The following is a 55,573-nucleotide window of genomic DNA, read 5'->3' as shown; positions in this document are numbered from 1 at the left end:
GACCCTGGTGCTGCAACAGGTGATGGGCCTCAGCGCGCTGGCCACCGGCCTCGGCTACCTGCCGTTGTCGATCGGCATCGCGCTCGGCGGGTTCGGGGTGTCCCGGATCGTGCCGAGGATCGGGCCGCGGCCGGTGCTGATCGCCGGTCTGCTCGCGGGCACCGCCGGACTGCTGTGGGTGTCCACAGCGGACGAGAACTCGACGTTCCTCGGCACGATCCTGGTGCCGACCACGGTGCTGGGCCTCGGCATGGGCGCGGTGCTGAACGCGACGACCAACGCCGCCACCTCCGGCGTGCCGCGCGACCAGGCGGGCCTCGCGTCCGGGCTGCTCAACACGATCCGGCAGATGGGCAGCGCGATCGGCCTGGTCGTGCTCGCGACGATGTCGTCGGCGCGCGCGGACTCCCTGATCGCGCAGGGGGAACCACTGCGGCACTCGCTCGGCTCGGGCTTCGGGCTGGCGTTGTTCGGCGCGGCCGCCTTCACCTTCTGCGGCGCGATCGCGGCCCTCGCCGTTCCCCGCAAGAAGTAGGCCTCGACGCAGAACGGCCCCTCGGAACGTTCCGAGGGGCCGTTCTCGTTTCTAGAAGCCTTTGCCGTGCAGGTCGACCGGGAGGGCGACGAGCCGGTGGTTCATGTCGGCCCGCTGCCATTCGAGGTCCTCCTCGGCGACGGCGAGCCGGGCGGCCGGGAAGCGCCGGGTCAGTTCCTCGAACGCGGTGGTCAGCTCGATGCGCGCGAGCGGGGCGCCGAGGCAGCGGTGGATGCCGTACCCGAACGCCAGGTGCGCGTTGTCGGCGCGGGTGAAGTCGAGCTCGTCGGGCCTGGTGAACAACGTCTCGTCGCGGTTCGCCGAGTTCGTCGACACGAACACCGCGTCCCCCTTGGGGATCGTCACGCCGAACAACGTCACGTCCTCTGTCGCGATCCGCGGCAGGCCGGTGGTGTCGTTGGTGGACAACGTGATCCACCGCAGCAGCTCCTCGACCGCGGCCGGCACCTCCTCGGGCCGTTCGCCGAGCCGCACCCAGACGTCGCGGTGGTGCCCGAGCAACGTCAGCACCGAGCTGGCCAGGTGACACGCCGTCGAGTCGCCGCCCGCGCCGAGCAACGTGTAGCCGAGGCCGATGAGCTCGCCGACCTCCAGTTTGTCGTCGCCGATCCGCGCCTCGGTCAACGCGGACAGCACGTCGTCGCCGGGCGCGGCGGTCTTCGCGAACACCAGCCCGGCCATGAACTCGCCGAGCTGCTCCCCCGCCGCGGCCGCGAGCTCCGGCGCGTCGACGGCGGCGAACTCGCGGATCAGCCGTGCGAACGTGTCGCGCTCGCCGGCGGGCACACCCAACAGGTCGCTGATCGCGATGATCGCCAGGGGGAACGTGAACTCGCCGAGCAGGTCGACGGGTCCGTCGAGCGCCTTCTCGTCCGCCCGGTCCAGCAACTCTGTCACGAGCCGCTGGATTCTCGGTCGCATGGACTCGATGCGGTCCACCGAGAACGCCTGCGACACCAGGTCGCGCAGCCGGGTGTGGTCGGGCGGGTCGAGCGAGATGATCATGCCGGGCGGTGCCTGGAACAGACCGGGGAAGGTCGGTGCCGACGGTTCGTACGACGCCGCGCGGGAGAACCGCACGTCGTCGAGCACGACGCGGACCGAGTCCTGGGTCGTCGCGATCCAGCAGTGACCGCCGCCGTTCGCGGGCAGGCGCACCACGGGACGCGACGCGCGGAACCCGGCGAACTCCGGCGCCGGACCTCGGTAGCTGGAACCGGGAACGGGAAAGGAAACCACCGTGCGCTCCTCACGACGATTGGGATTGTTTCCGCACGTTAGGAGGGGTGGCCTGAAGCCCGATCTAGTGCCGTTCGAGTGACCGGGTGAACGCTGAGCGTGATCGGCCATCCAGGCGAAAACCCCCAATTCGGGAGATCCACATGACCATCCTCGTCACCGGGGCGCGCGGCAACGTCGGCCGTCGCGTGCTCCAGCGGCTCTACGCGGCGGGTCACAGCCTCCGCGCGTCCGGCCGAAATCCCGCGGAGCTCGACGTCCCCGAAGGCGTGGAGACCGTCGCTCTCGACCTGAACGACCCGGAGACGTTCGTCGCGGCCCTCGCCGGTGTCTCCAAGGTCCTGCTCTACGCGGAGCCGGACGGAATCGTGAAGTTCCTCGACGAGGCCGAGAAGGCGGGCGTCGAGCAGGTCGTGCTGCTGTCGTCCAACACCGTCGGCCTGCCGGGTGCGGAGGACGACCCGCTGGCGCACCACCACGTGGTCGTCGAAGAAGCCGTGATCGGGTCCGGCCTGACGTACACGATCCTGCGGCCCGGTGCTTTCATGAGCAACGCGTTCGGCTGGAGCTACTCGCTGCAGCAGGGCGACACGATCGACCAGGTCTTCCCCGAGGCCCAGGTCGCCCCCGTGCACGAGGATGACATCGCTGACGTGGCGGTCGTCGCGTTGACGGAGAAGAAGCTCCAGGACGAGATCGTCGACCTCACCGGCCCCGAGTCGCTGACGTTCCGGCGGGAGCTGGAGATCGTCGGCGAGGTGCTCGGCCGCGAGCTCGTGATCAACGGCCTGACCCGCGAGGAGGGTGAGGCGCAGATGAGCAACTTCGTGCCCCCGCCCGTGCTCACCTCGCTGCTGAACCAGTGGGAGGCCGCGGTCGGCGTCGTCGCGGACACGAGCGCCACGGCCGAGCGGATCACCGGCAAGCCGGCCCGCACGTTCCGCCAGTGGGTGGAAGAGCACGCCGTGGCCCTTGCCTGAGACCGCGCCGGAGCCGGGATGAGGGCGGCGGACCCGTCCCGGCTCCGACCCGCTCTGGCTACACCCGCGTCATCGTGAAGGTGATGTTCGAGGTGCCCAGGTTCGTGCCATCCGCGAGGAAGAACGTGGACGGGCCGGAGCTGGTGAAGTTGTTCGGTCCACTCTGGACGGCGTCCTGGTCGAAGTCGACGTAGGCGAAGTAGGCGCCGTTCTCGTCGTAGACCTTCTCCCCGCGGAACTTGTAGTGGAACTTGTTCACACCGGTGACCCACCAGGTGCCCTGCGTCGTGGTGTTCTGCTCGTTGGTGACGAACACCTTGCCGTTGGCCTTGAAGACCAGCTTCGTCGGGTGGTCGCCGTCGGTCCGGGTCACGTACCCGGTCCAGGTGCCCACCGGCGTGCAGGTCGCGTTCGCGGCGGTCGCCGTACCGGCTAAGGAAAGCAGGACGACGGCCAAGATCGCTCCTATGCGTGCGAAGGCCGAACGTTTCGGAGTGAACGTCTGCATCTGTGCGGCTCCTGATCCAGTGTGCGAGCGGCGGACGCGCGCAACCGTGGACGACGGGCCTCGACCCAAACCTCAGAACGGCTCGAACGCGCGTTTTTCCGTTGCGGCACAAGCTCACCTCAACTCGGGTATCGCAAAATTTTCGTTACTCATGAGCTGACAGGGAGGACGCCGTGGCCGAACGCGAGACAGAGCTCTGCGAGCTGTTCGGGGAGGTGCTCGGGGTGCCGGGGATCGAGCCGGACGACCACTTCTTCGATCTGGGGGGCCATTCACTGCTGGCTTCGAAGCTGGTCAAGCAGGTCCACGAGCGGTACGGCGTCCGAGTCCCGTTGCGCAGCTTCTACGAGGACCCGACGGCGCGTGCCGTCGCCAAGCACCTGGACCAGGCAGCCTAGGAGTTCGAGATGCGATGGAATGACCTGTACATCGCCGGTGTGGGCACATATCTGCCCGAGCAGGTCGAGACGGTGGACGACGCCATCGCGGCCGGCCGGTACACAGAAGAGAAGAAGGCCATGAACGGCTACCGGGAGCTGCGCGTCGCGGCACCTGGTGAGACCGGACCCGTCATGGCGGCGAAGGCCGGTGTGCAGGCCGTGGAACGGTCGGGCCTCAGCCCGCTGGACTTCGGGCTGACCGTGCACGCCTCCCTGTCGCACCAGGGACTCGACCTGTGGACGCCGGCGAGCTACGTGCAGGCCAACACGGTCGGCGGCACCGGGCCGGCGTTCGAGGTCAAGCAGGGCTGCAACGGCTTCATGGCCGCGGTGGACCTGGCCGCCTCGTACCTCTCTTCGCACCGCGACCTGCCGGCGGCGCTCGTGACCGCGGGCGACGCGTTCCACCTGCCCTACTTCGACCGGTGGGCCTCCGAGGAGCAGAACGTCAACGGCGACGGCGCGGGGGCGCTGGTGCTGTCGAACCGTTCGGGCTTCGCGAGGATCCGCTCCATCCACTCGCACGCGGACTCGACGCTCGAACAGATGTCGCGCGGCTTCCAGCCGTGGACCACCGGGCCGTACGCGGACGGCAAGACGTTGCAGCTCAACAGCGGCGTCGAGGACTTCCTGCAGAACGCGGACGTCGACCTCGACGACATGATCGCGCGCATCGGCGGCGGGGTGCGGCACTCGCTCAAGATGGCGTTGTACGAGGCGGAGATCGAGCTCTCCGACGCTCGGTTCTTCCTGCACCAGCAGCTCGCGGAAACCATCGTCACGCACGGCATTTGCGGTTTGCTGGGCGTCGACAGGTCGTCGACCACCTACGACTGGGCGAAGCAGTACAGCATGGTCGGCACCGCCGACATCGCGCTGGGACTCGACCACGTGCTGGCCGAGCGCGACCCGAAGCCCGGCGACCTGGTCGTTCTCCAGTCGTCCGGCGCGGGGTACGTGTGGACCGCGGCCGTGCTCGAGATCCTGGAAGTTCCTTCCTGGGTTTAAAGAAGACGTCAAGAAGGGCCGGGCTCTCCTGCGAGCCCGGCCCTTTCGTCGTCGGTCAGATGTAGAGGGACTTCGAGGTCCAGTCCGGTTCCGGCAGCGCCTTGCGGTCGGTCTTGCCGTTGCTCGTGATCGGCAGCTCGTCCACGACGACGAACCCGGCCGGCACCATGTGCTCGGGCATGCCGGCGCGCAGGTGCGCCTTCAACGCCCGCTTGTCCAGCTCGTCGCCGGACTTCACCACCCACGCGATCAGCCTGCGGTCCCCGCTCGGGTGCGTGCGCAGGTGGACGGCGGCCGTGCGGACCTGCGGGTGCTCGGTCAGCGCGTTCTCGACCTCGCCCGGCTCGACCCGGAACCCGCGCAGCTTGAACTGGTCGTCGATGCGGCCGAGGAACTCGACCACGCCGTCCGCGCGCTTCCGTCCCTGGTCACCGGTGCGGTAGTAGCGCTCGCCGTTCCAGCTCGCCCGGACGAACTTCTCGTCGGTGAGGTCCTGCCGCTTCCAGTACCCGCGGGCGACCTGGGCGCCGCCGATCCACAGCTCCCCCGCGACACCGGCCTCGACCGGCTTCCCGTCCTCGACGACCACGACGTCGACGTTCTGCAACGGCGTGCCGATCGGGATCGCTCCGCCCAGCTCCTCCCGCGCGCCGATGCGGTGGCAGGTGGCGAACGTCGTGGTCTCGGTCGGCCCGTAGCCGTTGACGATCTGCAGCTCCGGCACGGACTCGCGCAGCTGCCGGACGTGCGGCGCGGACACGACGTCGCCGCCGGTCAGGACGGTGTGCAGGCCCTTGAACGCGGCCACGTCCACGTCGATCTGCCGGTGGAACAACGCCGCGGTGAGCCACAGGACGCTGATCTCGTTGCGGCGCAACAGGTCGCCGAGCTCCTCGGCCTGCACGACGCCGGGCGGGGCGAGCACGACGCGGGCGCCGTTGAGCAGCGCGCCCCAGATCTCGAACGTGGCCGCGTCGAACGCGACGGGCGCGAGCTGCAGGATCCGGTCGGCGGGCGTCACCTGGACGTAGTTCGCCGACGTGACGAGGTTCGTGATGTGGCGGTGCTCGATCATCACCGACTTCGGCTTGCCGGTGGACCCCGAGGTGTACATGAGGTACGCGAGGTCGTCCGGCGCGACCGCCGGAAGCTCCACAGTGGACCGGGCACCGGCCGGCGGCACCTTGACCGTCGTGAACCCGGCGAAGAAACGGCCCACCACCAACGAGACCTCGGCGTCGGTGAGCATCATGGACACCCGCGACTCGGGGTCCTCCGGGTCGATCGGCACGTACGCGGCCCCGGCCTTGAGCACCCCCAGCAGTGCCACCACGAGCTGCGGCGACCGTTCGAGGCACACCGCCACCCGGTCGCCGACCCGCACGCCGGCCTCGACGAGCTCGCCCGCCAGCGCGTCCGACCAGCGGTCGAGCTCGGCGTAGGTCACCGCGGCGGAGTCGGCGGAAAGCGCCACGGCGTCAGGCGTTCTGGCCGCCCGGCAGCGGAACGCGTCGGTCACGGTTGTGGACATGCCCCAGCTCCTCTCACTTTCGTCCATCCTGCGCAACGCGCCTCGGGCCTGCCTCGGGTCACAACTGGCGCTACAGGAGTGTTCGACCTGCGCGAACAACACTCAGCGCGTCCGCTGCCCCACCTCACCGGAGGCGCATCCCCATGAAGTTCCGCAAGAAGGCACTCGCCGCCGTGGCCGCCTGCGTGCTGGCCACCCCCGTCGTCGCCGCCGCTGGTGCCACCGCGAAGCCCAACTACGACCAGGCACTCGTCGGCCGCTGGGACCTCACCGTGACCATCCACATCGAGGAGCCCCCGCTGCTCACACCGCTGTTCTGCGACTTCACCCCCGACTACCAGCTGCACTGCGAGACCAAGCCCGGCTACCCGGACCAGCTCGAAGGACGCGGCATCTGGACGATGGGCAAGGACGGCCAGTTCAGCTTCTGGATCACCCACCACGCCCACCGCGACGAGAACGGCAACCCGGTCGGTTCGATCAACGCGAGCCACCTGGGCAAGCTGAGCAACAACAAGAAGAAGTTCAGCACCAAGGCGCACACCTACATCAACATGAACGACGGCACCCCGTGGCAGGGCCCCGTCGACATCGAGGGCGCCGCGTTCCGCATCTGAGACAGCTCAAGGGCCCTCTTCCAGCCGGGAGAGGGCCCTTGTCGTGCGCCTGCCGGAAACGCCCTGAAACGCCGTGAGGCCCCAGGCGGATCGCCTGGGGCCTCACGTTTCCAGCTCGGTTCGAACTACGCCTTGGCGGGCTCCTCAGAGCCCTCGGCGCCCTCTTCCGCGCCGGCGCCCCACTCCTCCTGCTTCAGCCAGCGAGGCAGGAAGGAGGCGAGCAGCAACGCCAGTGCGGCGAAGCCGAAGCCGACGTACAGCGTGGTCTCGAACGCGTCCGTGAAGGACTGACCGGCCGCCTGGTGCGAGAACTTGTCCGCGACGGCCTTGGCCTGCGGGTCGGCCTGGACCGCACCACACGCCGCCGCGTCCGGCGTACCGGAGAACGTGGAGGTGGAGCAGGCCTGGAACGCCGCGGTCAGCTCGGTCGCCTTGGCGTCCGCGACACCGGCCGCCACGATCTCCTGGCGGAACTGCGGCGCCAGCGCCTCGGTGTTCGTCGCGCCGTGCGAAGCCAGCGGCGAGAAGAACGCCAGCGTCACGACCGAGATGCCGACCGCGAAGCCGAGCTGCTGCTTGGTGTTGATGAGGCCGGAGGCGGCGCCCGCGTCCTCGTGCGGCACCTCCTGCAGGGCGAACAGCGCGATCGGGGTCGCGGTCATACCGAAACCGAGACCGATGAGCAGCAGTCCGGGAACCAGGCCCCAGCTGGTGACGTCGGGGCTGACCGAGAGCAGCAGCACCGCGACACCGACGGCGATCACGACGGCACCGGCCTGCAGGACGGCGCGACCGAACTTCGGCACCAGCGCGATGACCGAGGCCGACGCGGTGATGAAGGCGCCGATGCAGAACGCCAGCAGCGTGACACCGGTGCGCAGCGGCGAGAAGCCGAGACCCTCCTGCAGGTACAGGTAGAGGGCCAGCATGAACATGCCGGTGAAGCTGAACATGCCCAGCATCAGCGCGAGGGCCGCGGAGAAGCTGCGGGACTTGAACAGGTTGAGCGGGACGAGCGGCATGCCGTCCTTGCGCTGCTTGGCCTTCTCGTAGGCGATGAAGCCGATGAAGCCCACGACGGACGCGGCCATCAGCACGAAGCCCCACGCCGGCCAGTGCAGCTCACGGCCGAAGGTCAGCGGGAACAGCAGGGCGGTGAGGCTGACCGTCGCGATGACGACACCGATGATGTCGAGGCGGATGCGGCTCGGGGCCTTGGACTCGTTGATGTACTTCCAGCCCAGGACGTAGCCGATGATGCCGATCGGCACGTTGACCAGGAAGATCGTCCGCCAGTCCCACCCGAAGACGTTCCAGGCGACCAGGAGACCACCGACGAGCGGCGCGATCGTGGCCGCGAGACCACCGATGGTGCCCTGGATGGCGAAGACCGCGCCCTTCTCCTTGTCGGGGAAGGTGACGTGGATGATCGACATGACCTGCGGGACCATCAGGCCGGCCGCGAGACCCTGGGCGAGACGGGACGCGACGAGCATCTCGGGGTTGACCGAGATGCCGCACAGGAACGACGTGACGACGAAGCCGAGCACGCCGAGCTGGAACATGCGGCGACGGCCGTAGATGTCGCCGAGACGGCCACCGGTGATCAGTGTGAGCGCGAACGCGAACACGTAGCCGGCGGTGATCCACTGCAGCTGCACGAAGCTCGCGCCCATGCCGTGCTGGATCGCGGGGAGCGCGACGTTGACGATGCTGCCGTCCAGCATGTCCATGAACGTCGCGACGGTCATGATGATGAACGCGATCCAGCGACGCGGGTCGGCCGCCGGCGCGTCAACGACCGGAGCCGCCTGCGCGCCGGCAGTCGCCGACGGCGACTCCAGGTCGTGGTTGGTGTTGGTGGAGGTCACGATTTCTCCTCAGAGGACTTGATTCGCTACGCACGACAGGCGATGGCTCTGGACTACTCGGGGCGGCTCGAGGCCTTTCGAGTGGAACGAGGACGCACCTCCTGCCTGAAGAACGACTGCCGGTCGATGACCTTCAGGGTGATCCCCTCCGCTTGAGTCCCGGTCAGGTCGCGGCGGAGCGTTTCGGGCGCATGCCGAAGGCCCTGGTGCCGGGGAGGTGGGCACCAGGGCCTGTCGTTGCCCGGGTCAGTGCAGGACCGACGCCGGATAGGTGCGCACGGACGCGGTCTCGTACCGCAGCGCCACGTGGCTGGAGCAGCTCACCACGTCACGCCAGAACCGTTGCAGCGCACCGCCTTCCGCGAGTCCGCTGGTGCCGGCGGCCCGCACCAGGCCACCCACCGCGTCGACCAGGACCTCGGCCACGTAGGCGACGTTGCGCTCGTTGCGCGCCATCGCGGCCGGGGTGAACTCGCGGTCGTCGAGCACCGCGGCGTTCTGCTCCACGAGCAGCCTCGCCGATTCCACCTGACCCGACGCGCGGACCAGGTCGACGGCGTTCATCACGGACTGCTTCTTCCCCGACAGCACCGCGATGCACGCTTCCAGTGCCCCCATCGCCGCGCCGACGGCCGGAGCGACGAACGTGAGGCCGCCGACCGCCTGGAACGGGACGTTGTGGCTCGGCACCGGCGACCAGCTGGTGCCCTTCAGCAGATCCACCCGGTCGAACGAGAGGTGGGACGGCACGAAGACGTCGTCCACGACCACCGAGTGGCTGCTGGTGGCCTTCATGCCGACGCTGTCCCACGTCTCGAGGACGGTGAAGTCCTTGCGCGGCACCGCGAAGAAGCGGCCCTCCTCGCCGACCATGCCGCACAGCAGCGCCCAGTCGGCGAAGTCCACGCCGCTGACGTAGAGCCAGCGGCCGCTCAGCCGGTGGCCGCCGTCGACCACTGTGCCCCGCCCCATGGGCGGCTGGCCGGTGACGACGAACGCGTCGGGGCCGTCGGCCCAGATCTCGTCGTGGCCCTCCTTCGGCAGCAGCCCCGCGAACCGCGAGGAGAGCGCGGAGAGCGACGCGCACCAGGACGTGGACGCGCAGCCCTGACCGACCGTGAAAACGGCCTCGGTCAGTTCCGCGAAGGTTCCGTCCGCGCCACCGCGTTCGGCTGCGACGAAGTGCCGCGCGAACCCGGCGTCGCGCAGTGCCTCCACGACCTCGGGAGCGAGCTTGCGGGTGGCGTCGGCCTGCGCCGCGTGCTCCGCGGCGATCAGCTTGACCTTCTCCGCGGCCGCTGCCAGCCCGGTGTTCTGAGCAGTCACTTCGTCACCTCCTGGTGAGAAAGCTGTTACGCGGCCTGGACGGGAAGGTCACGGTGGATCGTGCGGGACTTCGTGTAGAGCTTGCCGTCGATGCGCACGAGCACGTCCTCGATGGAGAACGTGGGCTCGAAGCTGACGACGCCCTCGGCGGTCGTGCGGGTGACGAGCGACGCGTAGCTGACGTTCAGCGTGTTCTCGTCGACCTCTTCGATCAGGTAGTGGTCGTTCCAGTGCCGCACGGCGACGCCCTTGTAACGGGGCAGCGCGGCGCTGGCGCCGGCGATCAGGGCCGCCCGGCCCTCGACCTTCTCGCTCCGGTGGGCGTGGTCGGTGACCCCGTCCTCGGTGAACGTCTGGGCGTAGCCCTCCACGTCCAACGCGTCGAGCAGCCGCATCTGCTGGGCGTAGAACGTCTGGACCTCGATGTGGACCGCAACATTGACAGGGGACACGACAACTCCTCGGTCTGCCGGTTTCGCTACCGCGAATATGGGTGCCCCCGCTGGACCTCCGGTCGAGTCGTCCTGGTTCGACCCCGGTTCTAGGTGGCGTTGAGACAAACCGGGCACGGTCTGGGAGACATCTCCCAATCTATTTCGCGAGGAGGGCCACATGGCCTCAACTCCCGATGTCGCCAAGTCGGTGACGGTCGAGGCGACGATCGAGCAGGCGTTCGCGATCTTCGCGACCAAGCCGATCGAGTGGTGGCCGGAGTCGCACGTGTTCGTGAAGGAACGCCAGGCCATCACGATCGAACCGTTCGTCGGCGGGCGCTACTTCGAGCGCGGCGCGGACGGCGAGGAGATCGCCTGGGGCACCATCACCGAGTGGGACCCGCCGAAGCGCCTCGTGATGACGTGGCGGGTCGGCCCCTACTGGCAGCCGATCTTCGACGACGAGAAGGCCTCGTTCATCAAGGTGGACTTCGAGGTCGTCGGCCCGACGACGACGAAGGTCACGCTCACGCACGCGGACCTGCACCGCCACGGCGACATCGCCGAGGGCATCCACAAGGCGCTCGACGGCCCGTCGCCGGGCGAGACGCTGGAGACGTACGCCCGCGTGATCGAGAAGCACGTCCCGAAGGCTGCCTGAGCGGCCCGGAATCCGCTCAGGTACGACGAAACGGCCGCCCCAAGCCTCCGGGGCGGCCGTTTCTTCCGTTTCTAGGCGCCGAGTTCGAGCGCTTCGTCGTGGGTGCGGTCGACGACGTTCTTGACGTCGACGATCCGGCCGAGCTGCTTGATCAGCTGGCTGACCGTGCGCCCGTCCTGGAGCTCGACCACGACGTCGAGGCGGGAGAGGTCGCCTCTCTCGGCGGGGGCGAGGCTCAGCGACTCGACGTCGACGCCCCGGCTGGAGAACAGCACCACGATCCGTGCCAGCGCTCCCGGCTCGTTGCGCAGCAACAGGGAAAGCGAATGTCTGGTCATCACTCTTCCTCGTCGAACAGGGGCCGGATGCCCCGCGCGGCCATGATCTCGTCGTTCCCGGTGCCCGCGGCGACCATCGGCCAGACCTGGGCGTCCTGTCCCACCACGAAGTCGACGACCACGGGCCGGTCGCGGACCGCCATCGCCTCCAGGATCGTGCCGTCCACTTCGGACTTCGACTCGCAGCGCAGCCCGACGCAGCCGAGCGCGTCGGCGAGCTTGACGAAGTCGGGGTGGCGGTTGTGGGTGCCGAGCCGGGTGTTGGAGTAGCGGCCCTCGTAGAACAGGGTCTGCCACTGGCGGACCATGCCGAGGTTGCCGTTGTTGATGATCGCGACCTTGATGGGGATGCCTTCGGCGGCGCAGGTCGCGAGCTCCTGGTTGGTCATCTGGAAGCAGCCGTCGCCATCGATGGCCCAGACGGTGCGTTCCGGGGCGCCGGTCTGCGCGCCCATCGCCGCCGGCACCGCGAAGCCCATCGTGCCGGCGCCGCCGGAGTTGAGGAACGAGCCGGGGCGTTCGTACTTGACGTACTGGGCGGCCCACATCTGGTGCTGGCCGACGCCCGCGACGTAGATGGCCTCAGGGCCGGTGAGCTTGCTGATGCGTTCGATCACGTACTGCGGTGCCACCATGCCGTCCGCCGGCCAGTCGTAGCCCAGCGGGTAGGTGGTGAGCAGGCCGCCGAGGTAGTTCCACCAGTCCGTGAGGTCCGGTTTCCGCGTGATGACCGCTGAGAGCGCTGCCATGACGTCCTTGCAGTCGCCGACGATGCCGACGTCCGCCTTGCGGTTCTTGGAGATCTCGGCGGGGTCGATGTCGGCGTGGATCACCGCGGCGTGCGGGGCGAAGTCGGGCAGCAGGCCCGTGACGCGGTCGTCGAACCTCGTGCCGAGGGCGATCAGCAGGTCGGCCCGTTGCAGTCCGGCGACGGCGGGCACCGTGCCGTGCATGCCCGGCATGCCGAGGTGCAGCGGGTGCGAGTCGGGGAACGCGCCGCGGGCCATGAGCGTGGTGACGACCGGGATGCCGGTCTTCTCCGCGAGCTTCAGCAGGTCCTGCGACGCGCCGCTGCGGATCACGCCGCCGCCGATGTAGAACACCGGCCGCCTGGACGATCCGATGAGCTGGGCGGCGTTGCGGATCTGCACCGGGGAGAGCACCGGCCGCGGCTGGACGGTGATCTTCGGCGGGGTGTAGGTGGTGGCGGTGGCCAGCACGTCCTTGGGCAGGTCCACCAGCACCGGTCCCGGCCGTCCGCTCGCCGCGATCCGGAACGCCTCGGCGATCACGCGGGGGATGTCGGCCGGGTCGTGCACCTGGAAGCTGTGCTTGGTGATCGGCAGCGTGATGCTGCGGATGTCCGCCTCCTGGAAGGCGTCCGTCCCGATCACCGACCTCGCCACCTGGCCGGTGATCGCCACGATCGGCACGGAGTCCATGTAGGCGTCCGCGAGGGGCGTGACCAGGTTCGTCGCCCCCGGCCCCGAGGTCGCCATGCAGACGCCCACACGTCCGGTCGCCTGCGCGTACCCCTGGGCCGCGTGCCCGGCGCCCTGTTCGTGACGCACGAGGACGTGCCGGATCTTCGAGTCGAACAGCGGGTCGTACGCGGGCAGGATGGCCCCGCCGGGCATTCCGAAGATCACCTCGCAGCCGACGTCCTCAAGCGCCTTGATCAACGCACCTGCACCGGTGGTGTCCACGGTTGCTCCCCGAACTTCGATCAGCCCGCGAGCTGGCGCTCCAGCTGGCGCGGCGACAACGGCTTGTCGAGCGACGGCTCGGAGCTCAGGATCGCCCGCTGCAACTGACGGAGCCTTTCGGACGGCTCAAGCCCGAGCTCCTCGATCAGCGTGTCGCGCAGGGACTGGTAGGCCTCCAGCGACTTCCACTGCCGGCCCGCCCGGTAGAGCGCGAGCATGTACTGCGCGCAGAGGTTCTCGTGCATGGGGTGCTGCGCGGTGAGCACCGAGAGCTCGCTCAGCAGCGACTGGTGCTTGCCCAGCTGGAGGTCGGCCTCGATGCGGGTCTCCAGCACGCCGAGACGGCTCTCCTGCAAACGGGTGACCTCCATGCCGAGCCGCACGCCGATCTGGACGTCGACGAGCACGGGCCCGCGCCACACCTCGGCGGCGCTGCGCAGCAGACGGCTCGCGGACTCCAGGTCGCCGACCTCGAACGCGCGCTGACCGGCACTCGCGAGCCGCTCGTAGCTGCGGACGTCGACGCTCTCCGGCGGCACGTCCAGCATGTAGCCGCCGTAACGGGTCACCAGAACGTTCTTCGCGACACCGGGCCCCTCCCCCGGCATGGCCGCCTCGATGCGCCGGCGCACCTGCAGCACGTACGTCTGCAGAGTCGTGAGAGCGCTGCGTGGCGGTGTCATTCCCCAAAGCTCTTCGATCAACGTCGGGACCGTGACGACGTGGCCTGCCTGAAGGCCGAGCAGCGAGAGCACCTGCCTGGGCTTCACCGCGCTCGGTGCGATCGAGACGCCGTTCTCCCGTGCCTCCAGCGGTCCCAGAACCTTGATCTCCATTGGAGCCTCCCCTGCTCAGCGGCGGTCGACTTGGTCGTGCCATCAAGTTCACCTGAGCCGGGCTATCGGACGCCACGTATGCCGCCATGACTCTCGGATGGCGAACTACTGCGCCCGGCGTGAGAAATTCATATGCTCAAACGAACCCAAACCGCCCCGTGCCGTAATCGTCCGAACACATGCTGTGACGGTTACTCGGAAATACTCGTCCATTGGCGTGACAGCTCACTGCAAGTCAATGCGAATTCGCATTCTGAACCGATACAGTTGCCGTCCCGAACTGCCCTCGCATGTCTAGTATTCGGCCTGGGCGCGCGCCGTGCGAGGTCTTTGACCGGCGTTGACGGTCAAACTTTGCTCTGGAGCAGATGCTCTTGGGGGGCACGTGAATGCTTCGCCTGCGATACCGAGATACCGCGCGATCATCGTGGCGGTCTTCGCAGCGGTGTGCCTGACCGACCTGACCCGCGCGTTACTTCTCGCCGGCGAGATCACCGAATTGGCGGTGTCGGTCATTGATTTAGCGGTACTTGTCCTGCTGCAAGTGTCGTATTTCAGGCATCTGACCGCACTCCGCCGCCACCTCGTGCTGGCAGCCCAAGCGACCCTGCTGGTCTTACCGTACGTCCTCTTCGGCCATTCCTGGGCGGGTGTCGCAGGTCTTGTAGCAGGCAACGCCCTGCTCGTCCTGCGCCCCGTTTTCGGCTGGTCCGTCTTCGTCGCGACGGTCGTCGCCACCGGCCTCGCCCAAGCCGTCCACGGCGAGGCGATGCTGGCCACCGCGGCCACCGCCCTGCTCCTGGCGGGCCTGGCCACCGGCTTCGCCACCCACCGGGACTGGCCGGCCGCCCTGGACCCCGTACCGCCCCCGGACCCGGTCGTCACCACCACGGCGGCCGTGACCGCGGAACGCGTCCGGGTGGCCCGCGACCTGCACGACCTCCTCGGCTACAGCCTGAGCGCCATCAAGCTGAAGAGCGAACTGGCCGGCCGAATCGTCGCCGACCGCCCGGACCACGGCTGGGAGTTCATGCAGGAGCACATCACCGATATATTGGATATCACCCATCACGCCCTGGCGGACGTGCGTTCCCTGGCCCGCGCCTACCGCCCGTTGTCCCTGGCGGACACCTCGGACTCGGCCAAGGCGATGCTGGCGGCCTCGAACATCGACGTCCGGGTGGAACTGGCCCACGACCCGCTCCCGGAACCGGTGGAAACCGTCCTGGCGGCCGTCCTCTGCGAAGCCGTGACCAACGTCCTGCGCCACAGCGAAGCCAGCACCTGCACCATCGGCGTCCGCCAGCGAGGCACCACGGTCCTGCTCGACGTCATCAACGACGGCGCCGCGGACCGAGCCCTCTCGATGGACTGCAACGGCGTCCGCAACCAGGCCGAACGCGTCAAGGCGGCGGGCGGCACGTTCAGCGCCCGCCACATAGGCGACGGCTCGTTCCACGTGCACGCGGCGATCCCAGCGGCCCCGGCCCCCTGACCGCTCGCGGCCGCCCGAGCCGACCCACGCTGCTCGACTCAGGCAACCAACCGGTCGGTCGGCTCAGAACCAGCCGGACTTGCGGGCGATGCGGACGGCGTCGACCCGGTTGCGGGCGTCGAGCTTGGCCGTCGCCGCCGTCAGGTAGTTGCGCACCGTCCCGACCGACAGGAACAGGGTCGTCGCGATCTCCATCGCGTCCGCCCCGTCCGACGCCAGCCGCAGCACTTCGAGCTCACGCGGAGTCAGCGGGCACTCGTCGGTGTCCCACGCGGAAAGCGCGAGCTGCGAGTCGATCACGCGCCGACCAATTGAGACGCCGCGAATGGCGTCAGCGAGTTCTCCAACCGGAGCATCCTTGAGGATGAAGCCGTTCACCCGTGCGTTCAGCGCGCGCCGCAGAGTGCCCGGACGACCGAGGCTCGTGAGAATGAGTGTGCGTGTCTCAGGCGCGGTGTCGTGGATCACGGTGGCGGCGGAAAGGCCGTCCATACCCGGCAGGTCGATGTCGAGCACCGCTACGTCCGGTTTGTTCTTCTCGACCGCGGCGATGATTTCGTCACCTGTTGCTACCGACGCGACGACCTCAATATCCGGTTCGAGATTCAACAAGGCGACCAAAGCGCCGCGGACCATTTGCACGTCCTCGGCTAGTAGCACTCTGATCATCCGACCCCCTTGCTTGCCCCCAGGTCACCATTTCGAGTCTTACACTCGGTGACCATGCAGGACAAGCATTGAGTCCGGCCGCGACGAGCGTTACTCCAGATGCGCTATGAGCAATTAATAGAGGTTATCGGCGGATGACATGGGGTCACCGCCCGCTCACAGATTGCTGACGGACCGAATCGCCGACCGGACGGCTCCAGGGTCACACGAGCACAAAACGGTACAAGCGATTCGGTCCGTGCGGCAGGGTGCGAACGACCGACAGAGCCGATCTTCGGGCACCGGCTCAGCGCGTCTCGCCCCATCGCTCCAGCAGTTCCAGACCGCCGTCGACGGTGATCACCTGACCCTGAATCCACGCCGCCTCGTCGGTGCACAGCAACGACACCGCGTTCGCGATGTCCTGCGGCAGGGTGACGCGACCGGAAGGGCTCTTGATCGCGAGCCGGTCCACGAGGTCCGGGTCGATGTTCATGGGGCCGTTGTCCACGACGGTGGTGACGACAGCGTTGACGGCGACCCGGTACCAGGCCATTTCCAGCGCGAGTGTGCGGATCACGCCGTGCACCGGTGTCACCGTGTAACCGGCGACGACGACACGTCCGCCGTCCACCAAAGCCTTCGCGAGCGGCTCCACGAGGTTCAGCAACGGTGTGAGGTCCGGCGACACCGCGTGGTGCACGAACACGTCGAGCTGGCCGCGTTCCTGCTTGACCTGGTCGAGCAGGAGCCGCACCGAGTGCTCGTCGTGGATGTTGAGCTGGGTGACGGTGACCGAGCCGGGCTTGCCGGCGAGCACGGTCTTCGCGCGCTCCAGGTCGACGTTGTCACCGTCGGAAGTCGTGAGGATGACGTGGGCGCCGTTGTCGCAGAGCTTGCTCGCGATGGCGAGACCGAGCCCGTGCGTGCCCGACGTGACCACTGCGATCTTGCCGTCGAGCCCCAGGCGCGTGTTGACAGGTTCGATCATGATGACGACCACCTCAATGTCCGCGTGGTGATCGACGTTCCGCTCGGGCACTAGGGCCGAACTCGACTACTTCTTGCGCAAACCTTCCAAAACACGCAGGATCGCGCGTTCGACCTCACGCCCGGTGCGCTTCGGATCGGACGAGCTCGCGATGGTGCTCGCGCCCGCGGAGAGTGCTCCGAACAGCAGCCGGGCCATGATCTCCACCGGCGCCTCCTCGATCTCGCCGGCGTCGACGAGCAGCTGCACGGCCGTGCGGAGCAGACCGAAGCTGAACTGCTCCTCGGCCTCGCGCCAGCGCTCCCAGCCCATCACCACCGGCGCCTCGTGGACGATGATCCGCTGGTATTCGGGTTCCAGGCACTTGCGGACGTACGCGCGCAGGCCCGCGACGGCGGTCTCCCAGGCGTCGCCGTCGGCCGTGATCAGCGCGGTCAGCGACTCGATCGACTTGGTCTCGACCTGGGCGAAGGCCGCTTCGAACAACGCCTGCTTGCCGGAGAAGTGGTGGTAGAGCGCGCCTTTCGTCACGCGGGCGCGTTTGACGACCTCGTCGAGCGAGGTGCCCGCGTAGCCGCGTTTGGTGAAGAGGTCGACGGCGCTGTCGACCAACGCCTGCCTGGTCGACTCCGAGTACTCGGCGCGTCGTGTTCGCACGACCGAAACGTATCTCACATACCGACGGTACGTACCGGTGGTATGGTCGTGTCATACCGAGGGTATGCGAGAAACCGGGGGTACGAGACATGGGCTGGGCAGACCACTACCGCCGTCGCGACGCGCTCGACGCCGTCCTGCGCGACGCCCGCCGCGACCCGTCCGCACCGCTGATCGTGGATCCGGACGTCTTCGACTCACTGCACGAACTGCTGCTGGCGCTCGACCACCGCTGGCAGAACAAGCTGACCGCACGCATGGAGAACGCGTCACTGGCGGGCCACGTCGACGAAGGCCGCGTCACCGCTGAACTCGCCGCCGAGGAGCCGGTGTTGCGAGCAGTACTCGACGCACACCTTTCGCTCGACAGTTACCGGGCGGTAGGAATGACCCCATGAGTCCTTGGACCGAAGCCGACATCCCTGACCAGACAGGCCGCACCGTCCTCGTGACGGGCGCCAACTCCGGTCTCGGCCTGCGCACCGCCCAGGTGCTCGCGGGCAGGGGCGCCCACGTGCTCATGGGGTGTCGCTCGGTCCAGCGCGGGGAGGACGCGCGCCTGTCCGTCCCTGGCTCGGCCGAGGTGCTCGAACTCGACCTCGCCGACCTCTCCTCCGTGCGCGCCGCGGCCGAGAAGGTGGAGAAGCTCGACGTCCTCGTCAACAACGCGGGCATCATGGCCGTCCCGAACGGCCGGACCGCCGACGGCTTCGAGCGCCAGTTCGGCACCAACCACCTGGGCCCCGCCGCGCTGACGTTCCTGCTGCTCCCCGTGCTGCGACGGAGCCCCGACCCGCGCGTTGTCACCGTGTCGTCGTTGATGCACCAGTACGGCCGCATGAACCTCGACGACCCGAACTGGGAGCGTCGCTCGTACAGCGCGCGGGGTGCGTACAGCCAGTCCAAGCTGGCCAACCTCTTGTTCATGCGCGAGCTGCAACGCCGTTCGCCGGACGTGGCGTCCATGGCGGCACACCCCGGCATGACGGCCACCGACCTCGCCAACAACATGGCCGACGCACACAGGTCGTCCGTGATCCGAGCGGGCGGCAAGCTGATCGGCCTGTTCTCGCAGTCCGTCGAGATGGGCGCGTTGCCGCAGCTCTACGCCGCGACGTCGCCCGACGCGCACGGCGGCGCGTACTACGGCCCCGGCGGTTTCAACGGCCTGCGCGGCTACCCGTCCACCGCGGGCATGACCGCCGCGGCTCGCGACGACCTGGCCGCGAACCGCCTCTGGGAGCTCACGACCAAGCTCACCGGAATCGCTCCAGACCTTCCGTAGGGGTGTCGGCGCCCTCACCTCGGGGGGAGTCGGGAAGGCGCCGACGGGCCCGGTCGTCACCTCCGGGCCGGGAACATCTTGTGCACACCGGTGTTGTTCATGGTCGGCGCGACCTGCGTGAACAACGGATCGTGAACAACGAGCGCTCCACCGGAAGCCTGGTTCGAGTACTTACCCTGACGTGGTAGTGCGTGACCCCGGACACTTGAGTGCGCAGCGTAGGGTGAGGATGTGACTGTGGTACCCGAGGGTCGGAAGCTTCTGCGGCTTGAGGTCCGCAACAGCCAAACGCCGATCGAGAAGAAGCCTTCCTGGATCAAGACGCGGGCCAAGATGGGCCCCGAGTACCGGGAGCTCAAAGGTCTCGTCAAACGCGAAGGCCTGCACACGGTCTGCGAAGAGGCCGGCTGTCCCAACATCTACGAGTGCTGGGAAGACCGCGAGGCGACGTTCCTGATCGGCGGCGAGCAGTGCACCCGGCGCTGCGACTTCTGCCAGATCGACACGGGCAAGCCCGCCGACCTCGACCGCGACGAACCACGCCGCGTCGCCGAGTCCGTCCAGGCGATGGGTCTGCGCTACTCCACGGTCACGGGTGTCGCCCGTGACGACCTCGCCGACGGCGGCGCGTGGCTGTACGCCGAGACGGTCCGCCAGATCCACGAGATGAACCCCGGCACGGGCGTCGAGCTGCTGATCCCGGACTTCAACGCGGTCCCGGAGCAGCTGGCCGAGGTCTTCGAGTCGCGCCCCGAGGTGCTCGCGCACAACCTGGAGACCGTCCCGCGGATCTTCAAGCGCATCCGCCCGGCGTTCCGCTACGAGCGTTCGCTCGAGGTGATCACCAAGGCCCGCGAGTTCGGCCTGGTCACCAAGTCGAACCTGATCCTCGGCATGGGCGAGACCCCCGAGGAGGTCACGGAGGCGCTCGCCGACCTCCACGACGCGGGCTGCGACATCATCACCATCACCCAGTACCTGCGGCCGTCGCCGCGGCACCACCCGGTCGAGCGCTGGGTGAAGCCCGAGGAGTTCGTGCAGCACAAGGAGACGGCCGAGGAGATCGGCTTCCTCGGCGTGATGGCGGGCCCGCTCGTCCGCTCCTCCTACCGCGCCGGCCGCCTGTACGCGCAGGCGAAGCAGAAGCGCGGCGAGGACCTGCCGGAGAACCTGCAGCACCTGCTGACGGTCTCGGCGTCCCAGGAGATCACCAGCCTGCTCGCCCCGCGCTAGCCACCGGAACCGCTCGAAAGCAGGTCGGCCTCAGGGCCGGCCTGCTTTTTTGTGCGCGACGATTCTTTCCGACATTGAATTCCCGGCGACTTCACCCCGCATGTACAGCGAAGGTGATCAGCCGGGTTGAACCACGCCATACCGTTGGGCGCCGCGCGAGAACCGGTCGGCGCAAGCCTTTCCTCGGCAAGATCGGCGAGTAAACGCCCGGCGACCGCTGCAACGGTCGTACTGCCGGGCGCTACCACTTCCGGGGTCGTATCCGCTCCACGGACACACCTTCGGCTTGAACTGCTACGCATCAAGAGTGCGGTGCACAGCGCACACGCTCAACAGCACCGGGGTGTTCAGGGATGTCCTCGAACGTCCGACGGCTCTGACCAGCAACGATGCGGTGTGTGATCCTACCTTCGGGTGCCGGGCGCCCACCGTCCGCCGACGTCCGAAGTCCGCTTTTCGCCACATTCGCGGGCGTTCGAAAACGTTCACGGCCAATACCGCTGCCCGCCTTTCAGCCCAATGCGCACATCACCTTGAACGAACGACATGAACGAGCGTGTCGCGGTTTCACATTCACGCTTCGTTTGTGCCAAAGTGCCCGACACACGTCTCGGACTTCACCGGTGTGATGCGGCTGCAACCGCTCGCTCCGGTCTCCGGGTCGTTCCGCTCCACGACACAAATGATCAAGAAATCCCTTTCGGAAGGAATCTGCTCATGTCCGAGCGCCTCAGGCGTTCACTGCGCACCCTGATCTGGCCCGCCCTGCGCCTGCTGATCTGGGGTGCCATGGCGACCGCCGTCCTCGTCGCCCTCGCGCAGGGACAGGATCCGCTGACGGTGCTGGCCCTGCTGGGGTGCACGGCGTCCGCCGCGGAGCCCATCGCGCGCTGGGTGCAGAACGCCGCGTCGGTGCGCCCGCCGACGCGGTTCGGCACGTCGCGCCCGGAGACGGCGAGCGGATGACGGTCACCGCCGATCGGAACGACCTTCCGGGGGCGGAGCAGCAACGCGAGCTGGCCGGAGTCCTGCGCGGGCTCCGGCTGGCCGCCGGAACCTCGCCCGAGGACTTCGCCGCCGCGTACGAGATCTCGCCGCTGCAGGTGAGGTTCATCGAGGACGCCGCCGCCATCCCCGCGCGCACCCACCTGTACGCGTACCTCGACCTGGCCGACGACGACGCCCGGACGAGGGCCCGCGTGCTCAAGCTGTGGTCGCTGGTGCACAAGAGCCACACCAAGCGCAGGCATGCCCGCCGCGACCACCAGGCGTCGCTGCGGCCGAACGTTCCCCGGCCGGAGTCACCTCCCGAACACGAGGAGACCCTCCTGGAGACGACGGTGACCATGAAGCCGCTGCCGCTCAGCCGTCAGGAGACCAGGTTGACGTTGTCGAAACCCGCGTGGCGACGGGCGGCCCAGGTCTCGAAGGCGGACTCCGCGCTGTGGCCCGATCCTGGCCTGCTGCAGTCGGCCGCGGCGTTCGCCCAGGCGCTGGAGAGCATCAAGAAGGGCACCGGCCTCTCCTACAAGATGCTCGCGCAGGCCACGAGCGACACGAACTACCCGCTGGCCTCCAGCACCGTGCACGGCATGTGCACGAAGCCGAAGCTGCCGGCCGGCGTCGACTCCGTCCGGTGCTTCATCGAGGTCTGCGGGGGCGACCAGCGCACGCAGCAACGCTGGGCGGCCGCGTGGCAACGCCTGCGGCAGGCCCCCGCCGACGCGACCGCGGCCTCTCCCGCACTGGCCGCGGACGCCGAGGCCGCTCGCCGGCTGCTCATCGACGCCACGACCGAGAACAAGCCCCGGACGGTGTGGACGCTGCCGGAGGAGGTGACCGCGGCCGAAGACGCCGACGAACCGGGCGAGCCGCAGGAGCCGGCGGAGGTCGTCACCCGCGAAGCCCTCCACCGGCTGCTGTTCTGGTTGCTGCCGCTGGTGTTCGTGTTCGGCGCGGTCACCGGTGCCCTGGTGCTGAGCCTGCTGACCTGACCGTCAGCGCACTCGTGCGTCGGCCTTCGTGGACGACATCCGGAACTCGACGGTGGCGTGCAGGTCCGGCGCTTCGAGGGCTTCGCGCAGGCGTGGCAGGCCCTCGTCGTCGATGCGGCGGCGGATCCCCCGCAGATCGGCGTCGCCGTGGGCGCGGACGACGAGGGCCAGGCGCGGGGCGGTGTGCGGGCCGGTCAGGGTGGCCTCGACCTTGCGCACGCCGGGGTAGGCGGTGATCTCGTCGGCGAACGGCGCGGTGGCCGTCGCGGTGGAGATGCGGGTGGCGCCCGTGTCGTCGGCCCAGCGCCAGGCCGTCACCTTGCGGCGCGGGACCTGGGCGGTGAGCCAGCGCAGGCACACCAGGGCGAGCACGACGGCGACGGCCGCGACCACCCACAGCACCCAGGCCGGCGGCAGTGCGGTGCCGGGCACGAGGGTGGCCGAGCGGTCCACCTGAGGTATCAGGTTCAGGTGGACGGCGATGGCGGCGCCGCCCGCCAGCAGCAGGACCAGGCCGAGGAGGCCGAGCAGGAAGCGGTTCACGATGTGCTCCTGAGTGCCTTGACGCGGACCACGACCTGCGGCGGCCTGGCCAGGGCGAACTCTCCGACGCGGGTTTCCACCGCGCTGCGGACGGCGTCACCTAGGCCGTCGACCACGGCACGTCTGGTGCGCACGACCGTGCGGACGCGACGGCGACGCACTTTCACCGCCGCGGATTCGACGCCGTCGACGACCGCGGCCGCGCGCAGGGCGTTGCGCAGGCCGCGCACCGACACGGCGGTGTGCTGGTCCAGTGCGGCGGTGCGCGGGCGTCCGGGCACGATCGCCGCGAGGAGCAGCAGAAGTCCGATGGCCGCGGCGACCCCGCCCGCCACGGCCACCTCCCGGGCCGACCACGGCGTGTCGTGCAGCCGGGTGACCAGGGAGTCGTAGGGCAGCCACGGCGGTTCGCCGAGGGCCAGCTGGACGGCGGTGACCGCGACCAGGACCGACGCCGCCAGCAGGACCAGCGCCGTGAGCGTGGCGGGCAGTGCCCGGCGGGAGCGGCGGGTCACTGGACCCTCCGCACCGGGGCGGTGTCCGTGCGCAGCACGACGACCGAAACGTCCACAACGGACACGCGCAGGCCGGTGAGGGCACCCACCCGTGCCACGAGGTGGGCGCGGACCCGTGCCGCGGTGGCCGCGACCGGTGCGGGGTAGCGCAGGTCGAGGCGGGCGTCGAGGGTGGCCGCTCCCCCGGTGACGCGGGCCGTGACGGCGCAGTCGAGCACGTCCGGCACCTCCAGGGCGGCACGCCCGGCGATGCGGCCCACCGCGCGGTCCGCGACGGTGGTCAGGCCCGGCTGGGCGGTCCCCGGCTGGGCCGTCTCCTGCTGAGCTGTCCCCTGCTGGGGGGCGGTGAGCGTGGTCGTCATCGTCAGTCCCTGTCCCTGCCCAGGAGTTGCGCGAGGTCGAGCTTGCCCTCGGCGACCCGGCCCGCGATGAGGCCGAGCGCGCCGAAGACGAGCACGAGCAGGAACGCGCTGAAGCCCCCGAACGCGGCGGCCAGGCCGAGCGCGAGCCCGGTCAGCAGGCCCAGTGCGGTGGTGCTCATGGCGTTTCCTCTCACTGCACGCGTGCGGGTTCGGGCTTCTCTTCGCCCTCGTTGTCGCTCGGGATGTGCACGTCGTTGACGTTGATGTTGACCTCGACGACCTCGAGGCCGGTGATCTGCTCGATCGCGGTGATCACGTTGGTGCGCACGGACTTCGCGAGGTCCGCGATCGGCACGCCGTACTCGACGACGAGCTCCAGGTCGACGGCGGCCTGCTTCTCGCCGACCTCGACCGACACGCCCTGGCCCGCGCTCGCGGTGGCGCCGGGGATGCGGTCGCGCAGCGCGCTGAGCGCTCGCGTAGCACCGCCGCCGAGCGCGTGCACGCCGCGGATCTCCCGCGCGGCGAGGCCCGCGACCTTCTGCACCACGACGTCCGCGATGGTGGTGGAACCCTTGTCGGTCACCAGCTTCCCGTTGGTGGCGTTGACCTTCTCGACAGCCTGCGTGCTCATCGCGCTTCCTTCCTTGGTGGCGTTCACATCAGTTCGACACGGGTGGTGGCGAAAACGTCACGACCCGTTCAGGTGATCAAGCGCACGTTTGTCCACATCGGTCACAACGACGCGGATGACGGCGTTCTCCCATTGCGTGCCAAGCAGAACCGACCGGAGCGCCGCACCGGCCTCGTCGATCGCCAGCGGCAGACGGGTGGCGACGACCCGGACGCACACCAGTTCGTCTTCCACGTCGACGGCCAGCGCGTCGACGTCCCAGGAGATCCACGACCGCGCGGGCTCCGGCACCGACGGCCGCAGCCCGTCGACCTTTTCCAGCGCCTTCAACAACTCCGTCACGATCACCATGCGACGTCCACCACCGTGACCACCACGGACTCCACCTCGACACCGGTCAGTTCCGGCACGAGCGCGCGCACGGACCGTTGCACCGCACGGGCGACGGCGGCGGCCTGGTCCATCCCGGAGATCACCACGTCCACCTCCAGCAGCACGGCGACACCGGACCGCCTCACCCGCACGCCTTCGATCGGCGCGGGCTGCAGTCCCTTGATCTGTTGCCGCGCCGCGCGCACCACCGAACTCACCAGGCCCGCCATCCCGGGCTGCACCCGCACGCCCGCGACTCTCTCGGCCGCGTGCACCGCGACCGCCGCCACCGCCGAAGCGGACACGACTGCTTCGATCACTCGCTCATCCTTCGAGAACGTCGGCCACGACGAGGTCCAGGCGGGCGAGCCGCACACCGATCCGGGCGGAGGCCGCGGCCAGCACCCGGCGCCGCACCTCCTCGTACGCCGCGTGCGTGACGAGGGACGCCGTGATCGCGATGCTCAGCTCCACCTCGATCACCGGGTCGAGCCCCGTCGACTCCGGCGCCTCGACGACGCGGCACCCCCGTGCCCGCACGCCGTCGACGCCGTCCGCCGCGTACCGCAGCACGGCCGCGACCGCGCGCGTGCTGATCCGGGCGAGCCCGTCTCCGGGCAACGGCACGACGTCCGACCGCCGCACGTCGGCTCGAACCGCCGACATCACCCGGCTGACCAGGTCGAACGGCGGCTCGACCTCCTCGCGCGCCATCTCGTCGGTGGCCGCGCGCAGCACCAGCAGACTTTCCCGCACGGCCGCGCAGTGCGGACACGACCGCGTGTGCTCGTCCGAGAGATCGATCGCCTCCCAGACCTCTTCGACGTCCCGCCCGCACGGCAGGACGTAGTCGGACGTCACCGCCACGGCGCCATCACCTCCGCGAGTTGTGCCCGTGCCCGCGCGAGCCTGCCGCGCACCGACTGCTGGGTCGTGCCGATCGCCTCGGCGATCTCGTCGTAGGACCGGCCGTGGACCTCTCGCAGCACCCAGCACGCCCGTTGCTCGGGGGTGAGCCCGCGCAGCGCGGCCTGCAGCGCGTCGAGTTGCGCGTTCACCTCCACCGCGCGGTCGGGCCGGGTCCGCGGCGCCGGCGACTCGTGCTCGTCGAGCTCGGTGTCGGCGTGCGGTTTGCGCTTGCGCAGCACGTTCAGGCACTGGTTGGTGGTGGTGCGGTAGAGCCAGCCGAGGAACGCCCCGTCGTCGTTGAGCTGCCCGAGCCGCCGCCACGCGGTCAGGAACACGTCCTGCACCGCGTCCTCGGCGTCCCCGCTGCTGCCCACGATGCGCAACGCCAGCCGGTACATCGGCCCTTGATAACGCCGCACGAGCTGCTCATACGCCCTCATGTCGCCGTCACGGGACCTTGCCACCAGCGTGGCATCGTCGAGTGCGGCTGCCTCGGCCACGCTCATGCGCACACCCCCACACTTTTTGCTTCGTCGCCCGATGGACACGTTCGATCGCGGAACGTCACGCGGTTTCCTGATTTCCCACCCGTGACGACCCTCACCCGGTTTTCACCCGACAGTGGCGTGACGAACCTGCGGAGCTGGGTATCGAACAGTTGTCAGACGAACACGGCTTTTCAGGAGGACGCGATGTCGCTGTCGGACAAGATCGGCAACAAGGCGGAGGACCTCGGCGGCAAGGTCAAGGAGACCGCGGGCGAGGCCACCGGCAACGAGCAGCTCGCCAACGAGGGGCGCGCCGATCAGGCGAAGGCGGCCGTGAAGGACGGCGTGGAGAAGGTGAAGGACGCCGTCGGCGGAGTCGTCGACAGCGTCGCGAAGCACCTCAAGAAGTGACTGTCGCCCTCCAGGGCAACGCAAGCGCGAGAGCCTCCACCCACCACGGGTTGGAGGCTCTCGCCGTCACAACCGCAAGACCCTCTAGCTGCCGTGAGTCTCACCATCGTGAGACCCTCTAACCCCTCATCCGGAGACTCACGACCGCGAGAGCCTCTAACTCCCGTGATCCTCACAAGGTTCGCTAGAGGCTCTAACTCCGGTGACCCTCACGGTCGTTAGAGGGTCTAACCCCAGTGACTCTCACGACCGTTAGAGGCTCTAACTCAGGTGAAGCGGACCTCGCTCGCGACGACGCCGTCGAGCTCGCGCACGAAGTCGGCGCCGAACGCGCTCGACGGGGTGTGCGCGCCGGGTGCCACGCCGTTGATCTTGGTGATGGCGCGGAGCACGGAGTCGGCGGTGAGGCTGTAGGCGTTCGGGGTGGTGATCGCGCACTCGACCTTGGTCCGCGCGTCCCACGCCTCGCCGAAGACCTCGGCCCTGGTGTTGGCGCGCTTGCGCTCGTCGGGGCCCTTGACCTTGCCGGCGACGGACTTGGCGACGTTCTGCACGAGAGGCGTCTGCAGCACGGGCGCGAACACCTGCTGGAGCTGGCCGAGCACGCCGGGGACGGTGGTGAACGTCGTGATGTTCGGGATGCCGGTCGACCGGTAGGCGGTGCTCACGTCGCCCCACGGGATGCTGCCGACCTCGCGCGGTCCCGACCGGAAGTACGCGGTGCGCCGCCGGTGCCCGATGCGGACGCTCTTCAGGTCGCCGTTCACGCGGATCCGTCCGCCCACGGCGGCGGCCTCGACGGACGTCTTGGTCGTGCCCGCGCTCGCCCCTCCCCCGACGACGAACGCGAGGTCGAGGTGGGTCGCGGACGGCAGGGCGTTCTTCAGGATCGCGGCGACGCAGTCGGTGGGGACGACGTCGAACCCGGCGCCCGGCAGCAGCACGATGCCCGCCTTGCGGGCGTCGACGTCGCGGAGGCCGATGGACTCGAAGACGTCGATCTCGCCCGTGATGTCGAGGTAGTGCGTGCGGGTCTTCAGGCAGGCGTCGACCATGGCGGTGGACGTGTGCGCGAACGGTCCGGCGCAGTGCACGACGGCGTCGACGTCCTCGAGGTGCGCCCGCGCCTGGCCCAGGTCGAACGCCCGGCACTCGAGGCCGAGCGCGGCCGCGATGGGTTCGACCTTCTCGTACGAGCGACCGGCGAGGATCGGCCGCTCCCCGCGCTTGACCGCGAGCTCGGCGATGAGACGTCCCGTGTAGCCGTTGGCGCCGTAGACCATCCACGTCATGCCGCGCACCTTACCGGCGAGTAGCCCCGCGGGAACCGACCAAAGAGCCGATCAGCAGCAGCACGCCCAGGCCGAGCACGGGCAGTCCCCAGAGCAGCCGGCGTTGCTTCAGATCAGCGCAGACGTCCACATAGGCCGGACCGATGGCCGAGACCGCGGGCTCGTCGAACCCGAAACCGAGGCTGTTGCCGCACGGGATCAGCGACCCGCTCGGAGACTCGATGGCCAGCATCACGACCAAGATCGCTCCCCCGCCGAGGAGGAACGCGAGGCCGACCACGACGGCGAACGTGCGCACTGACATAGAGCAAAAGTTACGTCTCAAATGGACTTTGGGATAGCCCTGGTCAGACGCATTGGGGTTGATCCCCTAATCCCCCGCCGAACGCTCTCACGCCCCCGGTTCCCGGGATGCGGGAGAGAACGCGTACCGCTGCTCCACCCGGCCGTGGCGCGGATGCGGCACAGGGTCGCCGACCTTGATCCATCCGAGGCGTTCGTACAGACGGACGCCCGGCACGTTGTCGACGAAGACGAGCAGCTCGACGGCCTCGTATCCGTTCTTGATCAATACGTCCGGCAGTGCGCGCAGCAACGCCTCGCCCACGCCCCGCCCCCACGCGTCCGGGTGCACGCCGACGTAGTTGAGGAACGCGCCGCGGCCGTCTGTCTCATGTGGACCGCCGGCCACGAATCCCACCGCACGACCCTCATCCAGCGCCAACAGCAGGAACGACGGCTCGCCGGTGAGAGCGTTCTCTACACCGGGCCGCGCCTCGGCGAGCGTCGGCACCTCGTCGTAGCCGTCGCGCCGGGCGACCGCGTGTGCCCAGATCATCGCGGCCGCGTCGACGTCGTCAGGTCCCCCATGCACGATCTCCACGTGCCCAGCGTGTCAGCGCCGCAGCACCACCGGAAGCGATTTAAGGCTGGCCATGATGTCGTTGTGCGTCACCGCGGGCTGCTCGTCGCCCGCGCAGGTGGTGCGCGGGAAGCGGGCCGTGAGGTGCCTGATGACGGTTTCGGTCTCCAGCCGCGCGAGCGCCGACCCCAGGCAGAAGTGCGGACCGTGGCCGAACGTCGCGTGCCCCGTCGTGTCCCGGTCGAGCCGGTACTCGTCGGCGTCGGCGTGGGCGCGCGGGCACCGACCGGCGGAGCCGAGGTTGATGAGCAGCAGGGTGTTCGCGGGAACGAGGGTGCCGGCGATCTCGACCGGCTCGGTGGTGATGCGGTGCGTGGCGCTGCGGACCGGCGGGTTGTGACGCAGCGTCTCCTCGACGAGCTTCGGCACCAACGCGGGGTCGTGCGCGGCCTTCTCCCACAGTCCGTTGTCCAACGCGTCGTGGACGACGTTCGCGATGAGGCTCGCCGACGTCTCATGGCCCGCCACGACGAGAAGGAACGCCATGGCCATCAGCTCGTCGTGGCTGAGGTGGTCGCCGTCGTCGTCAGCGGCCGTGGCAAGCGCACCGAACAACGAGCCCGCGTCCAGTTCGCCGCCCGTGAGCAGCGCGTGGAAGTAGCCGCCCAGCTCGTCACTCGCGGGCTGCGACACCTCGGGCTCCATCGACATCATGGTCTCGATCAACGTGCGGACGCGCGCCTGGTCCTGCGGCGGCACGCCCAGCACCTCGCCGATGACGTGCATGGGCATCGGCACCGCGAGCTCCTTGACGAGGTCGACCTCCTCGTCGGCGCGCAGCCGCCCGATCAGTTCCGCCGTGATCTCCTCGATACGCGGCGCGAGCCGCTGCACTGCCTTGCCGTTGAACGCCTTCACCGCGAGCGCGCGCAACCGGGCGTGCTGCGGGTTGTCGCTGTTGAGCATGCTGGGCCCGAAGAGCCCGGCGAGGTTCTCCTGCGTGCTGCCCGACGCCGCGAGCTGCCGCTTGATCTCCCGCTGGAGCGAAGCGCTGTCCTTGGAGAGCCGCTGGTCGGTCAGCAACTGCCGGGTGAGCTCCAACCCGACGGTCACGACCTGCATCTCCACGCCGTTGGGCAACGTCACGGCGTGCAACGGCCCTTCTTCTCGTGCGTCGTCCTCGATCCGGTGGTGCTCACGTGCCCGCAAATCGCCGCCGGTCAGCAAGTTCGACATACAGGTCTTCGCCTCCGTTTGGGTTCGACTAAGACCGTTCTACCGCCCTATTGGAGCGCGTCCAACGCCCGAATCGTCTCCACCGCCGGCAACCGAGGCGGCTCAGCGGCAATGGCCTTCCGCCCCAGCACCCACTCGGGCAGGTGATGCCGCAACGCCGTCCGCCCCTGCGCCGTGATGTCGACGGGCGCCGCCATCCCGTGACCGCCGGGGTCCTCCCACACGATCCACTCGCGCAGCCGCAGGATCTCCAGGTCGTCCGCGTCCCACTGCTTGGCGGGCCGGTGCTCGAGGTACCAACTCGTGGCGCCGCGATGCACGCCCCCCTGCTCCACGAGGGCGAGCAGCTTGATCTGCTCCTGAGTGATGGTCGTCGGGACGGGCATCGCGGCCTTGGCCTTACGTCTCACAGGTCGTCGTCCTCGGTAGGTGGCGGACCCGAACGTCCCCGACAAAACTCGAACAAGGTACGGCACACCTGGGCTTCGTTCCAGCGATCACGCGCGGAAGAACGGCTGTCTCATGCAGCACCGCACCGCGGTGCCATTCCCCATGGCGTGGAACGGTTTCCCGCCGTAACCGACTGATGTCAACCGGTGATGCCAATGGCGCCTTCGGCGCTCTCGGAGGCGCCATTGTGGATGGTGGGCGCGACAGGGATCGAACCTGCGACCGCTCGGGTGTAAACCGAGTGCTCTTCCGCTGAGCTACACGCCCCAGCCCCCACGGCGCACGGCCGCGGAGGGGTACAGCTACATCATGCCTGAAGCGAGGCGACGGCCTTCTTCCAGGCCGACTGATCGCGGGCCTCTCCCGGCGCGTTCACCTCGGCGAAGCGCACCACGCCGGCGAGATCCACCAGGAACGTGCCGCGCACCGCCATGCCCGACGAGGCGTTGAACACGCCGTAGGACTGCGCCACGGCCCCGTGCGGCCAGAAGTCGGACAGCAGTGGGAACTGGTAGCCCTCCTGGTTCGCCCAGGCCTTCAGGGCGAACGGGGAGTCCACCGAGATGCCGAGCACCTGCACGGCCGAGTCCTCGTACTCCCCCAGCTCGTCACGCAGCTGGCAGAGTTCGCCACGGCAGGTGCCGCTGAAGGCGAACGGGTAGAAGACCACCAGGACCGCGCGGGAGCCTCGGAACGACGACAACGTCACGGGTTGCTTGTTGTAGTCGTTGAGCGTGAAGTCCGGGGCTTCCGAACCTACCTCGACCGCCATGTGACGAACCCCTCCGAAGGACATGCGGGAACCCACGGGCGCACGAGAGCCCGTGGGTTGTCCCTGTGTCAGGTCAGCGCTTGGCCTTGGCCGACTTCGGCCACACCAGGCGGATGCCCGCCCAGTCGTCGGCGACGCTGATGTTGGAGGTCTGCGACAGGCCGGCGGTGGGCACGGCCTCGGCGACGTCCGACGGCTCCACGTGGCCGGGGCGGCCGGTCTTCGGGGTGAGAACCCAGATCACGCCGTCCTCGGCGAGCACTCCGGTGGCCTCGAGCAGGGCGTCGACCAGGTCGCCGTCGTCCTCTCGCCACCAGAGCAAGACGGTGCTCACCGTCTCGTCGGCATCCTCGTCGAGGAGATCGCCCCCGATTCGCTCCTCGACTGCGGCACGCAAGGCGTCGTCAACGTCCTCGTCCCAGCCGAGTTCCTGGACGACCATGCCTGATTCGATCCCGAGCTTGTCGGCGACGCCGAGCTTGCCGGCGTCTTCCGCGGCGACCACGGTTTTCACTCCTCCAACTACGCAAGAGCGACAGCCTCAGAGACTGCCGCCAAGTCCGTTACTCCGGCTAGCGAACACTGTCAGCTACCTCCGGCGCAACTGTTGACCACGTGACACGCCGTAACAGGCACCCCTGTGCAGACACCTAGACTTGCATGACGCATGCTCTACATACCTCTTATCGCGCGCGCGTGAGCGACACGATCCAGAACTACCGACCGGTAGCGATGACGAAGTCGCCACGCAAGGACAACGATAGGAGCGCGTGGCACGGTTTCCGGGCCAGCGCGTGTACCGCCAACGAAGCCGAGGAGACACCTTGAGCCCGCAGAACACCGGCCCCGAGCGGGTGCGTGTCATTCGTGACGGCATGGCCGCTCACCTGCCGGACATCGACCCCGAAGAGACCTCGGAATGGCTTGAGTCGTTCGACGAGGTCCTCAAGGGCGGCGGGCAGCAGCGGGCGCGCTACCTGATGCTGCGGCTGCTCGAGCGGGCACGCGAGAACCACGTCGGCATGCCGTCGCTGACCAGCACTGACTACGTCAACACCATCCCCACCGAGCGGGAGCCGTGGTTCCCCGGTGACGAGGAGGTGGAGCGTCGTTACCGTGCGTGGATCCGCTGGAACGCCGCGATGACGGTGCACCGCGCGCAACGGCCGGGCGTGGGTGTCGGTGGCCACATCTCGACGTACGCGTCCAGCGCGTCGCTCTACGAGGTCGGCTTCAACCACTTCTTCCGAGGCAAGAATCACCCGGGTGGTGGCGACCAGGTCTTCATCCAGGGTCACGCCTCGCCCGGTGTGTACGCCCGCGCGTTCATGGAAGGCCGTCTGTCCGAGCACCAGCTCGACGGCTTCCGCCAGGAGTACTCGCACGCCGGTCTGGGCGGCGGCCTGCCGTCGTACCCGCACCCGCGCCTCATGCCGGACTTCTGGGAGTTCCCCACGGTCTCCATGGGCATCGGCCCGATGAACGCCATCTACCAGGCGCGCTTCAACCGCTACCTTCGTGACCGGGGCATCAAGGACACGTCCGACCAGCACGTGTGGGCGTTCCTCGGCGACGGCGAGATGGACGAGCCCGAGTCGCGCGGCCTGCTGCAGCTCGCCGCGAACGAGCAGCTCGACAACCTCACGTTCGTGGTCAACTGCAACCTGCAGCGCCTCGACGGCCCGGTGCGCGGCAACGGCAAGATCATCCAGGAGCTGGAGTCGTTCTTCCGCGGCGCCGGCTGGAACGTCATCAAGGTCGTCTGGGGCCGCGAGTGGGACGCGCTGCTGCACGCGGACCGCGACGGCGCGCTCGTCAACCTGATGAACAACACGCCCGATGGTGACTACCAGACCTACAAGGCCAACGACGGCGCGTACGTCAAGGAGCACTTCTTCGGCCGTGACCCGCGCACGAAGGCTCTCGTCGACGCCATGAGCGACGACGAGGTGTGGAACCTCAAGCGCGGCGGCCACGACTACCGCAAGGTCTACGCGGCCTACAAGGCGGCGACCGAGACCGTGGGCCAGCCGACCGTCATCCTCGCCAAGACCATCAAGGGCTACTCGCTCGGTCCGCACTTCGCGGCCCGCAACGCGACGCACCAGATGAAGAAGATGACCCTCGACGACCTCAAGGGCTTCCGCGACAGCCTGCGCATCCCGATCACGGACGCGCAGCTCGAGGCCGACCCGTACCTGCCGCCGTACTACCACCCCGGGCAGGACTCCCCGGAGATCCAGTACATGCAGGAACGCCGTCGCCAGCTGGGCGGGTTCGTACCGGAGCGCCGCACGAAGTCCAAGGCGCTGGTGCTGCCGGGCGACAAGGTCTACGAAGGCGTCCGCCGCGGTTCGGGCAAGCAGGAGGTCGCCACGACGATGGCGTTCGTCCGCCTCGTCCGCGACCTCGCGAAGGACCCGGAGATCGGCCCGCGCATCGTCCCGATCATCCCGGACGAGGCACGAACGTTCGGCATGGACTCCATGTTCCCGACGCAGAAGATCTACAACCCGAACGGCCAGGCGTACACCTCGGTGGACGCCAACCTGATGCTCGCCTACAAGGAGTCCGAGCAGGGCCAGATCCTGCACGAGGGCATCAACGAGGCGGGTTCCACGGCGTCGTTCACGGCGGTCGGCACGTCCTACGCGACGCAGGGCGAGCCGATGATCCCGATCTACATCTTCTACTCGATGTTCGGTTTCCAGCGCACGGGTGACGGCCTGTGGGCGGCGGCGGACCAGATGGCGCGCGGCTTCGTGCTCGGCGCCACCGCGGGCCGCACGACGCTGACCGGTGAGGGCCTGCAGCACGCCGACGGCCACTCGATCCTGCTGGCGCACACGAACCCGGCCGTCGTCGCGTACGACCCGGCGTGGTCGTTCGAGGTGGCGCACATCGTCCGGGACGGTCTGCGCAGGATGTACGGCGAGAACGCCGAGAACATCTTCTACTACATGACGGTCTACAACGAGCCGTACGTGCAGCCGGCCGAGCCCGCCGACCTGGACGTGGAGGGCCTGCTGCGGGGCCTCTACAAGTACCAGGACGGCCCGCAGGCCTCGGGCCCGCGCGCGCAGATCCTCGGCAGCGGCGTGGGCCTGCCGTGGGCGCTCAAGGCCCAGCAGATGCTGGCCGACGAGTGGGGCGTCTCCGCGGACGTGTGGTCCGCGACGTCGTACTCGGAGCTGCGCCGCGACGCCGTCGAGACCGACCGCCACAACCTGCTGCACCCGGACGCCGAGCCGCGCGTGCCGTACGTGACGCAGGTGCTCAAGGACGTGGCCGGCCCGGTCGTCGCCGTATCGGACTGGGCGTCGGCGATCCCGGACCTGATCCGCCCGTACGTCCCGACCGACATGACGACCCTGGGCACGGACGGCTTCGGCTTCTCCGACACCCGCCCGGCCGCGCGCCGCCACTTCCTGGTGGACGCGGAGTCCGTCGTCGTCGCCACGCTGGCCGCACTGGCCAAGCGGGGCGAGGTCGAGCAGTCGAAGGTCGTCGAGGCGGCCCGCAAGTACCGCATCGACGACGTGCAGGCCGCAGGCCCGTCCACGGGCGACGCGGGTCTCGCGTAGTCAGTCAGCTCTGAACTGGGGCCGCTCCGCTCGGGGCGGCCCCTCTTCACGCCCTGAGCGCGTACTCGGCGAACTGACCGGCCGCGGTGAACCCGAGACGCCGGTAGACGGTCTCACCGTCCTCAGAGGCTTGTAGGACGGCAATGCGGTGCCCTTCAGCGCGTGCGGTGTGCAACGCCGCCGCGGTGATCGCACCGCCGTAGCCGCGCCGTCGGTCCGTGGCGAGGGTCGCGATGTTGTAGATCCCGGCCACGCCCGCGTGCAGGAACACCTCCGCCGTGCACACCGCACGGCCGTCCACGTACCCGACGAGGTAACGCGCGTGGCTGGTCAACGCGTGTGGGGCGGCCAGTGCGTAGAAGCGGCGCACGGTCTCGGCGGGCGGATCCCAATTCGCGGCGAGGACGACGGCGTAGTCCGCGAGCTCGGCCTCCGTGGTCACGCGGCGGATCTCCAGGCCCTCCACGGCCGGCGAGGGCAGGGAACCGGACAGGTCCAGCCACATCGCGGCCTCGGTCTCGGAGCGTTCGAGCCCCGCCGCCGTCAGCAGCTCCCCCAGGCCGTCGCCGCCGACCCACCACGAGAACGGGCGGCCGGTGGCGCGGATCGTGCGCACGGTTGCGGCCACGTCGACGGTCGGGCGGGCCGCCGCGACGACGTTGAAGGTGTCGTCGGGCAGCCCGCTGTCCGCGATGAGCAGGTCAGCCGTCTCGATGACGGTCGCGCCGGTCAGGTGGCGGTGCAGATGGCACGCGTGCTCGGCGAGGTTGCGTTCCATCGCCGACAACAGACTCAGATCGTTCGCGGCAACGGCTCCGCTCTGGTGGTCGGAACAGCTGTGTTGCTCAAGGCGCACGCAACCATCCGACCACGCGTTGAAGATCGTCCGCGACCCAGATGTCAATCAACATGACCCGACCAGCCGTTTGCGCCCGTTCGAAATCGCTCTACGTTGGCGCAATGGCAGGAACCCTGGTCTACCGCCTCCAGGTCACGCATCTTTACCAGCGCCGGTTCGGCGAGCAGGCAGAACTCGCCGAAGCCCTGAAGTCCAGCCACTGGTACATGATCACCAGACGGCCTGCCGTGAGAATCATCGACGGTTCCGTGATGCTCGACGACCGGATCCTGACAGTCGACGTCAGCACGAGGGCCGACCTCGCCAGTCCGCTCGAGGTGCACACGCTCGGACTCGACTTCGGCGGATTCGCCTCGGTCACGAACTTCCGGACTTACGCCGATGGCGCTTACTTCTCCGTCGAACTCGACGGCCTGCTGGCCCACGGTGACGCCTGGGCGCTCGCGTCGATGATGTCGAAGGCCAGGGTCGATCTGGCGGATCAGGAGATCCTCTACATCGGCGAGGCATTCGGCAGCAGCGGAAACAGCAATGCCTGGAACCGCGTAAGCGCGCACAAGAAGCTCCAACAAATATATGAAGACCACGCGCATGCGGACTGCGACATTTCAGTCGCGCCCCTCCATCTGGAACGCCGGGCGATGATCAGCGACGACCACATCGAGGACGATGAAGCAGGTCCGAGCATGACGAAGTACCACGAACACTTCGTCACCGAAGGACACGTCGGTGTCCGCAAGCCTTCGGTCGACCTGATCGAACACAGCTTGATCTCGCACTTCACCCCTCACTACAACGAGCTCCTGACCGAGTGGAGATACGACGCACCCACCAAGAGCATGCGCCTGATGAGAGACGCCGGCTTCCGGCTCGTCCAGGTACACCTGAGTGGTTGGTGGGGACTGGCGAGGTTCCACTCACAGGCCGCGCCGAACCGTTTCCGCAGCCACCTGATCTCACACGATCTGCCGCCTGAACCTCGCCGTCCCGTTCTGCGAGGTATCGCCACCGAGAACCTGAGCGACTGGCGACAGGTGTCGGTGATGCTGCAGGAAGGGCAGGAGCTTCTCGAAGAGGCGGCCAACCGGACAGGCGTCACGATCAACATCTTCGGCAGCAAGGCACCGAACATCCGCAGGCCACCTGGCGCCGTCCTCCCTTTCACACAAGCGTTGTCCCACGACACCAGCTCAACGAGGGACAGCATCCGCACGAACATCGCGAACCGACGAGCGGAAGCCGCGAAAGCCGCAGAGCCGATCCTTCACTCAGGCAAGTCGTCGTACGACCCCGGCACGGGGACGATCACGGCCGGAACGTCGATGGACGGCACCGAGCGGCGGCGCCGGCTGACCGACCCGTCGACCGGACGAGTCACGTCCACGATCATCTTCGGAGGGGCCGAGAGCGGCCGGTCGAACAGCGTGCGAGTGCTGATGCTCGAAGCTTTGCTCACCGGCTTCTTCGCACCAGCCGCCGCCGAGGTCTCCGGCGAAGGCGAACTGAGTCGATTCTTCCGCGACGACGACAAGGGTCTCTACGCTCAGGGCCTTGACGGCGCGCTCGGCCTCTTGGAAACGATCTGTCGCATGATCGATCATCGAGCGGAGTCCGGTGCCTATCGCGGGCTGTCCACTGAAGTCCCGGCGATTCTGCTCGTGATCGACGACGCCGACGCTGTCCTGCGCGAAAATCACGGGGCACATCTCGTCAAGAAAATCCTGCGGGAGCGCAACTCCGCTGGGATAAGCGCCAATCTCGTACTCTCGGATATCACGGCCTTCGAGAGCGATCCCGAGCTGATGTGCGCGCTGATGTCCGCTGACTACAAGCATGCTTTCATGCCTCAGGGTGAGTCCCTGCTCAGCTATCTCGATGCGAAGTACCGTTTCAGACGGGAACAGACATGGGTGACCGACGACTACGCCCAGTTCGTCGTCCACTGGGAGAACCGCCACGTGACCCTCGGGTTCGCGGCGGCGTGGCTCGATGCGAAGGTCGGTCTCGTTTGGGCGTTGGAGTGGGCAACTCACCAAGTCGAAGACGCTTGCCCGCGTTCTCCGCAGCCGTGGCAGCAGGTCGCGGAGGACAACAGCTCCTGGACGACCTTCGTGGACGTACAGCGTTGGAACCTGCACCAGCATCAGGACGTGTGGCTCCTGACGGCGATCATCTGCAGTGCTTCCCCCTGCACTGCCGGACCCGCAGTGATCGATTGGGCGGAAAGAGCCATTGACGCGCGGATGGAGGTAGTGCGGGGGGCCTGGCAGTGTGGACCGGGCACGGGTGTCCCGGGATCTGAGGTGCTGTACTCCGAAGCACTGGGACCAATCACGCCGAAAGACCAGTCAGACTCGATGAAGCGTTTTTTCGCTGGCATGTACTGACCCGCCGCAACCGATGCGTCGGTTGCGTAGGAGACGTTCACGGAAGGCCGCGAACGTCTCCTACGCAGGCGCTGGTCAAAGCAGCCGACTCACCACGGTCAGCACTGCGCGACGGGCTGCGCGCTCAGGAGCGGTCCGTCGGCGCGGGCGTCCAGCAGCAACGGGATCAGGGCCCGTGCCTCCTGCTTCAACGGCACGATCCGGTCGCCGCCGCGCAGGTACTGCGACTTGACGCCGTGCAACGCCAGCTCGTCCTGCACCTCGACGTACTGCGCGCCGGTCAGCACGTACCCGCACGGCGCGGGCACCACGTCCGACGGGTCCGGCGGCTGGTTGTCGGCGCCGCCGAAGTAGATCGGGCCCGTCCGCACCGCCCGCGACGCCGCGTTGGCCGCCTCGATGCCCGCGCGGTTGTCGCGCACGAACGACTGGGTGCCGTCCAGCGCCTTCAGGTGCGACTCGACGCGGTACGCCGGGGTGTTGTCGACGTTGGTCTCGACCAGCAGACCCATGCCGTGCTTCAGGCCGCCGGTGTTGCGCAGGATGCGTTCCTGCCCGTCCCCCGCCACCTGACGGACGGGCTCACCGGTCACCGGGTCGACGTAGATGCCGTAGACACCGGACGTGCGCCCCGCCGCTTCGACGGAGGTCCGGACGTAGGAACGCGAGAGCGTCTCCGACAGGTCGTGCACGCCGTCGGAGACGTTCAGGTTCCGCGGCCACAGCCAGAGGACGTCCTTCACGTAGTAGGGCGCGGACGGCCCGAACTCGTGCAGGTCGTGGATGACGTCGGGCTGCCAGTCCCGGATCACGGACGCCATCGCGCGCGCCTCGGCGGAGCGGAGCAGCAGGTGGTCGCGGTTGATGTCGATGCCGGCGGAGTTGCCGCGGGTGTCAGCGACGCGGCCGTCCGGGTTGGCGTTCGGCACGAACAGGTAGGTCACGGCGGACGTGCGCGGCAGCGAGCGCATGCGGATCAGGCACGCCTCGCGGCCGGCGGGTTCGTCGCCGTGCTGGGAGCAGATGAAGAGAACCACCGTGCGCGCGTTGCGGTCGCCCACGCGCACGAGCTGGATCGGGCGGCCCTGCGCGGTCGTCCCGATCTGCGTCAACGGCAGGCCGGTGGCGCGCAGGTAGGCCTGTTCCTCGGCCTCGGTGGTCCACTTGCCGGTGAGCTCGAACCCGGTGCGCGGCGGCGGTGCGGCCTGCGCGGGAACGGCTACCAGCGACGAGACAGCGGTCAGCAGAGCGATCAACAGTCCCCTCATAGGGGAGACTTTGCCGCCTGTGTCAACCGCCGGGCCGTGCGGTTCCAGTCGATGAAACCGTGGATGACCAGGCCCGCGAAGATGATGTAGACGAACGCGCTGAAGTACAGGCCCGACTGGATCTGCAACGGCACGCCGACCGCGTCGACCACGAGCCACACCAGCCAGAACTCCACCAGGCCGAGGCCCTGCAACGCGAACGCCAGGATCGTGCCGACGAAGATCGCGGCGTCCGGCCACGGCGCCCACGAGGCGTCCAGCGCGTCCAGGACCAGCGCGAACGCGGCGGTGCCGACGGCGAACGCGCCGGCCACGGCGATCCGTTCGCGCCAGGAACCCTTGCGCACCACGACGCCGAACACCGGGTCCCGCCGCCGCACCCACGCGTACCAGCCGTAGACGGCGATCGCGCCCACGACCACCTGCCGCGTCGCGAGGCCGCCCAGGTGCGCGGACATGTAGACGGTGAACAGCAACGCGACGGAGGCCAGCTGAACGGGCCAGGTCAAGAGTGAACGGCGTTGCGCGAGGAACACCACCGCGAGCGCCAGCACCTGTCCGACCAGCTCCGTGTACGCGATCTTCTGGCCGAAGATCGTCAGTCCCACCTCGTGCCACACGGCTTGTTCCTCCGCGGTTCAGTCGCAGTACACCGGTGTTTCCTACGGTCCCACCATGTCATCTTCCTTAGCACTGGCGCTCGTGCCTTTGTTCCTCACCGCGCCCGCGACGCCCGTCATCACACCGACGGTCGTCACGCAGACCTTCGCCGAACCGGCCGACGCGGACGACCCGGCCATCTGGGTGAACCCGCGCGACACCGAACGCAGTGTGGTGCTCGGCACGCTGAAGGAAGGTGGCCTCGCGGCGTTCGACCTGAAGGGCCGCACCATCGGCGTCCACCCGGCGCCGCTGCCCCCGACGCCGGACGCGAAGCCCGGCCGGTTCAACAACGTCGACGTGCTCGGCGACCTCGCGTTCGTGAGCGACCGCGGCCGTGACCGCGTCCGGGTGTTCCAAGTGGACGCACGGGGCGTGGAGGACGTCACGAACCCCGCCACGAAGCCGGTGTTCAGCAAGACCGAGGCCGAGGTCGACGACCAGCACACCGTCTACGGCCTCGCCGCCGGGAACATCAACGGCAAGGACGTCGTCGTCACCAGCCGCCGCAGCGAGACCAGCATCGCGCTGCTGCAAGTGGTGAAGGGCAAGACCTACGACACCAGGAAGGTGTCCACTCTGGACCTTCCCGGCACCTTCACCCTGCCGAACGGCGAGCAGTGGACGGTGTGCGGCGAACCCGGCGAGGGCCCGCAGGTCGAGGGCATGGTCATCGACGAACGCACGAACACCCTGTACGCCGCCCAGGAGGACGTCGGCATCTGGCGCATCCCGTTGCGCGCCAACGGCTTCGGCAAGCCGCAGCTCGTCGACAAGGTCCGCACGTGGGGCGCGCCGCAGAAGTACGACCCGGAGACCGAGGAGTGCGTGGCCGACGGCCCGAACCCCGGCTTCGGCGGCCAGTGGCTCGAGGCCGACGCCGAGGGCCTCACGATCGCGAACGACGTGCTGCTCGCGTCCAGCCAGGGCGACTCGCGGTTCGTCGCCTACCGCAAGGCGGACATGAAGCCGCTCAAGGACTTCCGCGTCAAGGACGTCGAGCACTCCGACGGTGCCGACATCGTCCTGGGCAAGCTCAACCTGCTCGTCGTCCACGACGGCGAACGCCCTGATGGCACCGGATTCGCGTTCATCAGGTTCTAGTCTGTCCGAATGGGGACATTGAGCCTGCAAGAGCTCAACAGAGCACTGATCGAACGCCAGATGCTGCGCGAGCGCGCCGACCAGAGCGCGCTCGCCACCATCGAGCACCTCTTCGGCATCCAGGCGCAGGAACCGAAGTCGCCCTACGTCGGCCTCTGGACCCGGCTCCAGAACTTCCGGCCTCAGGAGCTCGAGGACCTGCTGACCAGCCGCGAGGCCGTGCGCCTGCTGCTGATGCGCGGCACGATCCACCTGGTCAGCGCCCGGGACGCCCTCGGTCTGCGCCCGCACACCCAGCTCAAGCTGGACCGCGAACTCCAGAGCGGCCCGTTCGCCGCCCGCCTGCGAGGCCTCGACTTCGACGAGATCGCCGAAGCGGGCCGCAAGATCCTCGACGAGACCCCGCAGGGCACCGCGGACGCCGGCAAGCAGCTCAAGGAACGCTGGCCCGACCGCGAGCACACCGTTCTCGGCAACGCGCTGCGCAACAAGCTCGCCCTCGTGCAACTGCCGCCGCGCGGCCTGTGGCACCAGAGCGGCCGGGCCGTCTGCACCACCGTCGAGAACTGGCTCGGGCAGCCGCAACAGGCGATGGACAAGGAGGAGATCGTCCTGCGCTACCTCAGGGCGTTCGGCCCGGCGACGGTCATGGACGCCCAGCAGTGGTCCGGCCTCACCAGGCTCACCGAGACGTTCACCGCCCTGCGCCCGCGGCTCGTCACGTTCCGGAACGAGGCCGGCAAGGAGCTGTTCGACCTCCCCGACGCTCCGCGCCCCGCCCAGGAGACCGAGCTCCCGGTGAGGCTGCTGCCCGAGTTCGACAACATCCTGCTCGCCCACGCCGACCGCCGCAGGGTCATCGCGGACGACCGGCTCGGCGTCGTCATCGGCGGCAAGCCGACGGTCCTCGTCGACGGTTTCGTCGTCGCCACCTGGGCGATCACCAAGGACCGCACCATCACCGTCGACTACATCGACGCACAGCCCAGGAGCAGGCAGAAGGCGGTCGCCGAGGAGTGCGACCGCCTTCAGGACTGGATCAGGAACTAGGCCGCCACGTCGACGTGCGCGCCGTCACCGACGACCAGCCGGTGCTGGCGCGCCGACCCGACGCGGGCCCGGCGGCCGATCAGCGACGTCTCGATGCCCGACACGTTGTGCACGGACGCCTCGTTGAGCACGATCGAGTCGGCCACCCCGGACTCGGTGATCCGGCAGTCCGCGCCGATCGACGTGTACGGCCCGATGATCGACTCCTCGACCAGCGTGCCGGCGCCGATGATCGCGGGCCCGACGATGCACGACCGCACCACGCGGGCGCCTTCCTCGACCACGACGTCACCGATCAGCGTGGACTCGGCGTCGACGATGCCCTGGATGTCCGTGCGCAGGCCCATCAGCAGCTCGCGGTTGCACTCCAGCACGTCCTCGACCTTGCCGGTGTCCTTCCAGAACCCCGAGTAGACGCGGGCCCGCACGTCGCGTTCGTGCGTCACCAGCCACTGCAGCGCGTCGGTGATCTCGAACTCGCCGCGCCACGACGGCTCGATCGCGTCGACGGCCGCGTGGATCGCGGGCGTGAAGAAGTAGACGCCGATCAGCGCGAGGTCGCTGCGCGGCTCCTGCGGGTGCTCGATCAGCCGCGTCACGCGCGAGTTCTCGTCCACCTCCGCGACGCCGTACAGCCGCGGGTCCTCCACCTTGTCCACCAGGACCTGCGCGGACGGCCGCAGCCGCGCGAACTCGTCGGCGATCTGGCCGATGCCCTCCGCCAGCACGTTCTCGCCGAGGTACAGCACGAAGTCGTCGTCACCGAGGAACGGCCGGGCGATCCGCACGCAGTGCGCGACCCCCAGTGGCACGTCCTGCTGGATGTAGGTGAGCGAGACACCCAGGTAGGAGCCGTCGCCGAACAGCTCGGAGATCTCCTGACCGCCTTCGCCCACGACGATGCCGATCTCGGTGATGCCGACGTCCCGCAGGTTCTCCACGACGTACTCGAGCACCGGCTTGTTCGCGATGGGGACGATCTGCCTGGGTAACGAGTATCCGGCCGGGCGCACGCCCGCGGACAGCACAAGGGCTTTCATTGGTCCTCCACCGCGACGGAACGATTCGGGTGGAGACGAGGTTCCGGCCGGGCACTGGATCGAAGCTGGAGAACCCCCAGAACACGAGGAAAGGGCCCCGCGCAGGATGTTTGCGCGAGACCCTTTCCAGAAGGTGAGACCCTCTAACGTCAGGGAGTCAGACCCCCACTCCCAGGAGTTAGACCCTCTAACCCTGCGGAATCAGAACCTCCGACTCCCGGGAGTTAGACCCTCTAACGGGAGTTTCAGCCCATCTGGGTGCCGGACGGCGGCGTCGGCGCGTCGCCCATGCGAGCGCCCATGCCGGCGCGCATCTCCTGCGGCATCTCCTGGGACGCGCGCGGCATCGGGGACTGGGTCTGCGCCTCGTCCTGCACGCGGGTCAGCCAGCCCTCCCAGCGCGCCTGCATCGGGCGGACCAGGCCGCCACCCACGCCGATGACGATGACGCCGGCGACGGTGGCGAGGACGGCGATCAGGACCGGCATGGTCACCGAGATCGCGATGCCCAGCTGGTTCAGCGCCGCGATGACGCCGAGCGCCATGACGAAGCCGTAGGTGATGTTGCCCAGCATCTTCGTGTACGAGCGCTGGCCCAGCGCCCCCATCACGAGGCCCTTGAGCGCGGTGCCGATGGCCGACGCGACGATCACGAGCACGAGCGCCACGACGATGCGCGGCAGGTACGCGATGACCTCGTTCAGCAGCGTGCTGACCGGGTTCGAGGCGCCGAAGACGCCGAACGCCAGCTGCAGCGCGATCAGCAGCACGAAGTAGTAGACGATCTTCGAGATCAGCCCGGAGGCGTCCATCGACGACTGCCGCATCGCGCCGTTGAGGCCCGACTTGTCGACGAGCTTCTCGAAGCCGACGCGCTTCAGCAGGAACTGGACGCCCTTGGCGAGCGCCTTCGCGATGAACCAGCCGATGACCAGCACGAGCAGGAAGCCCAGGAGCTTCGGCACGAACGTGGCGATCATCGCCCACGCCTGGCCCAGGCCCTCGGTGATTTGCGAGCCCACGGGCCCTCCAAGATCAGAAGTTGCGGTGAGTGAGAATCAGACCGCGTGATCGTTTCGCGGATCAGACGGCTCCACAACTTCGACACCGCTACACGAAAGGGTGGCTGACGTGGATTTTTGTCGCAATACAGTCCAGAGTGGAACTACCGGTGGGGACCGGGGAGAGGGAAGCGCCCGCCACGCTCCGTGGCGGGCGCTTCCACATTTCCGGGGTCGCCTCCGGCGGCCGGGTCAGGGCCGGGCGGAGAAGCCCCGGCCGTCCAGGTAGGCCTGGATCGCCTCCGCGGACAACGCCGGCGCGGCGCCGGGCTGACCGTCCTTCGGCACGTCCGGGCGCGGGTCGCCGGCGCACTCGGAACTGCTGCCGGGCAGCGCCCCGTCGATCAGGTACCGGTTGACCTTCTCGTCGACGCACTTGTTGCCGCCGTTGTAGAGGCCGTGCTTGCCCTCGTCGGTGACGGTGATCAGGTTGTGCCCGAGCCGCTGCGCCATCGCCGGTCCGCTCGCGTACTGGGTCTGCGTGTCGCCCTCGGACTGCACGACGATGCCGATCGGGTAGCCGGCGCGCGCGATCTTGACCGGCGGCTCCGGCGGCGTGAACGAGCGGAACGTGCAGGTCATCGGTGCCGCGCGAACGATGCCGAAGCCGTAGGGGTAGCGCTCGCGGAACATCCGCATGTCCTCGTAGTAGACGCTCACGTCGGTCGGCCAGTCCGACTCGCACGTGACGGTGTCGAAGACGCCGGACCGCAGTTCGTCCAGGCCCGTCCTGGCGAGCACCTGGGCGGCCTTGGCGCCCTCGGCGTTCGCGGGCTTCTCCCCCGACCGCAGCTTGGTCACGATGGTGGCCAGGTCCGACCACAGTGGACGGTAGCGGGCGCCCACCCCCAGCGCGCCGTCGAAGGAGGAGCGGTTGTGCTCGCCGATCGGCGTCACGTGCAGCTTCGCCGCGACCTTCTCGACCTCGGCCAGCACCTCGTCCCGCGACTTGCCGAGCCCGAGCTTCTCGTTGCGCTCCCCCGCCCAGGTCGCCCACGCCTCGACGTCCATCCGGTACGCGATGGCCTGCTGGCGGAACTGCTCGTGCCAGATCCACTCCGGGTGCACCGCGGAGTCGAGCACGCTGCGGTCGAGCCGGTTCGGGAACAACGTCCCGTACACCGCGCCCAGGTACGTGCCGTACGAGTAACCCAGGTAGTTGATCTTCTGTTCGCCCAGCACGGCCCGCACGACGTCCATGTCCCGCGCGGTGTTCGCGGTGCTGATGAACTGCCGGATGCCGCCGCCGGACTTCTGGCAGGACTCCTCGGCCTCGCGCGCCTCGGCCGCCCACTTGCCGAACTCGCTGTCGGCGGGCCGCGACTCGGGCGCGGCGATCGCGGGCGCCGCCCGGCAGTTCAGGGCCGTGGAACCGCCGACACCGCGCGGGTCGATGCCGATCACGTCGTAGACCTGCGCGAGTTCGGACTTCGTCAGGAACAGCGGCAGGCCGAGCCCGGAGCCGCCGGGACCACCCGGATTGGTGAACAGCACGCCACGCCTTCGGTCGGCGGCCGTCGCCTTCTTGCGGCTGATGGTCAGGTTGATCCGGTCCCCGGCCGGTTTGGCGTAGTCGAGCGGCGCGACCAGCGTGGCGCACTCCAGCTCGGCGAGCTTTCCGCCGCACTGCGCCCACTTGGCGGTCTGGGTGACGAACTCGGCGAGCGGGTCGGGTGGGTCGGCTGCGGCGGCCGTGCTCGTGGTGAGCAGAGCGACGACCCCTAGGACGAGTGCGGGGAACCTGCGCAAGACGAACCTCCACGCCGTGCCGAAAGATCTCTGCCGACCGACGGTATGGCCGTTCATCGAGGCCGAAGGGTTCTGTCACCCGTCCCGGTGATGTCACCCCGCTGCCTTAAGCTGCGGGTATGACCAGCAGCAAGACCGCGAAGGAGGAGCACTCGCCGACGCTCTCCGCCCGCACCATGCGCAAGATCGAACGCGCGTCGGGCTCGCTCGCGACGGCCAGCGTGGCCGAGATGGAGCGGCGGCTGCCGTGGTTCGCGCGGATGCCCGCCGACCAGCGGGCGAGCGTGCTGCTGCTGATCCAGAACGGCGTGGCCGGGTTCGTCGAGTGGCTGCACGACCGGCAGCAGGCGATCCGGCTGTCCGCGGACGCGTTCCGCAGCGCCCCGAAGGACATCTCGCGCTGGGTCAGCCTGCGCCAGACCGTGGAGCTCGTCCGGATCGCCCTGGAGCTGTTCGAGGAGCAGATGCCGGAGATGGCGGCGGACGAGGTCGAGCGCGCGTTACTGATGGAGGGCGTGCTGCGGTACGGCCGGGAGATCGCCTTCTCCGCGGCCACCTCGTACGCGGCGGCGGCCGAGGCGCGCGGCGCCTGGGACGCGCGGCTGGAGGCGCTGGTCGTCGACGGCATCGTGCGTGGCGACCCCGAGGAGTCGCTGCTGTCCCGTGCGGCCGCGCTGGGCTGGGACCCGGCGCTGGAGGCGACGGTCCTGGTCGGCAACCCCGGCGGTGAGGACCCTCCCGCGATCATCTACTCGGTGCGCAGCAAGGCCGCCCGCGCCGGTCGGCCGGTGCTGCTGTCCGTGCAGGGTTCCCGCCTGGTCGTGGTGCTCGGCGGGCCCACGGAGACCGGGGAGGACGTCCTCGGGAAGATCGCCGAGGGGTTCGGCGAGGGGCCGGTGGTGGCGGGGCCGACCGTGGCGTCGCTGTCCGAGGCGCACCGTAGCGCGAGTGACGCGTTGAGCGGGCTGCGTGCCGTGGTGGGCTGGCCGGCGGCTCCCCGGCCCGTCCGGTCGCTGGACCTGCTGCCGGAACGGGCGCTGGCCGGTGACCCGGAGGCGGAGTGGCAGCTCGTCGACAGAGTCGCCCGGCCGCTGGAGGACGCCGGTGGCGCGTTGCTGGAGACCGTGGACGCGTTCCTGGAGGTCGGGGGCGTGCTGGAGACGTGCGCGAAAAGACTGTTCGTGCACCCGAACACGGTCAGATATCGCCTTCGGCGCGTTCAGGAAATGACGGGAAGAAATGCACATGACGCTCGAGACGCACTTGTGCTTCGCGTCGCATTGTCTGTAGGACGCCTAGCGCGCTCCCGTGGCCTGTGGTAGCGAACCGCCTGTGACGGACTTCGCACACATCCGTTAGGGTGAGGGCCAAACGACCTCACACCGCGCTGAGCTGCGGTTACGTCGCGGCGCGTTCACGCCGCCGACACTTTTGTAGGGTCTCTACAAATACGATCGCCGTACTTCGTTCTTTACAGCATGGGGTACCGACGGGTTCACCGGCTTTAGTAATCGGCGTGATCGCACTCCTCGCGCCCGGACAAGGGTCCCAGACGCCCGGCATGCTCACCCCCTGGCTCGAACTGGAGGGGGCGGAGAAGCAGGTCCGGACGTGGTCGGAGATCACGGGCCTCGACCTGGTGCGTCTCGGCACCACCGCGGAGGCCGACGAGATCGTCGACACCGCGATCACCCAGCCGCTCGTCGTGGCGCTCGCCGTGCTCGCGTTCGGTGAGCTGCGCAGGCGCGTCGAACTGCCGCCCGCCGTGATCGTCGGCGGTCACTCCGTCGGCGAGCTCGCCGCGGCCGCCGTCGCGGGCGTCATCAGCGCCGACGACGCCGTCGCGCTGGCCGCCGTGCGCGGTGCCGCGATGGCCGAGGCGTGCGCCCTGGAGCCGACCGGCATGGCCGCGGTCCTCGGTGGCGACGAGCCGGAGGTCCTCGCACGACTGGAGGAGCTCGGCCTCGTGCCCGCGAACCGCAACGGCGCCGGTCAGATCGTCGCGGCCGGCCCGCACGCCGCTCTCGACGCGCTCGTGGAGAACCCTCCCGGCCCGGCGAAGATCCGCAAGCTGGCCGTCGCGGGCGCGTTCCACACCAAGTACATGGCGCCCGCCGAAGACGCGGTGCGCGCGCGTGCCGCCCAAGTCACCACGCACGACCCGTTGCTGCCGCTGGTGTCCAACAAGGACGGTCAGGTCGTCACCGAGGGCACCGAGGTGCTGCGGCGCCTGGTGTCCCAGGTCACGAGTCCCGTCCGGTGGGACCTCTGCCAGGCCACCCTCGTCGAGAAGGGCATCAGCGGTTCCGTCGAACTGCCGCCCGCCGGCGTGCTGACGGGTCTCGCGAAGCGCGCGATGAAGGGCACCGCCACCCTCGCCCTGAAGACCCCCGACCAGTTGGAGAAGGTCTCGGAACTGATCGAGACCGTTGGAGCCGATAAGTGACGACCTTCCAGGCCCCGCAGCCGTCCGCGGGTAGCCGCATCATCGGTCTCGGCAGCTACCAGCCCGAGACTGTGGTGAGCAATCACGACCTCGCCCAGCGCATGGACACCTCGGACGAGTGGATCCGCGAACGCGTCGGCATCGTCAACCGGCACGTCGCGGCCAAGGACGAGGGCGTCGTCGACATGTCGGTGCTGGCCGCCACCAAGGCGATCGAGGACGCGGGCATCTCGCCGGAGGACATCGGCGGCGTGATCGTGGCGACGTGCACGATGCCGTCGACCATCCCGAACGCCGCCGCACAGGTCGCGACCCGGCTCGGCATCAAGGCCGCGGCCGCGTTCGACCTGAACGCCGCGTGCGCGGGCTTCTGCTACGCCGTCGCGACCGCCGCGGACATCGTCCGTGCCGGCACGGTGCGCAACATCCTCGTCATCGGCGCCGAGAAGCTCACCGACTGGACCCACCCCGACGACCGCTCGACCGCGATCATCTTCGCGGACGGCGCGGGTGCCGTCGTGGTCGGTGCCAGCGACGCGAACGAGATCGGCCCCGTCGCGTGGGGCTCGGACGGTTCCATGTCCGAGGTCATCCGCATCGACGACCGCGACTCGTTCATCCACCAGGAAGGCCAGACGGTCTTCCGGTGGGCGACGACGCAGGTCGCTCCGGTAGCGATCCGTGCCGCCGAACTCGCGGGTGTCGAACTGTCCGACGTGGACGTGTTCGCCCCGCACCAGGCCAATCTCAGGATCATCGAGGCCATCGCCAAGCGCCTGCGCAAGAATGGTGCGCGCGAGGACCTGAAGATCGCTAGAGACATCGTCGAATCCGGTAACACCTCCTCGGCCTCGATCCCCATGGCGTTGGACCACATGAGGACCGCGGGCGAGATCTCCTCGGGAGACGTGGTGCTGATGGTCGGGTTCGGCGCGGGCCTGTCCTACGCGGGACAGGTCGTCAGGGTCCCGTGAGTTTTTCCATCGTTTCAATCGAAAGGGAACTTCAGTGAGCGACAACGTCCTGTCCGGTCTTGCCGAGATCGTCGAAGAGGTCGCCGGCGTTGCCGCCGACGACGTCACCGCTGAGAAGTCCTTCGTGGACGACCTCGACATCGACTCGCTGTCGATGGTCGAGATCGCCGTCCAGGCTGAGGACAAGTTCGGCGTGAAGATCCCGGACGACGAGCTGGCGAACCTCAAGACCGTTGGTGACGCGGTGAACTACATCACCAGCAACAAGTGACTTCGGGCATCGAGGTCGTCATCACCGGGCTGGGTGCCACCACCCCGCTCGGTGGTGATGTCACGTCCACCTGGGACGCCCTTCTGGCCGGCAAGAGCGGTGTGGGTCCGATGACCCACGAGTGGGTCGAGAAGTACGACCTGCCGGTCAAGATCGCGTCCCAGCTCGTGGTGGACCCGACCGAGGTGCTCCCCCGAGTCGAAGCCCGTCGCCTGGACCGCTCCGAGCAGGTCGCCATCGTGGCGTCCCGCCAGGCGTGGTCCGACGCGGGCCACAACGACGACACCGTCGACCGCCAGCGCCTCGCCGTGATCATCGGCACGGGCATCGGCGGCGCGATCACCCTGCTCACCCAGGACGACCTCCTGGAACAGCACGGCCTGCGCAAGGTGTCGCCGCTGACCGTCCCGATGCTGATGCCGAACGGCCCGGCCGCGCACGTGGGCCTGGAACTGAAGGCACAGGCGGGCGTGCACGCCCCGGTCTCCGCCTGCGCGTCCGGCGCCGAGGCCATCGCATGGGCCTACCGCATGATCATGTCCGGCGAAGCCGACGTGGTCGTCGCGGGCGGCGCCGAAGCGTGCATCACGGCCATCCCGGTGGCGGGCTTCTCGCAGGCCCGCACCATGAGCACCCGCAACGACGAGCCGGAGAAGGCCTCACGCCCGTTCGACACGGGCCGCGACGGCTTCGTCCTCGGCGAGGGCGCTGGCGTCATGGTCCTGGAACGCCGCGAGTTCGCAGAAGCCCGCGGTGCTCGCATCTACGGCCGCCTGGCGGGCATCGGCACCAGTGCCGACGGCTACCACATCACCGCCCCGGACCCCGAGGGCGTGGGCCAGTCGCGCGCCATCGCCGCAGCCCTGCGCTCCGGCGGCATCGACCCGTCCGACGTGGGCCACGTGAACTGCCACGCCACCTCCACCCCGGTGGGCGACGTCGCGGAAACCGTGGCGATCCGCAAGGCGATCGGCGACCACCCGGTCCTGACCGCCCCGAAGGGCGCACTGGGCCACCTGCTGGGCGCGGCAGGAGCAGTAGAAGCCATCGTCACCGTCCTGTCGATCCGCGACGGCATCGTTCCCCAGACCCTCAACCTGGAGAACCTGGACCCGGCCGTGACGCTGGACGTGGTGGCGGGCGAACCGCGCAAGATCAAGCTGGACGCCGCCGTGAACGACTCGTTCGGCTTCGGCGGCCACAACGTGGCCCTGGCCTTCACCCCGGCCTAGTCCACACCGCTCGACCACAAGCCCCTGTCCGCACCAGCGGACAGGGGCTTTGTGCTGCCCGACAAGCAAGGCGCCCGAGGCGAGGAGGAGCGTGGCGAGGCGCGTGCGGGAGAGGCGGGGCAGGGGCGCGGCAAGGCGGGCGCAGCAGGGCGACGGCGAGCCCGTCCGAGCGCGCGAACGCAATGGCTACCCGACCTCAACGCAATGCCGAAGGCGAGGCGTCCCTCCTGGGCGCACCACGGCAAGCGGTACGGGGTGACGTACCCGCCCAACGTGCCCACGCTGCAAAGAGATTGGGGCTTGACTTTGGGTGCGAGGTGCTAGCTTCTCGAGCTCGGCCGGGCGCTTTTCAGCCCGGCCTTTTCCGGCCGATGAGCGCCTCGCAAGGGCCCCGAAGTCAAGCCCCAATCTCTATCGACGCGCCAGCGGCGATGACGAAACCGCGCTCGTCCGCAGTTCGTCTTTGCGCCCCAACGCAACCACTCACCAAAGCCGACGAACTCAGCACTTCTCCATCTGAGGGGTCCGGCTCTCCGGCGCGTCATCCACCTTCAACGCCCCACCCTCCCAAGTCATCACATACACGACCCGCCACCGGATGCACTTCTCCGGAAACGCTGGCGGAGCCTTAGCAACGTCCTGAGTGGACACGAACGAGATCAGCACCCGCAACCGCCGCCCCAGCACGTCGGACTCGATGCGCTGCACCACCATCCCGCCGTCCCGAGTGCTCTCGTACGCGGCGATCCAGGTCTCCTCGCGCTGCGTCGACACCCGCTTGGCCGACACCACCGACCGCCACCCGGGAAAGTCGAGGGTGTTGATCGAGTCGAAGTAGGCCTGCAGCACGCGCTGCACGGCCGTCCGGTCGGGATGGGTGAACGAGTCGGGGCTCAACCGCACCTCAGCCGACCCGGGCAGCGGCCCGACCACAGAGGACGACGGCACGGCGGGAGACCCGGCGGCTTCCGCGGGTCGCAGGTAGAGGGCGCGGCCCACCATGCCGGCGGCCACTGCGGCACCGGTGATCACGACCACGGCCGGCACCAGCCAGCGGCTTGCCAGACTCCCCACGCGCGCAAGCCTAGCCGCACGACACGCCGGGCAGCAGAGGGCCGCTCACAAAACGTGTCGCGTTACATCAAAACGGCAATTTCACTCGAACGATTACATCACACCGCGAAATGGCAAGGTGCATGTAGCAAGACAATGTTTGATACATAAATTGATGAGGGGCAATCTCATCCTACGAATGAGTTCCAACGGGCGACTCCGTACCGCCATTCGGCCGTATCAAACACGCAATGAGAGCCAATTGTGGCTTCACCCGTAAAGAGCAGCCGACACAGCGCGTACACAACGTTTGCACCCGCCTAACTATACGTCGTGATCCACTTGGAATTGCGCAGGTCACGGGCGCCCAAGTTCCAGAACGCGACAGTGCCGTTTAGCGGAAACCGGGCAGATCGCCGAACAAGGCCCATCCAGCAAACCTCTCAATCGAGTGAGATGGACCCAAACCTCATCACCACAAGTCACATACGCGCCGGTAACCTGGGGTCCTTCGGACACGAACGGGCGACCCATATGACCCTAACGGCGGATTCCCCATAGGCTCGGAATTGTGCGGGAATATGCGGCATCGAAGAAAGCAAAAACGAACCAAGGGAGGGAATTCGGTGGACCTCAGATACGAGGCGTACTGCTTCGCCGATCGGCAGTTCTACGATCTGCAGAGCAGCACCGAAAGCACCTCCAAGGACGACTTTTCCACCGAACTCCCCGCGCTCCCACCCGACTGGACCACGGCTGAGCGCAACGTGTGGCGGCATCACCACCCGAAGGGGGTACAGCTCCCCAACCAAGGGTGGAAAATCCACGTTTCCGCTGGACTCGACAACGCCGGCCGGGTACTGAAGGCGACTTTCGACTACTGCGTCGAACGCCGCATCAGCTTCAAGTACCTGCGGACCATGTCGATCGTGCTGGCGCGCAACTCCAAGTACGCACCCCGCGAGGGCAGCGGCAAGCTGGTGACGATCTACCCGCTCGACGCCGCGCACCTGGAGCAGATTCTCGCCGAGCTCGCGCAGGTCCTCGACAACGAGCACGGCGCGTACATCCTGAGCGACCTGCGCTTCGGCAAGGGGCCGCTCTACGTGCGCTACGGCGGGTTCGCCGAGCAGTGGCTCGAGGTCGACGGGCAGCAGGTGCTCGCGATCGAGGGCCCCGACGGCGAGCTGATCGCCGACAAGCGCAAGCCCGTCTTCAGCCTGCCCGAGTGGATCGAGCTGCCGGCGTTCCTCAAGCCGCACCTCGACGAGCGCAACGCCGGCGACCCGGCCAAGTTCCCGTACCAGATCAAGAGCTCGCTGCACTTCTCCAACGGCGGCGGCGTCTACCTGGCCACCCGCAAGAGCGACGGCAAGGAGGTCGTCCTCAAGGAGGCGCGGCCGCACGCCGGCCTCGACCGCGAGGGCGACGACGCCGTCGCCAGGCTCGACCGCGAGTACGAGATCCTCACGAAGCTGCAGGGCGTCCAGGGCGTACCCGAGGTGTACGACCGCTTCACCGAGTGGGAACACCTCTTCGTCGCCATGGAGTTCATGCCCGGCCGTTCGCTCGGCCAGTGGCTCGGCAGGCACTACCCGTTGACGCACAAGGACGTCAGCGACGAGACGATCACCGAGTACAAGGCCCGCGCCCTCGCGATGGTCGACAAGGTCGAGAGCCTCATCGCCGGCGTCCACGAGCGCGGCGTCGTCTTCGGCGACCTGCACACGCTCAACATCCTCGTGGATGACGACGACGAGATCTCGCTCATCGACTTCGAGCTCAGCTCGACCATCGACGACGTCCGCAAGCCCACCCTCGGCGCGCCGGGTTTCCAGGCCCCGCGGGACCGCGACGGGTTCGACATCGACGCGCACCCGCTCGCCGCGCTCCGGCTCTGGATCTTCCTGCCGCTCAACACGGTGCTGGAACTGGCGCCGGCGAAGATCCGGCAGCACGTCAAGGTGATCCAGGACCGCTTCGGGCTCACCGACGAGTACTGCGCGCCGATCATCGACGTCCTCACGCCGCGGGTCGACCCGCCGACGGACCCCGCGTTCACCGAGTTCGACGAGCAGAAGCCGGACTGGGCGTTGGTGCGCAAGGAGATCGCCACCGCGATCCTGCACAGCGCCACCCCGCACCGCCACGATCGCCTCTTCCCCGGCGACATCGAGCAGTTCGAGACCGGCGGCGCGAACTTCGGCCACGGCGCCGCGGGTGTGCTGCACGCGCTCGCGGAGTCCGGCGAGGGCCGCTTCCCCGAGCACGAGCAGTGGCTCCTCGACGCGGTCAGAAGAGAACCGCCCAAGCAGCCAGGGTTCTACACCGGCGCCCACGGCATCGCGCACGTGCTGGAGAACTTCGGCCACCACGACGCCGCGGCCGAGATCGTCGAGAGCTACGCCGAGCTCGTACCGTCCACACAGGACCACGGACTCAGCGCGGGCCTCTCCGGCATCGGCCTGAACCTGCTGCACTTCGCGGACAGCCGCCAGAGCGACGACTACGCCGCCCAGGCCGAGCAGCTCGCGGAACGACTCGCGCGGCAGCTCACCGACGCCCGGAGCAACGACAAAGCAAGGGCCGGCCTGCTGCACGGCTGGTCCGGACCGGCGTTGTTCTTCCTGCGGATGTTCGAGCACACGGGCGAACGCCGCTGGCTCAAGCTCTCGGAACAGGCGCTCGAACGCGACCTGGCCGAGACGATGATCGCGCTGGACGGCTCGCTCCAGGTGCGCGACGGCACGCTCCGCAGCCTTCCGTACGTGGGCATCGGCGGCGCGGGCATCGCGCTGGTGCTGACGGAGTTCGCGAAACACGCGCCAGAACGGCCGTGCGTCGAGAAGCTCCCCGAGCTGCTCAGCGGCTGCACCGGCGAGTTCGTCATCCAGCCCGCGTTCACGCTGGGCCGGGCCGGACTGCTCGCCACCCTGGCCCACGCCACGCACCACCAGCCGAACGCGCGGTTCGAACGCGCGATCCAGCAGCACCTCAAGGCTTTGGGCTGGCACGCGGCACGGTACGGCGGGGGCCTCGCGTTCCCCGGTGTGCAGCTGCGCCGGCTCTCCATGGACCTCAACACCGGCGGTGCGGGCGTCCTGCTCGCCATCGCGTCCACTGTGGACGAGAAACCGCCACTGCCCTTCCTGGGCTCACGAACGCCGGTCCTCGCGGACCGGTAGCAAAGAAGAGATCGATCCCTCGAAATTAGGAGACAGTGTCATGGGCTTCATCCTTGACATGCAGGACCTCGAGACCCCCGAGGCCCCGGCCAACGTCATGGCCGGCGGCGGCAGCGGCCACGGTGGCGGCGGCGGTTCCACGACCGCGTCGAGCGCCTCCCTGCTGCTCCCCTGCAGCCACAGCAGCGCGTCCCTGCTGCTGTGCTGATCTAGCTCCACCAAGCACGTGAACGGCCGGTGAGCGGCATAGGCGAAGTATGCCGCTCACCCGCCTGAAGAGGGCTCGGCAGCCGGCCAGCTGCCGGGCCCTCGCTTCATGATGGGCCTTGCAGACCCCCGGAGGAACAGCCGATGACCAAACCCGGTGACCAGCTGTTGTTCTCCACCGTCAAGCGCGACTACCGCCCGTGGTTGCTGCTCCTGAACGCCGCCGTGGCCACGACCGGCGGA

The 55,573-nt window shown here is 68.5% G+C and carries 59 protein-coding genes, 1 tRNA gene and 1 pseudogene (2 of these 61 cut by a window edge); 25 read left to right on the top strand and 36 right to left on the bottom strand.

What is annotated here, in order from left to right; genetic code table 11:
• A protein-coding gene (locus tag ACFWNN_RS10790) for an MFS transporter (protein WP_382439669.1) crosses the window boundary here: on the top strand, positions 1–535 show its 3' end. Its footprint begins 872 nt before the window's first position; the window shows 535 of its 1,407 coding nt (coding positions 873–1,407); its start codon lies beyond the left edge, outside the window; its stop codon occupies positions 533–535.
• 51 nt (positions 536–586) lie between these two features.
• On the opposite strand, the gene ACFWNN_RS10785 is transcribed toward ACFWNN_RS10790, so the two are convergent.
• Positions 587–1,795, bottom strand: coding sequence for a cytochrome P450 (locus ACFWNN_RS10785; RefSeq protein WP_382439668.1), 1,209 nt, complete (start codon positions 1,793–1,795; stop codon positions 587–589).
• A gap of 143 nt (positions 1,796–1,938) precedes the next feature.
• Between ACFWNN_RS10785 and ACFWNN_RS10780 the strand changes: the two genes are divergently transcribed.
• Complete coding sequence (locus ACFWNN_RS10780) at positions 1,939–2,775, top strand: NAD(P)H-binding protein (RefSeq protein WP_382439667.1); 837 nt, start codon at positions 1,939–1,941, stop codon at positions 2,773–2,775.
• A gap of 58 nt (positions 2,776–2,833) precedes the next feature.
• Here the strand turns inward: ACFWNN_RS10780 and ACFWNN_RS10775 are convergent, their stop codons facing one another.
• Positions 2,834–3,232, bottom strand: coding sequence for a hypothetical protein (locus tag ACFWNN_RS10775; RefSeq protein ID WP_382439666.1), 399 nt, complete (start codon positions 3,230–3,232; stop codon positions 2,834–2,836).
• 224 nt (positions 3,233–3,456) lie between these two features.
• Here ACFWNN_RS10775 and ACFWNN_RS10770 point away from each other — a divergent pair, with 224 nt between their 5' ends.
• Positions 3,457–3,681, top strand: a complete 225-nt coding sequence (locus ACFWNN_RS10770; protein ID WP_382439665.1) for an acyl carrier protein — start codon at positions 3,457–3,459, stop codon at positions 3,679–3,681.
• A gap of 9 nt (positions 3,682–3,690) precedes the next feature.
• Positions 3,691–4,731, top strand: a complete 1,041-nt coding sequence (locus ACFWNN_RS10765; RefSeq protein ID WP_382439664.1) for a ketoacyl-ACP synthase III family protein — start codon at positions 3,691–3,693, stop codon at positions 4,729–4,731.
• A gap of 55 nt (positions 4,732–4,786) precedes the next feature.
• Here ACFWNN_RS10765 and ACFWNN_RS10760 read toward each other — a convergent pair whose 3' ends face one another.
• Positions 4,787–6,262: an amino acid adenylation domain-containing protein gene (locus tag ACFWNN_RS10760; RefSeq protein ID WP_382439663.1), complete on the bottom strand. Its 1,476-nt coding sequence runs from the start codon at positions 6,260–6,262 to the stop codon at positions 4,787–4,789.
• A 143-nt stretch (positions 6,263–6,405) separates the two neighbouring features.
• Between ACFWNN_RS10760 and ACFWNN_RS10755 the strand changes: the two genes are divergently transcribed.
• Positions 6,406–6,879, top strand: coding sequence for a hypothetical protein (locus ACFWNN_RS10755; RefSeq protein ID WP_382439662.1), 474 nt, complete (start codon positions 6,406–6,408; stop codon positions 6,877–6,879).
• Positions 6,880–7,004: 125 nt separating this feature from the next.
• Here the strand turns inward: ACFWNN_RS10755 and ACFWNN_RS10750 are convergent, their stop codons facing one another.
• The 3 genes from ACFWNN_RS10750 to ACFWNN_RS10740 all read right to left on the bottom strand — a co-directional run bounded on the left by ACFWNN_RS10750 (position 7,005) and on the right by ACFWNN_RS10740 (position 10,528).
• Positions 7,005–8,750, bottom strand: coding sequence for an MFS transporter (locus tag ACFWNN_RS10750; protein ID WP_382439661.1), 1,746 nt, complete (start codon positions 8,748–8,750; stop codon positions 7,005–7,007).
• A 246-nt stretch (positions 8,751–8,996) separates the two neighbouring features.
• Entirely contained in the window at positions 8,997–10,076 is a 1,080-nt protein-coding gene (locus ACFWNN_RS10745; protein WP_382439660.1) for an acyl-CoA dehydrogenase family protein, read from the bottom strand.
• Between the two features lie 26 nt (positions 10,077–10,102).
• Positions 10,103–10,528: a nuclear transport factor 2 family protein gene (locus tag ACFWNN_RS10740; protein WP_036013177.1), complete on the bottom strand. Its 426-nt coding sequence runs from the start codon at positions 10,526–10,528 to the stop codon at positions 10,103–10,105.
• Between the two features lie 160 nt (positions 10,529–10,688).
• Between ACFWNN_RS10740 and ACFWNN_RS10735 the strand changes: the two genes are divergently transcribed.
• Positions 10,689–11,171 carry an SRPBCC domain-containing protein gene (locus tag ACFWNN_RS10735; RefSeq protein ID WP_382439659.1) on the top strand — a complete coding sequence of 161 codons (483 nt, stop codon included), beginning with the start codon at positions 10,689–10,691 and terminating at the stop codon, positions 11,169–11,171.
• Positions 11,172–11,242: 71 nt separating this feature from the next.
• Here ACFWNN_RS10735 and ilvN read toward each other — a convergent pair whose 3' ends face one another.
• From ilvN to ACFWNN_RS10720, 3 genes and pseudogenes are all read right to left on the bottom strand, one after another.
• Complete coding sequence (gene ilvN / locus ACFWNN_RS10730) at positions 11,243–11,509, bottom strand: acetolactate synthase small subunit (RefSeq protein ID WP_382439658.1); 267 nt, start codon at positions 11,507–11,509, stop codon at positions 11,243–11,245.
• Positions 11,509–13,227: pseudogene (locus ACFWNN_RS10725) on the bottom strand (acetolactate synthase large subunit); the annotation flags it as partial. The gene ilvN and the pseudogene ACFWNN_RS10725, both read right to left, overlap by 1 nt.
• An 8-nt stretch (positions 13,228–13,235) precedes the next feature.
• Positions 13,236–14,051 (bottom strand): AfsR/SARP family transcriptional regulator, encoded by an 816-nt coding sequence (locus ACFWNN_RS10720; protein ID WP_189159246.1) that lies wholly within the window; start codon positions 14,049–14,051, stop codon positions 13,236–13,238.
• Between the two features lie 427 nt (positions 14,052–14,478).
• On the opposite strand from ACFWNN_RS10720, the gene ACFWNN_RS10715 reads away from it, so the two are divergent.
• Positions 14,479–15,546, top strand: a complete 1,068-nt coding sequence (locus ACFWNN_RS10715) for a sensor histidine kinase (protein WP_382439657.1) — start codon at positions 14,479–14,481, stop codon at positions 15,544–15,546.
• A 63-nt stretch (positions 15,547–15,609) separates the two neighbouring features.
• Here the strand turns inward: ACFWNN_RS10715 and ACFWNN_RS10710 are convergent, their stop codons facing one another.
• The 3 genes from ACFWNN_RS10710 to ACFWNN_RS10700 form a co-directional block, all read right to left on the bottom strand.
• Positions 15,610–16,215 carry a DNA-binding response regulator gene (locus ACFWNN_RS10710; protein ID WP_093600134.1) on the bottom strand — a complete coding sequence of 202 codons (606 nt, stop codon included), beginning with the start codon at positions 16,213–16,215 and terminating at the stop codon, positions 15,610–15,612.
• A 286-nt stretch (positions 16,216–16,501) separates the two neighbouring features.
• Positions 16,502–17,185 (bottom strand): SDR family NAD(P)-dependent oxidoreductase, encoded by a 684-nt coding sequence (locus tag ACFWNN_RS10705; protein ID WP_382439656.1) that lies wholly within the window; start codon positions 17,183–17,185, stop codon positions 16,502–16,504.
• A gap of 66 nt (positions 17,186–17,251) precedes the next feature.
• A complete protein-coding gene (locus ACFWNN_RS10700; RefSeq protein ID WP_382439655.1) occupies positions 17,252–17,842 on the bottom strand; it encodes a TetR/AcrR family transcriptional regulator in 591 nt (196 codons plus the stop codon).
• Between the two features lie 89 nt (positions 17,843–17,931).
• Between ACFWNN_RS10700 and ACFWNN_RS10695 the strand changes: the two genes are divergently transcribed.
• The 5 genes from ACFWNN_RS10695 (at position 17,932) to ACFWNN_RS10675 (ending at position 22,354) form a co-directional block, all read left to right on the top strand.
• A complete protein-coding gene (locus ACFWNN_RS10695; RefSeq protein WP_382439654.1) occupies positions 17,932–18,240 on the top strand; it encodes a hypothetical protein in 309 nt (102 codons plus the stop codon).
• Entirely contained in the window at positions 18,237–19,127 is an 891-nt protein-coding gene (locus ACFWNN_RS10690; RefSeq protein WP_382439653.1) for an oxidoreductase, read from the top strand. The genes ACFWNN_RS10695 and ACFWNN_RS10690 overlap by 4 nt, the downstream gene beginning before the upstream one ends.
• A gap of 231 nt (positions 19,128–19,358) precedes the next feature.
• Positions 19,359–20,360 (top strand): lipoyl synthase, encoded by a 1,002-nt coding sequence (gene lipA / locus ACFWNN_RS10685; RefSeq protein ID WP_382439652.1) that lies wholly within the window; start codon positions 19,359–19,361, stop codon positions 20,358–20,360.
• Between the two features lie 717 nt (positions 20,361–21,077).
• Positions 21,078–21,326 carry a hypothetical protein gene (locus ACFWNN_RS10680; protein ID WP_382439651.1) on the top strand — a complete coding sequence of 83 codons (249 nt, stop codon included), beginning with the start codon at positions 21,078–21,080 and terminating at the stop codon, positions 21,324–21,326.
• Positions 21,323–22,354, top strand: coding sequence for a hypothetical protein (locus ACFWNN_RS10675; protein ID WP_382439650.1), 1,032 nt, complete (start codon positions 21,323–21,325; stop codon positions 22,352–22,354). Before ACFWNN_RS10680 ends, ACFWNN_RS10675 begins: the two co-directional genes overlap by 4 nt.
• Before the next feature lie 3 nt (positions 22,355–22,357).
• Here ACFWNN_RS10675 and ACFWNN_RS10670 read toward each other — a convergent pair whose 3' ends face one another.
• From ACFWNN_RS10670 to ACFWNN_RS10630, 9 genes are read right to left on the bottom strand one after another with little or no spacing between them, the layout of a single operon-like run.
• Positions 22,358–22,897 (bottom strand): alkaline shock response membrane anchor protein AmaP, encoded by a 540-nt coding sequence (locus tag ACFWNN_RS10670; protein WP_382439649.1) that lies wholly within the window; start codon positions 22,895–22,897, stop codon positions 22,358–22,360.
• Positions 22,894–23,412, bottom strand: a complete 519-nt coding sequence (locus ACFWNN_RS10665; protein WP_382439648.1) for a DUF6286 domain-containing protein — start codon at positions 23,410–23,412, stop codon at positions 22,894–22,896. Before ACFWNN_RS10665 ends, ACFWNN_RS10670 begins: the two co-directional genes overlap by 4 nt.
• Complete coding sequence (locus ACFWNN_RS10660; protein WP_382439647.1) at positions 23,409–23,774, bottom strand: Asp23/Gls24 family envelope stress response protein; 366 nt, start codon at positions 23,772–23,774, stop codon at positions 23,409–23,411. Before ACFWNN_RS10660 ends, ACFWNN_RS10665 begins: the two co-directional genes overlap by 4 nt.
• A gap of 2 nt (positions 23,775–23,776) precedes the next feature.
• Entirely contained in the window at positions 23,777–23,953 is a 177-nt protein-coding gene (locus ACFWNN_RS10655; protein WP_089922533.1) for a hypothetical protein, read from the bottom strand.
• Between the two features lie 11 nt (positions 23,954–23,964).
• Positions 23,965–24,408 carry an Asp23/Gls24 family envelope stress response protein gene (locus tag ACFWNN_RS10650; protein ID WP_382439646.1) on the bottom strand — a complete coding sequence of 148 codons (444 nt, stop codon included), beginning with the start codon at positions 24,406–24,408 and terminating at the stop codon, positions 23,965–23,967.
• Positions 24,409–24,465: 57 nt separating this feature from the next.
• A complete protein-coding gene (locus tag ACFWNN_RS10645; protein WP_382439645.1) occupies positions 24,466–24,750 on the bottom strand; it encodes a hypothetical protein in 285 nt (94 codons plus the stop codon).
• Between the two features lie 2 nt (positions 24,751–24,752).
• A complete protein-coding gene (locus ACFWNN_RS10640) occupies positions 24,753–25,100 on the bottom strand; it encodes an Asp23/Gls24 family envelope stress response protein (RefSeq protein WP_382439644.1) in 348 nt (115 codons plus the stop codon).
• A 4-nt stretch (positions 25,101–25,104) separates the two neighbouring features.
• Positions 25,105–25,647: an Asp23/Gls24 family envelope stress response protein gene (locus ACFWNN_RS10635; RefSeq protein WP_382439643.1), complete on the bottom strand. Its 543-nt coding sequence runs from the start codon at positions 25,645–25,647 to the stop codon at positions 25,105–25,107.
• Entirely contained in the window at positions 25,638–26,195 is a 558-nt protein-coding gene (locus ACFWNN_RS10630; RefSeq protein WP_285645137.1) for an RNA polymerase sigma factor, read from the bottom strand. The genes ACFWNN_RS10635 and ACFWNN_RS10630 overlap by 10 nt, the downstream gene beginning before the upstream one ends.
• 186 nt (positions 26,196–26,381) lie before the next feature.
• On the opposite strand from ACFWNN_RS10630, the gene ACFWNN_RS10625 reads away from it, so the two are divergent.
• Positions 26,382–26,588: a CsbD family protein gene (locus ACFWNN_RS10625; protein WP_382439642.1), complete on the top strand. Its 207-nt coding sequence runs from the start codon at positions 26,382–26,384 to the stop codon at positions 26,586–26,588.
• A 266-nt stretch (positions 26,589–26,854) separates the two neighbouring features.
• On the opposite strand, the gene ACFWNN_RS10620 is transcribed toward ACFWNN_RS10625, so the two are convergent.
• The 8 genes from ACFWNN_RS10620 to ACFWNN_RS10585 form a co-directional block, all read right to left on the bottom strand.
• Positions 26,855–27,880, bottom strand: a complete 1,026-nt coding sequence (locus ACFWNN_RS10620) for a saccharopine dehydrogenase family protein (protein ID WP_382439641.1) — start codon at positions 27,878–27,880, stop codon at positions 26,855–26,857.
• A 10-nt stretch (positions 27,881–27,890) separates the two neighbouring features.
• Positions 27,891–28,184: a hypothetical protein gene (locus tag ACFWNN_RS10615; protein ID WP_382439640.1), complete on the bottom strand. Its 294-nt coding sequence runs from the start codon at positions 28,182–28,184 to the stop codon at positions 27,891–27,893.
• Between the two features lie 87 nt (positions 28,185–28,271).
• A complete protein-coding gene (locus tag ACFWNN_RS10610; RefSeq protein WP_382439639.1) occupies positions 28,272–28,763 on the bottom strand; it encodes a GNAT family N-acetyltransferase in 492 nt (163 codons plus the stop codon).
• 12 nt (positions 28,764–28,775) lie between these two features.
• Positions 28,776–29,978, bottom strand: a complete 1,203-nt coding sequence (locus tag ACFWNN_RS10605; RefSeq protein ID WP_382439638.1) for a cytochrome P450 — start codon at positions 29,976–29,978, stop codon at positions 28,776–28,778.
• Positions 29,979–30,025: 47 nt separating this feature from the next.
• Positions 30,026–30,388, bottom strand: a complete 363-nt coding sequence (locus tag ACFWNN_RS10600) for a hypothetical protein (RefSeq protein ID WP_382439637.1) — start codon at positions 30,386–30,388, stop codon at positions 30,026–30,028.
• A gap of 232 nt (positions 30,389–30,620) precedes the next feature.
• Positions 30,621–30,695: transfer RNA gene (locus ACFWNN_RS10595), tRNA-Val, on the bottom strand.
• A gap of 40 nt (positions 30,696–30,735) precedes the next feature.
• A complete protein-coding gene (locus tag ACFWNN_RS10590) occupies positions 30,736–31,200 on the bottom strand; it encodes a peroxiredoxin (RefSeq protein ID WP_382439636.1) in 465 nt (154 codons plus the stop codon).
• Positions 31,201–31,273: 73 nt separating this feature from the next.
• Positions 31,274–31,705, bottom strand: coding sequence for a DUF3052 domain-containing protein (locus tag ACFWNN_RS10585; RefSeq protein ID WP_382439635.1), 432 nt, complete (start codon positions 31,703–31,705; stop codon positions 31,274–31,276).
• Positions 31,706–32,024: 319 nt separating this feature from the next.
• Between ACFWNN_RS10585 and aceE the strand changes: the two genes are divergently transcribed.
• Positions 32,025–34,784: a pyruvate dehydrogenase (acetyl-transferring), homodimeric type gene (gene aceE / locus ACFWNN_RS10580; protein ID WP_382439634.1), complete on the top strand. Its 2,760-nt coding sequence runs from the start codon at positions 32,025–32,027 to the stop codon at positions 34,782–34,784.
• 46 nt (positions 34,785–34,830) lie between these two features.
• Here aceE and ACFWNN_RS10575 read toward each other — a convergent pair whose 3' ends face one another.
• Positions 34,831–35,562: a GNAT family N-acetyltransferase gene (locus ACFWNN_RS10575; RefSeq protein ID WP_382439633.1), complete on the bottom strand. Its 732-nt coding sequence runs from the start codon at positions 35,560–35,562 to the stop codon at positions 34,831–34,833.
• Between the two features lie 182 nt (positions 35,563–35,744).
• On the opposite strand from ACFWNN_RS10575, the gene ACFWNN_RS10570 reads away from it, so the two are divergent.
• Complete coding sequence (locus tag ACFWNN_RS10570; protein ID WP_382439632.1) at positions 35,745–38,030, top strand: hypothetical protein; 2,286 nt, start codon at positions 35,745–35,747, stop codon at positions 38,028–38,030.
• A gap of 98 nt (positions 38,031–38,128) precedes the next feature.
• Here the strand turns inward: ACFWNN_RS10570 and ACFWNN_RS10565 are convergent, their stop codons facing one another.
• Positions 38,129–39,298 (bottom strand): M14 family zinc carboxypeptidase, encoded by a 1,170-nt coding sequence (locus tag ACFWNN_RS10565; RefSeq protein WP_382439631.1) that lies wholly within the window; start codon positions 39,296–39,298, stop codon positions 38,129–38,131.
• A complete protein-coding gene (gene pnuC, locus ACFWNN_RS10560) occupies positions 39,295–39,918 on the bottom strand; it encodes a nicotinamide riboside transporter PnuC (protein WP_382439630.1) in 624 nt (207 codons plus the stop codon). Before pnuC ends, ACFWNN_RS10565 begins: the two co-directional genes overlap by 4 nt.
• Before the next feature lie 55 nt (positions 39,919–39,973).
• Between pnuC and ACFWNN_RS10555 the strand changes: the two genes are divergently transcribed.
• Together ACFWNN_RS10555 and ACFWNN_RS10550 are read left to right on the top strand one after the other, a co-directional pair.
• Positions 39,974–41,062, top strand: coding sequence for a phytase (locus ACFWNN_RS10555; RefSeq protein WP_382439629.1), 1,089 nt, complete (start codon positions 39,974–39,976; stop codon positions 41,060–41,062).
• 9 nt (positions 41,063–41,071) lie between these two features.
• The gene (locus tag ACFWNN_RS10550) at positions 41,072–42,112 is read left to right on the top strand and encodes a winged helix DNA-binding domain-containing protein (protein WP_382439628.1); all 1,041 of its coding nucleotides are present in this window, start codon (positions 41,072–41,074) and stop codon (positions 42,110–42,112) included.
• Here the strand turns inward: ACFWNN_RS10550 and ACFWNN_RS10545 are convergent.
• The 3 genes from ACFWNN_RS10545 to ACFWNN_RS10535 form a co-directional block, all read right to left on the bottom strand.
• A complete protein-coding gene (locus ACFWNN_RS10545) occupies positions 42,109–43,152 on the bottom strand; it encodes a glucose-1-phosphate thymidylyltransferase (protein ID WP_382439627.1) in 1,044 nt (347 codons plus the stop codon). The two genes, ACFWNN_RS10550 and ACFWNN_RS10545, sit on opposite strands and share 4 nt — an antisense overlap.
• Positions 43,153–43,397: 245 nt before the next feature.
• Positions 43,398–44,174: a hypothetical protein gene (locus tag ACFWNN_RS10540; RefSeq protein ID WP_382439626.1), complete on the bottom strand. Its 777-nt coding sequence runs from the start codon at positions 44,172–44,174 to the stop codon at positions 43,398–43,400.
• 231 nt (positions 44,175–44,405) lie between these two features.
• Positions 44,406–45,962 (bottom strand): alpha/beta fold hydrolase, encoded by a 1,557-nt coding sequence (locus ACFWNN_RS10535; protein WP_382439625.1) that lies wholly within the window; start codon positions 45,960–45,962, stop codon positions 44,406–44,408.
• A gap of 119 nt (positions 45,963–46,081) precedes the next feature.
• Between ACFWNN_RS10535 and ACFWNN_RS10530 the strand changes: the two genes are divergently transcribed.
• The 5 genes from ACFWNN_RS10530 to fabF all read left to right on the top strand — a co-directional run bounded on the left by ACFWNN_RS10530 (position 46,082) and on the right by fabF (position 50,885).
• Positions 46,082–47,284: a PucR family transcriptional regulator gene (locus tag ACFWNN_RS10530; protein ID WP_382439624.1), complete on the top strand. Its 1,203-nt coding sequence runs from the start codon at positions 46,082–46,084 to the stop codon at positions 47,282–47,284.
• 194 nt (positions 47,285–47,478) lie between these two features.
• Positions 47,479–48,408, top strand: coding sequence for an ACP S-malonyltransferase (locus ACFWNN_RS10525; protein ID WP_382439623.1), 930 nt, complete (start codon positions 47,479–47,481; stop codon positions 48,406–48,408).
• A complete protein-coding gene (locus tag ACFWNN_RS10520; RefSeq protein WP_382439622.1) occupies positions 48,405–49,382 on the top strand; it encodes a beta-ketoacyl-ACP synthase III in 978 nt (325 codons plus the stop codon). The genes ACFWNN_RS10525 and ACFWNN_RS10520 overlap by 4 nt, the downstream gene beginning before the upstream one ends.
• 34 nt (positions 49,383–49,416) lie before the next feature.
• Complete coding sequence (locus tag ACFWNN_RS10515; RefSeq protein ID WP_030465146.1) at positions 49,417–49,653, top strand: acyl carrier protein; 237 nt, start codon at positions 49,417–49,419, stop codon at positions 49,651–49,653.
• Positions 49,650–50,885: a beta-ketoacyl-ACP synthase II gene (gene fabF, locus ACFWNN_RS10510; RefSeq protein ID WP_382439621.1), complete on the top strand. Its 1,236-nt coding sequence runs from the start codon at positions 49,650–49,652 to the stop codon at positions 50,883–50,885. Before ACFWNN_RS10515 ends, fabF begins: the two co-directional genes overlap by 4 nt.
• Before the next feature lie 501 nt (positions 50,886–51,386).
• Here fabF and ACFWNN_RS10505 read toward each other — a convergent pair.
• The gene (locus ACFWNN_RS10505) at positions 51,387–51,959 is read right to left on the bottom strand and encodes a hypothetical protein (RefSeq protein ID WP_382439620.1); all 573 of its coding nucleotides are present in this window, start codon (positions 51,957–51,959) and stop codon (positions 51,387–51,389) included.
• 605 nt (positions 51,960–52,564) lie between these two features.
• On the opposite strand from ACFWNN_RS10505, the gene lanKC reads away from it, so the two are divergent.
• From lanKC to ACFWNN_RS10490, 3 genes are all read left to right on the top strand, one after another.
• Positions 52,565–55,123: a class III lanthionine synthetase LanKC gene (gene lanKC / locus ACFWNN_RS10500; protein ID WP_382439619.1), complete on the top strand. Its 2,559-nt coding sequence runs from the start codon at positions 52,565–52,567 to the stop codon at positions 55,121–55,123.
• Between the two features lie 40 nt (positions 55,124–55,163).
• The gene (locus ACFWNN_RS10495) at positions 55,164–55,331 is read left to right on the top strand and encodes a SapB/AmfS family lanthipeptide (protein ID WP_382439618.1); all 168 of its coding nucleotides are present in this window, start codon (positions 55,164–55,166) and stop codon (positions 55,329–55,331) included.
• Between the two features lie 143 nt (positions 55,332–55,474).
• Positions 55,475–55,573: the start of an ABC transporter ATP-binding protein gene (locus ACFWNN_RS10490; protein ID WP_382439617.1), read on the top strand. 1,518 nt of this gene lie beyond the right edge of the window; 99 of the gene's 1,617 nt are visible here — the first part of the coding sequence; it begins with the start codon at positions 55,475–55,477; the stop codon falls past the right edge of the window.

Origin of the sequence: Lentzea sp. NPDC058450 (assembly GCF_042721395.1) — a bacterium.
In the GTDB taxonomy this organism is placed as follows: Bacteria; Actinomycetota; Actinomycetes; order Mycobacteriales; family Pseudonocardiaceae; genus Lentzea.
This window is presented reverse-complemented; position numbering and strand designations above follow the sequence as displayed.

Excerpts from the sequence above, each read along its gene's own strand:
- ACFWNN_RS10765 (WP_382439664.1), top strand. The coding sequence starts at position 3,691 with ATGCGATGGAATGACCTGTACATCGCCGGTGTGGGCACATATCTGCCC.
- ACFWNN_RS10695 (WP_382439654.1), top strand. The coding sequence starts at position 17,932 with ATGGGCTGGGCAGACCACTACCGCCGTCGCGACGCGCTCGACGCCGTC.
- ACFWNN_RS10755 (WP_382439662.1), top strand. The coding sequence starts at position 6,406 with ATGAAGTTCCGCAAGAAGGCACTCGCCGCCGTGGCCGCCTGCGTGCTG.
- ACFWNN_RS10660 (WP_382439647.1), bottom strand. The coding sequence starts at position 23,774 with ATGACGACCACGCTCACCGCCCCCCAGCAGGGGACAGCTCAGCAGGAG.
- ACFWNN_RS10605 (WP_382439638.1), bottom strand. The coding sequence starts at position 29,978 with ATGTCGAACTTGCTGACCGGCGGCGATTTGCGGGCACGTGAGCACCAC.
- ACFWNN_RS10760 (WP_382439663.1), bottom strand. The coding sequence starts at position 6,262 with ATGTCCACAACCGTGACCGACGCGTTCCGCTGCCGGGCGGCCAGAACG.
- ACFWNN_RS10625 (WP_382439642.1), top strand. The coding sequence starts at position 26,382 with ATGTCGCTGTCGGACAAGATCGGCAACAAGGCGGAGGACCTCGGCGGC.
- ilvN (WP_382439658.1), bottom strand. The coding sequence starts at position 11,509 with ATGACCAGACATTCGCTTTCCCTGTTGCTGCGCAACGAGCCGGGAGCG.
- ACFWNN_RS10655 (WP_089922533.1), bottom strand. The coding sequence starts at position 23,953 with ATGAGCACCACCGCACTGGGCCTGCTGACCGGGCTCGCGCTCGGCCTG.
- ACFWNN_RS10720 (WP_189159246.1), bottom strand. The coding sequence starts at position 14,051 with ATGGAGATCAAGGTTCTGGGACCGCTGGAGGCACGGGAGAACGGCGTC.
- ACFWNN_RS10545 (WP_382439627.1), bottom strand. The coding sequence starts at position 43,152 with ATGAAAGCCCTTGTGCTGTCCGCGGGCGTGCGCCCGGCCGGATACTCG.
- ACFWNN_RS10650 (WP_382439646.1), bottom strand. The coding sequence starts at position 24,408 with ATGAGCACGCAGGCTGTCGAGAAGGTCAACGCCACCAACGGGAAGCTG.
- ACFWNN_RS10780 (WP_382439667.1), top strand. The coding sequence starts at position 1,939 with ATGACCATCCTCGTCACCGGGGCGCGCGGCAACGTCGGCCGTCGCGTG.
- ACFWNN_RS10690 (WP_382439653.1), top strand. The coding sequence starts at position 18,237 with ATGAGTCCTTGGACCGAAGCCGACATCCCTGACCAGACAGGCCGCACC.
- ACFWNN_RS10735 (WP_382439659.1), top strand. The coding sequence starts at position 10,689 with ATGGCCTCAACTCCCGATGTCGCCAAGTCGGTGACGGTCGAGGCGACG.
- ACFWNN_RS10615 (WP_382439640.1), bottom strand. The coding sequence starts at position 28,184 with ATGTCAGTGCGCACGTTCGCCGTCGTGGTCGGCCTCGCGTTCCTCCTC.
- ACFWNN_RS10630 (WP_285645137.1), bottom strand. The coding sequence starts at position 26,195 with ATGAGCGTGGCCGAGGCAGCCGCACTCGACGATGCCACGCTGGTGGCA.
- ACFWNN_RS10575 (WP_382439633.1), bottom strand. The coding sequence starts at position 35,562 with ATGGAACGCAACCTCGCCGAGCACGCGTGCCATCTGCACCGCCACCTG.
- ACFWNN_RS10565 (WP_382439631.1), bottom strand. The coding sequence starts at position 39,298 with ATGAGGGGACTGTTGATCGCTCTGCTGACCGCTGTCTCGTCGCTGGTA.
- ACFWNN_RS10590 (WP_382439636.1), bottom strand. The coding sequence starts at position 31,200 with ATGGCGGTCGAGGTAGGTTCGGAAGCCCCGGACTTCACGCTCAACGAC.
- ACFWNN_RS10550 (WP_382439628.1), top strand. The coding sequence starts at position 41,072 with ATGGGGACATTGAGCCTGCAAGAGCTCAACAGAGCACTGATCGAACGC.
- ACFWNN_RS10675 (WP_382439650.1), top strand. The coding sequence starts at position 21,323 with ATGACGGTCACCGCCGATCGGAACGACCTTCCGGGGGCGGAGCAGCAA.
- ACFWNN_RS10620 (WP_382439641.1), bottom strand. The coding sequence starts at position 27,880 with ATGACGTGGATGGTCTACGGCGCCAACGGCTACACGGGACGTCTCATC.
- ACFWNN_RS10495 (WP_382439618.1), top strand. The coding sequence starts at position 55,164 with ATGGGCTTCATCCTTGACATGCAGGACCTCGAGACCCCCGAGGCCCCG.
- ACFWNN_RS10570 (WP_382439632.1), top strand. The coding sequence starts at position 35,745 with ATGGCAGGAACCCTGGTCTACCGCCTCCAGGTCACGCATCTTTACCAG.
- ACFWNN_RS10710 (WP_093600134.1), bottom strand. The coding sequence starts at position 16,215 with ATGATCAGAGTGCTACTAGCCGAGGACGTGCAAATGGTCCGCGGCGCT.
- ACFWNN_RS10555 (WP_382439629.1), top strand. The coding sequence starts at position 39,974 with ATGTCATCTTCCTTAGCACTGGCGCTCGTGCCTTTGTTCCTCACCGCG.
- ACFWNN_RS10680 (WP_382439651.1), top strand. The coding sequence starts at position 21,078 with ATGTCCGAGCGCCTCAGGCGTTCACTGCGCACCCTGATCTGGCCCGCC.
- ACFWNN_RS10705 (WP_382439656.1), bottom strand. The coding sequence starts at position 17,185 with ATGATCGAACCTGTCAACACGCGCCTGGGGCTCGACGGCAAGATCGCA.
- ACFWNN_RS10530 (WP_382439624.1), top strand. The coding sequence starts at position 46,082 with ATGACCAGCAGCAAGACCGCGAAGGAGGAGCACTCGCCGACGCTCTCC.